We start from the raw sequence: 52,269 nt of genomic DNA, 5'->3' as shown, positions 1-52,269 counted from the left end.
CGATCGCGGGCAGGCGGCGGGCGGCGGTGCGGAAGGTGCCGTGCGGCTGCTCGGGGGTGCCCTCGGAGCGGGGGAAGAACTCGTACCAGGACCCGAACAGCGCCCGCTCCCGCTCGACCAGGAGGGGGAGGGTGTCGGAGGCGGTGACGAACTCCCGCAGCGGATGCGCGGCCAGGACCGCGTCCACCTCCGGGGTCAACGCCGCCGCGAGGCGGGAGGCGGCGGGGCGGGCCTCGTCGCGGAGGGCGTCCACGGCGCTCAGTACTATGTCACATGGCACTGGCGGGATCCCCTCGGCCGCCCGTTCGTACAGCCGCGCCCCCTCCTCCAGCACCAGCTCCGTGTCCATCCCCGCGGGGATCTTGATCTGGGCGTGGTGGCGCCAGGTGGTGATCGGGTCGCCCCAGGCCTCGACGGTGTACGTCCAGTGGCCGGGGTCGCCGGCGGTGACGGTGGCGCCCCAGCGGTCGGTGCCGGGGGCCAGCTCGCGCATCGGCGTCCAGGGGCCCGGACTGCCGTCGGGACCGGTCAGGACGACATTGGCGGCGACCGCGTCATGGCCCTCGCGGAAGACCGTGGCCGAGATCTCGAAGGACTCGCCGGTGACGGCCTTGGCGGGCCTGCGGCCGTGCTGGACGACCGGGCGGACGTCGAGGACGGGTATGCGCCCGATGCCGGCGGTGGCCTGGGGCGTGAAGGGCGGTTCGGTACGGGGTGTCGGGGGTGCCGACGAGTGGTGCGTGGCGGGCATGACCGCTCCTGTCCGCGTCAACGTGGGTGGGCGGATGGTTATGGGGAGGGGGTCCTGCGTGGGGTCTATCGTGCAACGTACCGGAGGAGCCTTCCCACCCTTTTCGGGTGAGCATTCCGGAACTTTGTTAACTACTCACGCGTATGTCTACACACAAGACCGGCCCCGTTCGTGAACGAACGGGGCCGTCTCGGACCTGCTTGTTACGACGGCGGTACCTGGAGCAGTTCGTCCGGCGAGCCGAGGCCGCGGCCGGAGACCTTTCCGGACACCGCCAGCTTGACCAGCGCCTTGGCGACCTGGGCCGGCGTGGCCGTCGGATGGTCGGCCAGATAGAGCGCGGCCGTGCCCGTGACGTGCGGTGTCGCCATCGACGTACCGGAGAAGGTGGCCTTTCCGGTGTCGCTCGCGTACGAGGCGGAGGTGATCGAGACTCCCGGGGCGAACAGGTCGACGGCCGAGCCGAAGTTGGAGAAGCTCGCCCGTGCGTCCGTCCTGTCGGTCGCGCCGACCGTGATCGCCTCCCGTACGTCCGCCGGGGAGTAGAGCGCGGCGGGCAGGCCGTCGTTCCCGGCGGCGACGGCGTAGGTGACGCCGGACGCGATCGAGTTGCGTACGGCGGTGTCGAGCTGGGCGTTGTGGTAGCCGCCCAGGCTGAGGTTGGCGACCGCTGGCTTCCTCGCGTGCTTGGTCACCCAGTCGATGCCCGCGATGACCTGGGCCGTCGTACCGGAGCCGTCGTTGTCCAGGACCCGGACGGCGACGACCTTGGCCTTCTTGGCCACGCCGTACTTCGTGCCGACGATCGTGCCGGCGACGTGGGTGCCGTGGCCGTTGCCGTCGGAGGCGGTCTTGTCGTTTCCGACGAAGTCCCAGCCGTAGCTCGCGCGGCCGCCGAAGTCCTTGTGGCTGATCCGGATGCCGGTGTCGATGACGTACGCGGTCACCCCGGCGCCCGCCGACTCGGGCCAGGTGTAGCTCTTGTCCAGCGGCAGGCCCTGCTGGTCGATCCGGTCCAGGCCCCAGGACGGCGGGTTCTTCTGCGTGTGGTCGAGGCTCACGCGGGTGTCCTGGACGACCGAGGCGACCTGTGAGTCCGCGGCGAGCCGCTTCGCCTGTCTCTCGTCGGCCCTGATCGAGTAGCCGTTGAGGACCGTGCCGTAGGTGTGGCTTATTTTCGCCCCGTATTTCTCGGCTATGCCCTTACCGGCGGCCGACGGAGCCTTCGCACCCCCCTTGAGTGTCACCAGGTAACTTCCGCCGACGGAACCGGGCTCACCGGCGCCGAGTATCCGCCCCTCCGGTACGGCGTGCGCGGGCAGGGTGGTGGCCGACAGCGTGGCGGCGCAGGCCACCGCGGTCAGTCCCGCTGCCCAGCGCAGACGCCGCGTTCGCGTCCGCGTCATGGTCGAGTTCCCCTCCCTTTGACTCCATTCGGCAGCGTCTCGTGCGGTGTGAAGCGCCACAAGGGGGCCTACGGGGGCGGAATCGGCCATGTCGGCCATGGGGGATCCGTGAAGGTTGCGGCGAGTTCCGGACTCTGTACGAGTGTGCGGTGCCGTTCGACGTGCCGTGGTTACGAGGGGCCTGTCCCCGATACCGTCGGAGATGACGACGGGACGCACACCGCGGTGCGTCCTCTTCCGCACGCCTGACGAGGTGGCAAGTGAAGGCTATCCGTCGCTTTACCGTCCGACCCGTCCTGCCAGAACCCCTCCTGCCGCTCAGCAACCTGGCCCGCAACCTGCGCTGGTCCTGGCACACGGAGACCCGCGACCTGTTCCAGTCCGTCGACCCCGAGCGCTGGGCCGCCTCGGACGGAGATCCCGTACGGCTCCTGGGCAGTGTGTCGCCGGCACGGCTGGCAGAACTCGCCGAGGACCGCCGCTTCCTGCGCCGGCTCACGGAGGTCGCGGACGATCTCCACGACTACGTCACCGGCGACCGCTGGTACCAGGCCCAGCCCGGTGAACTCCCCGCCGCCGTCGCCTACTTCTCGCCCGAGTTCGGCATCACGGCCGCCCTGCCGCAGTACTCCGGCGGCCTCGGCATCCTGGCCGGCGACCATCTCAAGTCCGCCAGCGACCTGGGCGTCCCGCTGATCGGGGTCGGCCTGCTCTACCGGCACGGCTACTTCCGCCAGTCCCTGTCCCGGGACGGCTGGCAGCAGGAGCACTACCCGGTCCTCGACCCCAACGAGCTGCCGGTGGCGCTGCTCAAGGAGTCCGACGGCACCCCCGCCCGCGTCTCCCTCGCCCTCCCCGGCGGCAAACAGCTGCACGCCCGTATCTGGCTCGCCCAGGTCGGCCGCGTCCCGCTGCTGATGCTCGACTCCGATGTCGAGGAGAACGACGTCGGCGAACGCGGGGTGACCGACCGGCTCTACGGCGGCGGCAGCGAGCACCGGCTGCTGCAGGAGATGCTGCTCGGCATAGGGGGCGTGCGCGCGGTGCGGACGTACTGCCGGCTGACCGGTCACCCGGCGCCGGAGGTCTTCCACACCAACGAGGGCCATGCCGGCTTCCTCGGCCTGGAGCGCATCGCCGAACTCTGCGCCGAGGGGCTGGACTTCGACTCCGCGCTGGAAGCGGTGCGCGCGGGGACCGTGTTCACCACGCACACCCCCGTCCCGGCCGGCATCGACCGCTTCGACCGCGAGCTCGTCGCCCACCACTTCGGCCCCGAGGCCGAACTCCCGCGCATCGACGTCGAACGCGTCCTGCGGCTCGGCATGGAGACCTACCCCGGCGGCGAACCCAACCTCTTCAACATGGCCGTGATGGGCCTGCGCCTGGGCCAACGCGCCAACGGTGTCTCGCTGTTGCACGGGCAGGTCAGCCGGGAGATGTTCTCCGGGCTCTGGCCCGGGTTCGACCCGGACGAGGTGCCGATCACCTCCGTCACCAACGGCGTCCACGCCCCCACCTGGGTCGCCCCCGAGGTCTTCCGGCTCGGCGCACGGCAGATCGGCGCCCAGCGCACCGAGGACGCGATGACCGTCGGCGGCTCCGACCGCTGGGACGCCGTCGGCGACATCCCCGACCAGGACATCTGGGAGCTGCGCCGCAGCCTGCGCGAGCAGCTCGTCGACGAGGTGCGCGAGCGGCTGCGCGCCTCCTGGCGGCAACGCGGGGCGGGCACCGCCGAGTTGGGCTGGATCGACGGGGTCCTCGACCCGGACGTCCTCACCATCGGATTCGCGCGGCGCGTCCCCTCGTACAAACGCCTGACGCTGATGCTGCGCGACCGCGACCGGCTGATGGACCTGCTGCTGCACCCCGAGCGGCCGATCCAGATCGTCGTCGCCGGCAAGGCGCATCCGGCGGACGACGGGGGCAAACGGCTCGTGCAGGAGCTGGTGCGGTTCGCGGACGATCCGCGGGTGCGGCACCGGATCGTCTTCCTGCCCGACTACGGCATGGCGATGGCGCAGAAGCTCTACCCCGGCTGCGACATCTGGCTGAACAACCCGCTGCGCCCGCTGGAGGCCTGCGGCACGTCCGGCATGAAGGCGGCGCTCAACGGCTGCCTCAACCTCTCGGTCCTGGACGGCTGGTGGGACGAGTGGTTCCAGCCCGACTTCGGCTGGGCGATCCCCACCGCCGACGGCATGGGCACCGACCCCGACCGCCGGGACGCCATAGAGGCCGACGCCCTCTACGACCTCCTCGAACAGCGGGTCGCGCCCCGCTTCTACGAGCGCGGACAGCACGGGCTGCCCGACCGCTGGATCGCGATGGTCCGCCAGACGCTGACCCACCTCGGCCCGAAGGTGCTGGCCGGCCGCATGGTCCGCGAGTACGTGGAGCGCCTCTACACGCCGGCCGCGCACGCCCACCGCGCGATGGACCCCGACTCCGCGCGTGAACTCGCCGCCTGGAAGGGGCGGGTACGGGCCGCGTGGCACGGGGTGACCGTCGACCACGTGGAGACCTCGGCCGCCACGGCCACCGCGGAGCTCGGCACGACGCTCGGGCTGCGGGTGCGGGTGGGCCTCGGCGAACTGAGCCCGGACGACGTGGAGGTGCAGGTCGTCTCCGGCCGCGTGGACCCGGAGGACCACATCGCGGACGCGACGACCGTGCCGCTGAAACCGGCGGGCGGCGCGGACCCGGAGGGCCGCTGGGTGTACGAGGGCCCGCTCTCCCTGGAGCGCACGGGACCCTACGGCTACACGGTCCGCATCCTCCCCGACCACCGACTCCTCGCGTCCGGCGCGGAGTTGGGCCTGGTGGCGGTCCCTTCGGAGGAGGCCGCGGAGGGGGCGGGGGTGCTGTTCCGGTGAAATCGAAAACCGAGTGAGTGAGCTCTAGAACTCCGACACGGGGGCGCACAGCCTCTGCAGGACCTTGCCGCAGCGCCGCGCGTACGCGTTCTGCAGCCCCCGTGTCGCCGGGCCGCCGGCCCTCGCGTACCACTTGGCCGCGCGGCTGAAGGCGGTCACGGTCAGCCAGACCGTGCCGTCGCCGGTGCGTTCCACAACGAAGGACTCCTCGCCGCACTCCGGGTGTCCGGTCAGCGTGCCGTACGCCCAGCCGGCGCGGCGGGGTTCGTCGACCGTGTAGACGACACGGCACGGGGCCTTGATCATGCCGGCGAGGGTGACGGTTACGTCGACGTCCTCGGCGGCCCGGTCCGCGCTCGCGTCGACGCCCACGCCCAGCTCCCGGTGCATCTCCCAGGTCAGCACCGCCTCGGCCGCTCTGCGGAAGGCCTTCTCGCCCTCGCCGATGCGCGTGCGCACGTCGAGGGCGTGGAAGCCCGGTGGGCAGAACCCGGGCTCGCGGGTCGCGCCGACGTCGTCGTACGTGAAGTCCTCCATGCGCATGGGACACAAGAGTAGGGCGGCACCCGGGAATGCCTTCGTCCCGGGTGCCGCCCGCCAACCCCCCTCGGGCTAGCTGACGTTCACGGCCGTCCAGGCCGCCTTGACCGCCGCGTACTCGGTGCTGGTGGAGCCGTACAGGGCCGCGGCGGCGCTCAGGGTGCCGGTGCGGGCGCCCGAGTACTTGGTGGTGGAGGTGAAGTACTCGGTCAGCGCCTTGTACCAGATCTGCAGCGCCTTGGCGCGGCCGATGCCGGTGACCGTGGAGCCGTTGTACGTCGGCGAGTTGTAGGTCACGCCGTTGATCGTCTTCGAACCGCTGCCCTCCGAGAGGAGGTAGAAGAAGTGGTTCGCGACGCCGGACGAGTAGTGGACGTCCAGGTTGCCGACGGAGGAGGACCAGTAGTCCGCCGAGCCGCCGTCCTTGCTGGGCTTGTCCATGTAGCGCAGCGGGGTGCCGTCGCCGTTGATGTCGATCTTCTCGCCGATGAGGTAGTCACCCGGGTCGGACGCGTTGGCCGCGTAGAACTCCACGCCGGTGCCGAAGATGTCCGAGGTGGCCTCGTTGAGGCCGCCGGACTCACCGCTGTAGTTCAGGCCCGCGGTGTTGGCGGTGACGCCGTGGCTCATCTCGTGACCGGCCACGTCCAGCGAGGTCAGCGGGTGCGTGTTGGACTCGCCGTCGCCGTAGGTCATGCAGAAGCAGTCGTCGTCCCAGAAGGCGTTGACGTACGAGCTGCCGTAGTGGACGCGGGAGTAGGCGCCGACACCGTCGTTCTTGATGCCGGAGCGGCCGAAGGTGGCCTTGTAGAAGTCCCAGGTCTCCTGCGCGCCGTAGGCGGCGTCGGCGGCGGCGGTCTGGTCCGTGGTGGAGCTGGACGCGGCACCGGTGCCCCACGTGTTGTCGGCGTCGGTGAACAGCGTGCCCGTGCCGGAGGACGTGGTGTGCTTCAGGTTGTAGGTCTTGTGACCGCCGCGGGTGGTGTCGTACAGCTGGTACGTCGAACCCGACAGGGTGGTGGTCAGGCTGACCGTGCCCGAGTACAGCGTCTTGCCGGTACCGGTCGCGTTCTCGATGGCCTGGTACTCGTAGAGCTTCTTGCCGGTCGCGGCGTCGGTGATGACGTGCAGCGCGTTCGGGGTGCCGTCGTCCTGGAGGCCGCCGACGACGGTCTCGATGGCGAGGACGGGCGTGCCCGAGCCGGCCCAGATGACCTTGCGGGCCTTGTCCGCGGCGGTCTTGTCCGAGCCCGCGGCCTTGGCGGCGGTCAGCGCCTGCTTCTCCGCCTTGGCGGTGGTGATGGCCGGCTTCAGCGAGGCCACCTTGATGGCCGCCTTCGTCGCCTTGGTGACGCTCGCGGTCCTGCCGTCCTTCGTCGCGACGACCAGGTCGCCGCCGAGGACCGGCAGGCCCGCGTAGGTGCGCTCGTAGCGGGTGTGCACCGTGCCGTCGGCGTCCTTGACGACGTCCTTGACGACCAGCTTCTCCTTGGTGCCGAGGCCTATGTTCTGGGCGGTCTCGGCGGCGCCGGCCTCGGCCTTCTGGATGAGCGAGACACGGGAGGCGTTCGAGAGCGCGGCGGCCGCGGCGGCCGGCCGGGCACTGGCCGTGTCCGCCTGGGTCGGGGCGGCGGAGGCCACACCGGTGGTCAGACCGGTGGTGAGCAGGGCTCCGGCGGCGACAGCGGTCGCGATGGCCAGAGTCGAGCGCTTGTGACGCGCGTAGAGGGGGGTCACACAAGCTCCTTGTGGTGGGGGAGTCCTGGCCCGGAGTGGGGCTGCCGGGCAAGGGGTTGCTGTGAAGTTGTGCGGCGGTTGTGAGGAAGAGTGACATCAAGGCGCGTACATGTCAGGACCCTCAAGTGATGTTGGCCGAAAAACGACCCCAGGGTGAACATTGCTGGAATGTAAACCGGGTTGACCTGGGTAAAGCCGCAATCATCGGTGCGTAAGAGGGTGGCAAAAAGAGGGCGCCGCCCCGGGGAGTCGAACCACCGGGACGGCGCCTTGAACCGGGGCCGAGGGGCCGCTTGGGACCACTCGCGGCCTGCGGTCTACGGGAAGGTCAGCTTCCAGCTGTTGATCGTGCCGACGTCCTGTGCGGCCTGGTCCTGCACCCGCAGCTTCCAGGTGCCATTGGCCGATTCGGACGAGGCGTTCACCGTGTAGGTGTCCGTCACGTTGTCCGCCGAGTCGGAGGAGCTGAAGTTCTTCAGGCGGTACGCGGTGCCCGACGGACCGATCAGATCGATGACCAGGTCACCGCGCCAGGTGTGGGTGATGTTCGGCGTCACCTGCAAGTTGGAGGGTGCGTTTCCGGTCCGGCCGGAGACGGTGATCGACGAGGTCACCTGGGGCCCGTTGTCCGGGATCGACACGGGCGTGGTGCTCTCGTACGACGTCCCGGTGCCGCCGCCCCCGCCGGAGCGCGCTCCGACCGCGACGCCCGCCCACGCGTCCTGCACCGCCTTGTACTCGGCGGAGGTGGTGCCGTACAGCTCACCGGCCGCCGCGAGGGTGCCGGTGCGGGCGCCCGCGTAGTTGGTGGTGGAGGTGAACTTCGTGGTCAGCGCGCGGTACCAGATCTGCAGCGCCTTGTCGCGGCCGATGCCGGTGACCGGAAGCCCGTCCGCGGTGGGCGAGTTGTAGCTGACGCCGTTGATGACCTTGGCGCCGCTGCCCTCGCTCAGCAGGTAGAAGAAGTGGTTCGCGGGACCCGACGAGTAGTGCACGTCGATCGACCCGATGCCGGAGTACCAGCTGTCCTTGGACGAGCCGTCCTTGCTGGGCTTGTCCATGTAGCGCAGCGGGGTGCCGTCGCCGTTGATGTCGATCTTCTCGCCGATGAGGTAGTCACCCGGGTCGGACGAGTTGGCCGCGTAGAACTCCACACCCGTGCCGAAGATGTCGGAGGTCGCCTCGTTCAACCCGCCCGACTCACCGCTGTAGTTGAGGCCGGCGGTGTTGCTGGTCACGCCGTGGCTCATCTCGTGGCCCGCCACGTCCAGCGAGGTCAGCGGGTCCGCGTTGCCGGAGCCGTCGCCGTACGTCATGCAGAAGCAGCTGTCGTCCCAGAAGGCGTTCACGTACGAGTTGCCGTAGTGGACGCGGGAGTAGGCGCCGACGCCGTTGTTCTTGATGCCCGAGCGGCCGAAGGTGTTCTTGTAGAAGTCCCAGGTGACCGCGGCGCCGTAGTGGGCGTCCGCGCCCGCGGTGGCCGCGTTCGACGTGGTGCCGTTGCCCCAGGTGTTGCTGGTCTGCGAGAACAGCGTCCCGGTGCCGGACGTGCCGTGGTTCAGGTTGTACGTCTTGTGGTTGCCGCGGTCCCCGTCGGTCAGGTTGTAGTTCGAGCCCGACTGGGTCGTCGTCAGCGAGACCGTGCCGCTGTACTGGGTGTTGCCGGTACCGGTGGCGTTCTCGACGGCCTGGAACTCGTAGAGCTTCTTGCCGGTGGTCGCGTCCGAGACGACGTGCAGCTGGTTCGGCGTGCTGTCGTCCTGGAAGCCGCCGATGACCGTCTCGTAGGCGAGGACCGGCTTGCCGGTGGCGGCCCAGATCACCTTGCGGGCGCTGTCGGCGGACGCCTTGGTCCCGCCGAGGGCCTTGGCGCGGGTCACGGCCTGCTGCTCGGCGGCGGCCTTCGTGATGTCCGGGGTGACGTCCGAGACCTTGAGGGCGGCGTTCGTCGCCTTGATGACGCCCTTGGTGGCGCCCGACTTGGCGGTGTCGACGACCAGGTCGCCGCCGAGCACCGGCAGGCCCGCGTACGTGCGCTCGTAGCGGGTGTGCAGCGTGCCGTCGGCGTCCTTGACGACGTCACGGGCGACCAGCTTCTCCTTGGCGCCGAGACCGATGTCCCTGGCGGTGGCCGCCTTCGCCGCGTCGGCGTCGCGTATCAGCTCGGCGCGCTGGGACGGGGTGAGCTTCACGGCCGCGTGGGCCTTGGACGTGGAGGGTGCCTGGGCCGGGGCGGCGGACGCGGCGCCCGCCTGGACGGCCGCGGCGAGCAGCGCGGTGACGCCGGCGACGGCGACGATGTGGGAGGTGCGTCTGCGAGAGGAACTGCTTCTCAACACTGACTCCTTCTGCGTGGCCGCGGGTTGTGCGGCCAGGGGAGATCCGGACGGTGGGTCGACCGTCCGGGCAGAACCGGGGTGGAGCTGTGGGGTTGCTGTGTTGAAGCTGTGGGAAGGGTGGCAGGAGATTTGCGCCCTGTCAGGAGCGCGTCAGGAACTTGGCCGGAAATGGTTCGTTGTCCGGTTGTTCATGTTCGTTATGCGGACCCGCTGTTGGATCGTGAGCGGAAATTTGCCGCGCTGACATGCCCCCGGAACTGAGGCGCAACAGATCCGGCAGGATCCTGCCGTCCAACCGGCGGTCGCCGGACCGCCGCTCCCACGAGGGGAGTTGACGGTGCAGTGATCCCCTATCCCTCATGGCTCGACGCCGGCGACAACGCCTGGCAACTCGTCGCGGCCACGCTCGTCGGGCTGATGAGCATCCCCGGTATCGCGATCCTCTACGGCGGCCTGGTCCAGCGCAAGTGGGTCGTGAACACCATGTTCATGGCCTTCACGGGCTTCTCGCTGGTCCTGGTCGGCTGGGTGCTCTGGGAGTTCAAGATGGGGTTCGGCGAGCCCCTCAACTCCCACTGGCCCGGCATCCTCGGCGCCTTCGTCGGCCGCCCCGGCACCATCGTCGGATCGGCGAGCGAGCAGCAGCAGGCGTACATCCCGCTCGTCAACGGCAACGCCCTGATGCCGAGTTTCCGTTTCTCCCAGTCCACGCTGGCGTACTTCCACTTCGCGTTCGCGGCGATCACGCCGCTCCTGTTCATGGGCAGCGTCATCGGCCGCATGAACATCCGCGCCTGGCTGCTCTTCGTCCCCCTGTGGTCGACCCTCGTCTACACCGTCAACGCCTTCCTCCTGTGGGGCGGCGGCTGGTGGGCGGGCAAGGGCGCGCTCGACTACTCCGGCGGTTACGTCATCCACCTCGCCGCCGGCACTTCGGGGTTCGTGGCCGCGGCGGTGATCGGCCCGCGCCTGGCCCGCGACCGCGCCCACGGCGTCCCCAACAACCTCCCCATGGTCGCCGTCGGCGCGGGCATCCTCTGGCTCGGCTGGAACGGCTTCAACGGCGGCGACATGTACTTCGGCGGCCACAACGCCGCCGCCGCGGTCCTCAACACCAACCTCTGTACGGCGGTCGCGCTGCTGACGTGGGTGGTGTGGGACATGGCGGTGGGCCCGCAGCGCAAGCCGACCTTCCTCGGCGCGATCAACGGCATGATCGTCGGGCTGGTGGCCATCACCCCCGCGGCCGGCTTCGTCACCGGCATCGGCGCGATCTACATCGGCGTCATCGCGTCGTCGATCGTCTGGCTGGCCTGGAACTACCTGTCGAAGGTGAAGCCGTTCTCGAAGGTCGACGACGCGCTGGGCGTGGTGTACACCCACGGCATCGCGGGCCTCGCCGGCGGCATGCTGGTCGGCGTCTTCGCCGACCCGGCCATGGCGGTGTACCTCAACAAGGACGGCTCCACCGCCTGGTCCACCAGCGGCTGGCTGTACGGCAACCTCGACCAGCTGTGGAAGCAGGCGGGCGCGGCCGGCACCGTCATCGTCTACGACGCGGTGATGACCTTCCTGATCCTCAAGGGGCTCGGCCTGTTCGTGAAACTCCGGGCGCCCGACGCGGCGCTGGAGAGCGGCGACCTCGCGGTGCACGACGAGGAGGCGTACCCGGCGGAGTCCGCGGTGGCGTCCGCCGCGGAACCGGTTTCGGTGGCCGCGGCTCCGATCGCCCCGCAGCCGCAGAAGGAGACGGCGGAACCGGACTCCGGCTGAGGAGGGGAAGCTGAGGGCGTGGTGAAGCTCGTCACCGCGGTCCTCCCCCCGCACCGCGTCCCCGACGTCATGAAGGCGCTGCAGTCCTTCGGGGTGCGCGGAGTGACCGTGACAGAGGTACGGGCCTATGAGCCCAGGACCGTACGGGTGGAGATCTACCGGGGCAGCGAGTACCGGGTGAACCTCGCGCCCCAGCTCCGCCTCGACATCCTCACCCTCGACTTCGACGCCGCCGACCTGGTCCGCGTCATCCGTGCCGCGGGCACCCGCGGCACGGGCGGCGGCACGGTGTGGGTGACACCGGTGGAGGAGGTGGTGCGCATCAGGACGCGGGAGCGGGGGCCGGACGCGGTGTGAGACGGGCAGGCTCCCAAACAGGGCCTAGGTCCGTTCGCCGTGCCAGGTGTGCCACAGCGCCGCGTACGCCCCCTCCGCCGCCACCAGCTCCTCGTGCGTGCCGAGTTCGGTCAGTTCGCCGTCCTCCATCACGGCCACCCGGTCCGCGTCGTGCGCAGTGTGCAGGCGGTGCGCGATCGCGATGACGGTACGGCCCTCCAGTACGGCGGCCAGGGCGCGCTCGGTGTGCCGGGCCGTGGTCGGGTCGAGCAACGCCGTGGCCTCGTCGAGGATCAGCGTGTGCGGGTCGGCCAGCACGACCCGGGCGAGGGCGAGTTGCTGGGCCTGCGAGCCGTCCGTACGGCGGCCACCCTCGCCCAGCGCCGTGTCGAGGCCGTCGGGCAGCTCCCGTACCCACTCGTCGGCGCCGACCGCGGTGAGCGCCGCCCACAACTCCTCGTCCGTGGCGGCCGGTTCGGCGATGAGGAGGTTCTGCCGGACCGTGCCGAGGAACACGTGGTGCTCCTGCGTGACCAGCACGACCTGGCGGCGCAGCTGCTCGGGGCCGAGGCCGACGACGGGCACACCGCCGACGGTCACCGTGCCCTCGGTCGGCGCGTCGACGCCCGCGAGGAGCCGGCTGAGCGTGGTCTTCCCGGCGCCGGACGGGCCCACGACCGCGAGCCGCTCCCCGGGCCGCACGGTCAGGTCCACCCCGCGCAGCACCTCGCCGCCGCGGTCGTAGGCGTACCGCACACCGGTCACGTCGATACGGTCGTCGGCGGGCACGGGGGAGTCGCCGTCGGGCGTGCTCCTCGGAGCGGCGGCCAGCCCCTCCACCCGAGCGAACGAGGCGCTGCTGCTCTGGAGTTGCTCGACCCGCATCAGGATCTGGTCCAGCGGCTCGGTGAACTGCCGCAGATACAGCGCTGCCGCGACGACGTCACCCACGCCGACCGCGCCGCGCGCGTGCAGGACACCGCCGACCAGGAGCACACCGGCCACCGGGACGGTGTACGACACCTCGACCGCCGGGAAGAACACCGAGCGCAGGAACAGCGTGTACAGGCGCGTCCGCTTCGACTTGTCCAGCGCGTCCCGGCTCGCCGCGATCCGCCGTTCCTGGAGCCGGAACGCCTCCACCGTGCGGGCCCCCGACGCCGTCGCCGCGAGGATCTCGGCGACCTCGGAGGTGGCCGCGCCCTCGGCGAGATAGCCGTCCCGGGCGCGGCGCAGATACCAGCGCAGCGCGAACCAGATCGGGGTCAGGCCGAGGACGCCGAAGAGGCCGAGCACGGGGTCGATGACGAAGACGGCGCCCATCACGAACAGCGCCTGCACACCGCTGACGAGGAGTTCGGGGCCGACGTCGCGGAGCGTGTAGCCGACGGTGCTGACGTCGGCGGTGCCGCGGGCCGTCAGGTCGCCGGCGCCGGCCCGCTCCACGACGGATGCGGGCAGGGCGAGGGCGCGGTCGACGAACTCCTCGCGGACCCGGGCGAGGGTGCGTTCGCCGAAGCGGTGGCCGACGTAGCGGGCCCAGCGGGCGAGGAGGAGCTGGGCGGCGGAGCAGACGAGGATGCCGAGCGTGAGACGGTCGACGGCGTCCACTCCGTGGCCGGCCCGCACCTCGTCGACGATCCTGCCGAGCAGCCACGGGCCGCCGAGGCCGGCCGCGGCGGCGAGGGCGTTGAGGATCAGGGCGGCGGTGAAGGCCCGGCCGTCGGCTCGCATCAGGCGGACCGTGGCCCGTCGTACGAGGGCGGGGTCCGCGACGGGGAGATGGCCTGTGGCGGGGAGATGGCCCGTTGTCACCGTACGACCTCCTCGTCGGCGTCCCGGGCCACCAGCGCCCGGTATCCGGGCTGGTCCGCCAGCAGCCGACGGTGGGGGCCGGCCGCCGCGAGTTTGCCGTCGACCAGGTACAGCACGGTGTCGACGCGGTCCAGGACCAGGGGGGATGTCGTGGCCACGAGTGTTGTGCGGCCTTCGCGTGCGATGCGCAGCCGCTGTGCGACGGTGGCCTCTGTGTGGGCGTCCAGTGCCGACGTCGGTTCCACGGCCAGGAGGACTTCCGGGTCGGTGAGGAGGGCTCGGGCCAGGCGGATGCGTTGGCGTTGGCCGCCGGAGAGGTTGCGGGCCTCTGCGTCTATCGGTGAGTGGATTCCGTCGGGGAGTGCTTGGACGATGTCCTCGGCTGCGGCTGCGTGGATTGATTGCGCCAGAGGGGTTGCCTCGGGTTGTTGTGTGGCGTGTGCGGGTGCGTTGTGGCTTGTCGCGCCCCGCGGCGGAGCCGCAAATAGATACAGCCCCGCGCCCCATTGGGGCGCTCCACTGGCGCCTATTACTTCGTGCAAGGGGCCTGCGAACAGCGCTGCCTCGTTGTCGGCCACCAGGATGCGGGCTCGTAGTTCTGCCAGCGGGATCGCGTCCAGTCGGGTTCCGCCCCAGGTCGCCGTCGACGGTGTGTAGCGGCCCAGGCGGTCGATGACCTCGGCCGCTTCCCCGGGGCGGGCGCTCACCAGGGCTGTCAGGCGGCCCGGTAGGACTCGTACGTCCGACGTCGGGTCGTGGAGGGTGGACGGTTCCGCGGGGGCCGGGGTCGTGCCTTCGTCCGGTTCCGGTTCCAGGTGGAGGAGGCGTACGACCCTTCGGGCCGCCACCACGCCCCTGTTGAGGTCGTACGTCATCTGGATGAAGAACGCCACCGGGCCCACCAGGACCGACGCGTAGCCGTAGACCGCCACCAACTCGCCGATGCTGATGGTGCCTTGGGCGGTCAGGCGGGCCGCCAGCCAGGTCACCACCGCCAGGAACAGGGTGGGGAGGCCGACGCCGAGGGCCTGCATCCAGCTGGCCACCGCGCCCACCCGGTAGCCCTGGCGGCGGAGGCGCTGGGAGTCCTGGCGGAACGCGTCCGCGAACAGGCCTTTGCCGCCCAGGCCGTTGAGGACGCGGAGGCCGCCCGCCAGGTCGCCGATGCGGGCCGTCAGAATGCCCTGGCGCTGCCGGTACTCGGACTCGGCGCTCTGGAGGCGGACGGTCAGCGGGCCCGCGCACAGGACGATCACCGGTATGCCGAGGAGGACCACCGCCGCGAGCTGCGTCGAGATGTCGAGGAGGAGGCCCGCGACGAAGGCGTAGACGACCACCGCGCCGGCGCCGGGGCCGACCACCGTCAGGGCCTGGGAGATCGTCTGGACGTCGCCCACGCCGATCGTCACCACCTCACCCGCGCCGGCCCGGCGGGACAGGGCCGCGCCCAGGCGCACCGCGTGGCCGACCACCACCTTGACCGTGCGGAGGTTGGCGTCGAGGCGGACCCGGGTCATCGTGCGGTGGCGCATGATGCTCAGCCACGCGTTGACCGCCCCGACCGCGAACAGCACCACGGTCCACCAGGCGAGCGTGCCCAGGTGACCGGGCACCAGACCGTCGTCGATCGCCCGGGACATCAGGTACGGCGCCGCCGCCATCAGCACCATCCACACGCTGGCCAGCAGCGCCCCGGCGGTACATCGGCCGAGCTGGCGGCGGACCAGCCACCACAGGTAGTGCCAACCGCCGCGGCGGTCGGGCGTGCCCGGATCCTCGTACGCGTCGATCATGTGCCCCCGTCCCGTTCCGTCGTTATGCCAGGCTGTCCCGCCACGCCCGGTGCAGATCCGCGAACCGCCCGGTGCCCGCGACGAGTTCGGCGGGGCTGCCGTCCTCCACGATCCGCCCGTGCTCCATCACCAGCACCCGGTCGGCGATCTCCACCGTGGACAGACGGTGGGCGATGACCACGGCGGTACGGCCGCGCAGGACTGTCAACATCGCCCGCTGCACGGCCCGTTCGCCCGGAATGTCGAGCGAGCTGGTCGCCTCGTCGAGGATGAGGACCGCCGGGTCGGCCAGCAACGCCCGTGCGAAGGCGACGAGTTGGCGCTGGCCCGCGGAGATACGGCCGCCTCGCTTGCGTACGTCCGTGTCGTACCCGTCCGGCAGCGCGCTGATGAACTCGTGCGCGCCGATCGCCTTCGCCGCCTGCTCGATCTCCTCGCGGGTGGCGTCCGGGCGGCCGATGGCGATGTTCTCGGCGACCGTGCCGGAGAACAGGAACGCCTCCTGCGTCACCATCACCACCCCGCGCCGCAGTTCGGGCACGGCCAGCTCGCGCAGGTCCACGCCGTCCAGCAGGACCCGGCCGTCCGTCGGGTCGTAGAAGCGGGCCAGCAGCTTGGCCAGGGTCGACTTGCCGGCCCCGGTCGTGCCGACCACCGCGACCGTCTGCCCGGCCGGGAGGGTGAGGTCGAAGCGGGGCAGCACCTCGCCGCCGGTGCGGTAGCCGAAGCGGACGCCGTCGAAGACGACCTCGCGGCCCGGGTGATCGCCCTCAAGTGCCGGGAGTTGCACGGGAGTCGACGGTTCCGGCACGGACGGCGTCTGCGCGAGCAGCCCGGCGATCTTCTCCAGGGAGGCCGCCGCCGACTGGTACGCGTTCAGGAACATGCCGAGCCGGTCGATGGGGTCGTACAGGCGTCGGAGGTAGAGGACCGCGGCGGCGAGCACGCCGAGTTCCAGTGAGCCGCCGGCCACCCGGTAGGCGCCCCACAGCACGATCAGCGCGACGGCCGTGTTGGCGACCAGCCGGGAGCCGACGACATAGCGGGCCATCTCCAGGAGCGCGTCGCCGTTCGTCCGCTCGTGCCGGCGGTTGAGCACGCGGAACTCGGCGTCGTTCACGGCCTCGCGGCGGAAGGCGCGGACCGGGCGGATGCCGTTCATCGTCTCGACGAACTTCACGATCACGGCCGCGATCGCGGTGGAGCGGACCCGGTACACCCGGACAGCGCGCCGCTGGTAGAGCCGTACCAGCAGATACAGCGGGACGAAGGACGCGACGGCGACCGCCCCGAGGCCCAGGTCCAGCCAGAGCAGCATCGCCGAGATGTAGACGAAGGACAGGATGACGGTGACGAGTTCCTGAAGGCCTTCGTTGAGGAGCTCGCGCAGGGACTCCACGTCCGTGGTGGAGCGGGAGATCAGACGGCCGCTCGTGTACCGCTCGTGGAAGTCGATGCTGAGTGCCTGCGCGTGGCGGAAGATACGGCCGCGCAGGTCGAGCAGCACGTCCTGGCTGACGCCGACGGAAGCCAGCACGAACGCGTACTGGAGGCCGCCGGAGACCAGCGCGCACAGGAGATAGCCGACGGCCACCGCGATCAGCGGGCCGTGGTCGTGGTTGCGGAACGCCGGTACGGCGTTGTCGATCGCGTACGCCACGAGGAGCGGGCCCGCCTGGACCGCGGCCTGCTGGAGCAGCAGGAGGAGGGTGGTGAGGGCGACGCGGGCCTTGAGGGGGGTGAGGAGCGAGCGCAGGAGGCCTGCGGTGGCGCCGGGGGGAGTGGGCAGGACGTCCTTGTCGAAGGGGTCCGCCGAGTCCTTCGGGAGGGGGAGGTCCGGGTCGTCGTCGGCCGTGGGTGCGGATGTGGTGGGGGCCGTCATCGGTCGTCCTCCGCTTCCCCGGTGCCGGACATGAGGTGGGCGTACTCGGCGTTCGTGCGCAGGAGTTCGTGGTGGGTGCCGACGGCGGTGATGCGGCCGCCGGAGAGGAGGGCCACGCGGTCGGCGAGGAGGACGGTGGAGGGGCGGTGCGCGACGATGAGCGCCGTGGTGTCCGCGAGTACGTCGCGCAGGGCTGCTTCCACGGCTGCCTCGGTGTGGACGTCCAGGGCGGACAACGGGTCGTCCAGCACGAGGAACTGCGGCTTTCCTACGACGGCTCGTGCGAGCGCGAGGCGTTGGCGCTGGCCGCCGGAGAGACTGAGGCCCTGTTCGCCCACCTGGGTGTCGGTGCCGCTGGGGAGGGCGTGGGCGAATTCGGCCTGGGCGACGGAGAGGGCGCGGTTGAGGTCTGCCGCGCCTGCTGTGTCGTCGGCGCCCATGAGGACGTTTTCGCCGACGCTGGCTGAGAAGAGGGTTGGCTCTTCGAAGGCGACGGCCACTTTTGAGCGCAGCTGCTCGCGGGACATGGCGGTGATGTCCTCGCCGTCGAGTGTGATGCGGCCGGATGTGAGCTCGTGGAGGCGGGGGACGAGGGCGGTGAGGGTGGTTTTGCCGCTGCCTGTGGCTCCTACGAGGGCCATGGATTCGCCTGGGCGGATGTGGAGGTCTACGCCGTTGAGGACTGGTGGGGAGTCTTTGGGGGCGTCGGGGTAGCGGAAACGGACGTTTTGGAACTGGAGGCCTTCGTTGTCGGGTGCGGGTGCGTGGGGGCTTGTCGCGCCCCGCGGCGGAGCCGCAGATCGACACAGCCCCGCGCCCCTGGAGTCCGCCTCCGGCGGGACATCCATCACCTCGAAGTACCGTTCCGTGGCAGTCGCCGCCTCCTGGCTCATCGCCAGCAGGAAGCCGATGGAATCGACCGGCCACCTCAGTGCGAGTGCCGTCGACAGGAAGGCCACCAGGGTTCCTGCGGACAAGTCGCCGTCGGCGACCTGCATCGTGCCCAGTACCAGCGCCGCTCCGATCGCCAGCTCCGGGAGCGTCACGATGACGGCCCAGATCGTTGCCAGCAGGCCGGCCTTGCGGAGTTCCGTTCCCCGCAGGGTCCCCGAGAGGGTGCGGAATGCCCTTGCCTGGCTGCGGTGGCGGCCGAAGCCCTTGATGATGCGGATGCCGAGGACGCTCTCCTCCACGACCGTCGTGAGGTCGCCGACCTGGTCCTGGGCCAGGCGCGCCACGTGGGCGTAGCGCTTCTCGAAGATCACGCAGGTGATCATCACGGGGACGGCGGGGATCAGGATCACCAGGCCCAGGGTCCAGTCCTGGAGCAGCATGATGGTCACGCCGACCAGGATTGTCACGCCGTTGACCAGCAGGAAGGTCAGCGGGAAGGCCAGGAACTGGCGTAGCAGCATCAGGTCCGTCGTGCCGCGGGAGAGCAACTGGCCCGAGGCCCAGCGGTCGTGGAAGGCCACCGGGAGGCGCTGGAGGTGGCGGTAGAGGTCCGCCCGCATCTCCGCCTCCACGTGCGACAGCGGGCGTGCCACCAGCCAGCGGCGGAGGCCGAAGAGCAGGGCCTCGGTGATTCCCAGGAGCAGGAGGTAGAGGGCTCCCAGCCATACGCCCGCCGGGTCGCGGTCCGCCACCGGGCCGTCCACCATCCACTTCAGGACGAGCGGGATGACCAGGCCCACGCAGGAGGCGACCACGGCCACGGACCCGGCGGTGAACAGCCGGGTCCGGACGGGCCGGACGTAAGGCCACAGGCGCAGCAGGGTTCGTACGGCTGATCGTTCCTTGGTGGTTGCACGTGTCGTGGGCATCAGCAGTGAGCCTACGGATCGGCACTGACAACGCCCAGCGAGTTTTGGCCGGACCCGCATCGGCCGTCGGACCTACGACCTGCGCGTTCGAGGGGTCGTACGCCCGCATCAACCGATCGGTTGATGCCGTCTCGAGCGCGACGGGCGATGTGGCGGTGCGCTGCTTCTCGGGACTCTGATGCCATGCCTGTCATCGAAGTCACCGAACTGCGCAAGTCCTACGGCGGCCGGGCCGTCGTCGACGGTGTCTCCTTCGGCGTGGAGGAGGGGGAGATCTTCGGGATCCTCGGGCCGAACGGCGCCGGCAAGACCACCACCGTCGAGTGCGTCGAGGGGCTCAGGGTCCCCGACGGCGGCCGGGTGCGCGTCACCGGCCTCGACCCCGTGGCCGACCACGCGCGCGTGGCCCGCGTGCTGGGCGCCCAGCTCCAGGAGAGCGAGCTGCAGCCCAAGCTCACCGTCCGGGAGGCGCTGGAGATGTACGCCTCCTTCTATCCGAGTCCGCTCGACTGGGCGCCGCTCGCCGAGCGCCTGGGCCTCACGGCCAAGCTGACCACCCGGTTCGGCAAGCTCTCCGGCGGTCAGAAGCAGCGCCTTTTCATCGCGCTGGCGTTGATCGGCAACCCCCGGGTCGTCGTCCTCGACGAGCTCACCACCGGCCTCGACCCGCGGGCCCGCCGGGACGCCTGGGAGCTCATCGAGGACGTGCGGGCGGGTGGTGTGACGGTTCTGCTGGTCACCCACTTCATGGAGGAGGCGCAGCGGTTGTGCGACCGGATCGCCGTGATCGACAAGGGGCGGGTGGCCGCGCTGGACACCCCGGCCGGGCTGATCCGGCGTTCGGCGGGCGCGACCGTCATCAGCTTCACGCCGTCCGCGCCGCTGGACGACCGTGACCTGAACGCGCTGCCCGACCTCGCCTCGGTCGAGCACAAGGACGGCCGCGTCACGCTCTCCGGCACCGACGCGACGGTCAACGCCGTCATCACCCTGCTCGCCCGCCACCGCGTCACCGCCCACCAGCTGCGGGTCGTGGACGCCACCCTCGACGACGCGTTCCTGGACCTCACCAAGGAGGCAGTGTCATGAGCACCGCCGTACTGCGGACCGAGGTCCGCCTCTTCCGCCGCGAACCCGGCGCCATCTTCTGGATCCTGCTCTTCCCGACCCTGCTCCTGGTGATCCTCGGCTCCATCCCGGGCTTCCGGGAGCACCAGGCCGACCTCGGCGGGCTGCGCACCATCGACGTCTACGTCCCGGTCGCCGTACTGCTCGGCATGATCGTCGGCGGTCTGCAGTCGATGCCGCAGACCCTCACCGGCTACCGCGAGCGCGGCATCCTGCGCCGCATGGCCACCACCCCGGTCCGCCCGCGCGCCCTGCTCTCCGCGCAGATGGCGGTGTACGGCGGCTCGGCCCTGGCGTCGGCCCTGCTCGCGCTCGCCGTCGGGCGGCTCGCCTTCGACGTACGACTGCCCGGGCAGCCCTTCGGATACGGCCTCGCGCTCGTCCTCGCCGTCCTGGTCGCCCTCGCTCTCGGATCGGTGGTGTCGGCCCTGTCCCGTACGACGAAGATCGCGGGCGCGATCGGGTCCGCGGTGTTCTTCCCGTCGATGTTCTGCGCGGGCGTGTGGCTGCCGGTGCAGTCCATGCCGCACCTGATGGGCCGGATCGTCGGGTACACGCCCTTCGGCGCGGCGGCCGAGGCGCTCAACAGGGCGGCGGCCGGGCACTGGCCGGGCTGGTCCCACCTGGGGGTGCTGGTGGTGTGGATCCTGCTGCTGACCGGTGCGGCCGGCCGCTGGTTCCGCTGGGAGTAGGCGGCCCGTCGTGCAGACTGGGGACATGACCGCGGTGGACACACAGATCGAGCGGCGCTGGGAGCAGTTCCACACCTGGGGGCCGTACGTGCTGCTCGGCACCGGTCTCGGTCCCGCGCTCGCCATGGCCGACCCCGAGGCCCACCCGGCCAAGTGGTACACGGGCTGGGCCCTGGTCGGTGCCGCGGTCGCACTCCAACTGCTGTGGCACGGCTACCGGGTCCGCCGGCCCGACCGGGGTCGGACGCCGTCCCGGGCCGGGACGGCGTACTACGTCGTCCGGTGGGCCATCGCCTTCGCGCTCACCTGGCTGAACCCGTTCTTCGCGTTCTACGCCGCCAGCGGCTACATGGACGCCGACGAGACGATCCCGGGCAGCAGGTGGCAGCGGCTCGGCCTGTTCGCGAGCGCGATCACGGTGGCCGCGGCGCAGACCGGCGGGATGCCGTTCACCAGCGGGCTCCAGTGGGTGGTGTTCGCCGCGCTCCTCGCCTTCAACTCCGGCCTCCAGATGGTGGTCGCCCACCTCACCACACAGGAGACCCAGCGCTCCCACGAGCGCAAGGAGACGATCGCGGAACTCGAACGCACCAACGCCGCCCTGCAGCAGGCCCTCGACGAGAACGCCGCCCTGCACGCCCAACTCCTCGTCCAGGCGAGGGAGGCCGGGGTCGCCGACGAGCGTCGGCGCCTCGCCGCCGAGATCCACGACACGATCGCCCAGGGCCTGACCGGCATCATCGCCCAGCTCCAGGTCGTCGCGAACACGCCCGACCGGGAGCAGGCCCGCGAGCACATGGGCCGCGCCATGGACCTCGCCCGGCACAGCCTGGGCGAGGCCCGCCGCTCCGTGCACAACCTCGCGCCGGTCGCCCTGGAGAACGACGGACTGCCCGAGGCCCTGAAGAAGACGGTCGCCGAATGGGGCGAACGGACCGGCGTACGCGCCGAGTTCACCGTCACCGGCACCACCGAGCAGCTCCACGAGGAGGTCTCGGCGACCCTCCTGCGCATCGTCCAGGAGGCCCTCTCCAACGCCGCCCGCCACGCCCGTCCCACCCGCGTCGGCGTCACCCTGTCCTACCTGGGCGACGAGGTCATCCTCGACATCCGCGACGACGGCGCCGGCTTCGCTCCCCTGGCCCTCCCGGCCCGCTCCCGCTCAGGCGGCTTCGGCCTCGACGGCATGCGCGCGCGAGCCGAGCGCATCGCCGGAACGTTCACCGTGGAGTCCGAGCCGGGTCACGGCACGGCCCTGTCGGCTCGCGTACCGTTGGTCCGCCATGACCAGTGACTCGCCGTACCAGAAGACGATCTCCCTGCTCATCGTCGACGACCATCCCGTCGTACGCGACGGCCTGCGCGGCATGTTCGAGTCCGCGCCCGGCTTCACCGTCCTCGGCGAGGCGTCGAACGGCGTCGAGGCCGTCGCCCGGGCCGCCGAACTCGACCCCGATGTGATCCTCATGGACCTGCGCATGCCGGGCGGCGGGGGAGTGGACGCCATCCGCGAGCTGACCCGGCGCTCCGCCCGCGCGAAGGTGCTCGTCCTGACGACGTACGACACCGACTCCGACACGCTGCCCGCGATCGAGGCGGGCGCGACCGGCTATCTGCTGAAGGACGCCCCGCGCGACGAGCTGTTCACGGCGGTCCGCGCGGCGGCCGACGGCCGTACGGTGCTGTCCCCGGCGGTCGCCTCCCGCCTGGTCTCCGCGGTCCGCGCCCCCGGCAACGAGCCGCTGTCCACGCGCGAGCGCGAGGTGCTGGCCCTGGTCGCCAAGGGCACGTCCAACCGGGAGATCGCCCGCGAGCTGTTCATCAGCGAGGCGACCGTGAAGACCCATCTCACCCACCTGTACGCCAAGTTGGGCGTCAGCGACCGCGCGGCGGCGGTCGCCACGGCGTACCAGCGGGGGATCCTCGGCTAGCTCGGGTACGGCAGGAGCGTGGCGGCCGTCTTCTCCCAGGCGGCCTTCAGCTCGGCCAGCAACTCCGGCTCGTCCGGGGCGAGATCGGCCTGTTCGCGCAGGTCCGCGCCGAGGTCGTAGAGATGGTCCTTGCCTGCCGAATCCTGGTAGTACTTCCAACTGCCGCGCCGCAGCGCCCGGTTGGCCCGCACCCGCCAGAACAGGTCGCGCTCCGGGAGCTGTTCGCCCCGCAGCAGATAGCCCGCGAGGCTGGTGCCGTCCAGGGGGTACGCCGGGTCGGGGCGGGCACCCGCCACCTCCAGCAGGGTCGCCGTCCAGTCCGGGGTGAACAGGGGCTCGTGGCTGACCTGGTGGCCGTCGATCCGGGCCGGCCAGCGCACGATCGTCGGCACCCGGATGCCGCCCTCCTGCAGCACGAACTTCTCGCCGCTCAGCGGCCACAGGTACGACCAGCGCTCCCCGCCGTTGTCGCTGGCGAACACGACGAGGGTGTTCTCCTCCTGCCCGGACCGGCGCAGCGCGGCGAGCACCTCGCCGACCGCCGCGTCGAGGCTCTCCACCATCTCGGTGTACTTGGCGACGGAACCGCCGTCGTAGTGGTTGAGCGCGTTGCTGATGTCGGCCTGCGTCTTCGCGGCCCGGATCTTCGCGGCGATCTCGGCGCCGGTCTCCTCGTCGCCCTCGGCGAGCCAAGGCCAGTGCGGGGTGGTGAAGTTGAGGTTCAGCAGCCAGGGCGAGCCGTGCTCGCGGCTCACGTACTCCACGGCCCGCTCGGTCAGCACCTGGGTGTAGTACCGCAGGTCCTTGTACTCGGCGTCGCCCTCGTACAGGTCGTAGTCGCCCAGCTGCCCCAGCTTGGAGAAGTACTCCAGCACACCCCCGTGGTTGCCGAAGAACTCGTCCCAGCCGGACTTGGTGGGGCTGTAGTCGGGGAGCCAGCCGCAGTGCCACTTGCCGATGAGCGCGGTCGAGTACCCCACCTTCTTCAGCAGCGAGGCGAGGGTGGGGTGGTTCGGGTCGAGTCCCTGCGTCCTGTTCGCGATCGGCTCGGCCAGCCCGCCCGGCGTCCGGCCCGGATACCGCCCGGTGTACAGGCTGAACCGCGTCGGCGAGCAGGTCGCCGACCCCGAGTACGCGTCGGTGAACCGCACCCCCTGCCGGGCCAGCCGGTCCAGGTTCGGCGTCTTGATGTGCGGCGCCCCGTAGGACGACAGATCGGCCCAGCCGAGGTCGTCACCGAGGATGACCAGGAAGTTGGGCCGCTTGCCGGACCCGGAGCCGGGGCGGGCGGCGAACGGGCGCTCGGCGCTTTCGGCGGCCTGCGCGGCAGTGGCCGTACCGGCGACGGCCGTCACCGCACCGCCGCCGACGAGACCACCGAAGGCACGGCGGGAGATCTGAGGCATGCGAACGAGTGTGATCAGCGGGTCGGTGTAATGGCCAGGGATCAGGCCGGGAGTTCATGGACCCGCAACAACAGCACCGCCCGCGCCGGCACCGTGATCGCCGTCCCCGCCCGGTGGACCACGCCCGGTTCCTCGCCCTGGGCCTCCCGGGAGGTGTCCACGACGACCTCGTAACCCTCCGCCCACGGCGGGCCCGGCAGGACGAAGCTCTCGGGGCGGTCCCCGGCGTGCAGGAGGGCGAGGAAGCTGTCGTCGAGGATGGGGTCGCCGTGTTCGTCGCGGCCGGGGATGTCCTTGCCGGAGAGGTACATGCCGAGGGTGGCGGCGGGGGCGTACCAGTCGCGTTCCGTCATCTCGCTGCCGCGTGCCGTGAACCAGGCCAGGTCCCGCAGGCCGTCCGCGGAGTGTGCCCGGCCCGAGAAGAAGGCGCGGCGGCGCAGCACCGGGTGCCGGTGGCGCAGCTCGATCAGGCGGGAGGTGAGGTCGAACAGGGCCTTCCAGCCCGGCTGTTCGAGCAGGCTCCAGTCCAGCCAGCTGATCTCGTTGTCCTGGCAGTACGCGTTGTTGTTGCCGCGCTGCGTGCGGCCCAGCTCGTCGCCGGCGACCAGCATCGGCACCCCCGTCGACAGCAGCAGCGTGGTGAGCAGGTTGCGCAACTGGCGCCGCCGCAGCGCCCGTACCCGCTCCTCCTCCGTCTCGCCCTCCGTCCCGCAGTTCCACGAGCGGTTGTCGTCCGTGCCGTCCCGGTTGCCCTCGCCGTTGGCCTCGTTGTGCTTCCTCTCGTACGACACCAGGTCGCGCAGGGTGAAGCCGTCGTGCGCGGTGATGAAGTTGACGGAGGCGTAGGGGCGCCGGCCGCCCCAGGCGTACAGGTCGCTGGAGCCGGAGAGGCGGTAGCCCAGGTCGCGTACGTCCGGCAGCGCGCCCCGCCAGAAGTCCCGAACGGCGTTGCGGTAGCGGTCGTTCCACTCCGTCCACAGGGGTGGGAAGGCGCCCACCTGGTAGCCGCCCGACCCCACGTCCCACGGCTCGGCGATCAGCTTCACCCGCCGCAGTACCGGGTCCTGCGCGATGACCGCGAGGAACGGCGAGAGCATGTCGACGTCGTGCATCGAGCGGGCCAGCGCCGCCGCGAGGTCGAAGCGGAAGCCGTCGACGCCCATCTCCGTCACCCAGTAGCGCAGCGAGTCGGTGATCAGGCGCAGGACATGGGGCTGTACGACGTGCAGGGTGTTGCCGCAGCCCGTGTAGTCGGCGTACCTGCGGGCGTCCGACTGGAGGCGGTAGTAGCCGCGGTTGTCGATGCCCTTGAGGGAGAGCGTCGGGCCCAGTTCGTTCGCCTCGGCCGTGTGGTTGTAGACCACGTCGAGGATGACCTCGATGCCGGCCGCGTGCAGCGCGCGGACCATGCGCTTGAACTCGCCGACCTGCTGTCCCGTCGTACCGGATGCGGCGTACGCGGCGTGCGGGGCGAAGTAGCCGATGGAGTTGTAGCCCCAGTAGTTCTTCAGGCCGCGGCGCAGCAGGTGGTCCTCGTGCGCGTACTGGTGGACGGGGAGCAGCTCGACGGCCGTCACGCCCAGGTCGAGGAGGTGCTGGATCGCCGCGGGGTGCGCCAACCCCGCGTACGTGCCGCGGAGTTCCTCCGGGATCCCCGGGTGCAGCGCGGTGAAGCCCTTGACGTGCAGCTCGTAGATGACCGAGTCCGCCCACGGGGTCTTCGGGCGGCGGTCGTCCGCCCAGTCGTCGTCATCGTGGACGACCACGCCCTTGGGGACGTACGGAGCCGAGTCGCGGTCGTCGCGGACGGTGTCGGCGACCTGCTGCTGCGGCCAGTCGCGGACGTGCCCGTACACCTCGGGCGGCAGGCTGAAGTCACCGTCCACCGCGCGGGCGTACGGGTCGAGCAGCAGCTTCGCCGGGTTCCAGCGGCTGCCGGTCCACGGGTCCCAGCGGCCGTGCACGCGGTAGCCGTAGCGCTGGCCGGGCATGACGCCCGGGACGAAGCCGTGCCAGATCTCGTGCGTCAGCTCGGTCAGCCGGGCCCGGGTCTCCTTGCCGCGCTCGTCGAACAGGCACAGCTCGACGGCCTCCGCCCCGCCCGCCCACAGCGCGAAGTTGGTGCCCGCGACCCCGTCCGGGCCGACCCGGAACCTGGCCCCCAGCGGCGTCGGCGCACCGGGCCGTACGGGCACGCCGGGTGGCCTGCGGTGCACGCCGTTGACCACGGCGGCAGAGCGCACACCCTCCTCGGCCACCGCCTCCTGCTCGGCTGCGCTGGACACCTGTCGGCCTCCCACGGCTCACGGGACGAGCTGGAAAAAGAGCGCACGGCGTCCCGGCCGCGGCTTTCCAGCGCGTCGTCCTCCCCACTGTTCTGCCCAGAGCTCGGCCAAACGACCCGAGGGAAGCGGGGGTGTGGCGAGGCGCTCAGGGTTCGGCCTCACGTTTCCCGGGGGCGGGCCCCGTCGTTGGGTACGTCGTGACGCATGGACATGGGCGCGCTTGGCGCGTGGGGGCCGGGCTGGCCGCCGTACTGACGTGGGCGGGGCTGCTGGCCGGCTGTACTTCGGGCGGCTCGGGAGGGATCGACGAGGTGCTGGGCAAGGCCCCGGCGCCCGAGGACGTGATCCGGGTCTCCCCGGACGACGGCGGCAAGGGCATCAAGCCCGACCAGCGGCTGGTCGTACGGGTGCCCAGCGGGCGCCTGGAGTCCGTGAAGGTGGTGAAGTCCCAGGACGCGCAGGAGTCCGACGTGCCCGGGCACATCTCCGACGACGGCCTGCGCTGGGAACCCGACGACAGCAGGCTCGCCCTCGCAGCCAAGTACACCGTCGACGCGGTCGCCCTCGACGGACACGGCCGCCGGTCGGCCCGGCACACCACCTTCACCACGGAAGTCCCCGACGAGCGCTTCATCGGATACGTCACCCCCGAGAACCGCTCCACGGTGGGCACCGGCATGATCGTCTCCCTGGAGTTCAACCGCGAGATCGAGAACCGCGCCGCCGTCGAACGCGCCGTCCACGTCACCGCGAAGCCGGCCGTGGAGATCCGCCCGCACTGGTTCGGCAAGGCCCGCCTCGACTTCCGCCCCGAGCACTACTGGAAGCCCGGCACCCAGGTCACGGTCGCGCTGAAGCTGCGGGACGTGGAGGGCGCCCCCGGCGTCTACGGCCTCCAGTACAAGACGTTCTCCTTCACCGTCGGCCGCAGCCAGGTCTCCCTCGTCGACGCGGCCGCGCACACCATGGAGGTCCGCCGCGACGGCGACCTGCTGGCCACTGTGCCGATCACGGCCGGGGCGCCGAAACACACCACCTACAACGGGAAGATGGTGGTGATGGAGATGCTCGAGGTCACCCGCATGAACAGCCGCACGGTCGGCTTCGGCGGCGAGTACGACATCCCCGACGTCCCGCACGCCATGCGCCTGACCGACTCCGGGACCTTCCTGCACGGCAACTACTGGGCGCCGACCGCCCCCGGCCACGTCAACGTCAGCCACGGCTGCGTGGGCCTCAGGGACGTCAAGGGCGGCGGCTCCGACACCCCCGCGGGCTGGTTCTTCGACCGCAGTCTGATCGGGGACGTCGTCGAGGTCGTCCACAGCAATGACAAAAAGGTCGCTCCCGACAACGGCCTCGGGGGATGGAACATGGGGTGGAACGAGTGGAAAGCGGGCAGTTGATGTTGCGACCGAACGGTGACATTCGTCTGACACGAATCTCAAAACCCTGCGGTTAATATGCGCCAAGCGCGCTTGAGCTGCGCGGGGGTGGGGCCCGACCAGGCCCGGGAGGGGAGTACGACTTGAACGTCAGGCCGATATCGGGGGCGTCGGTTGACGCACACAAGCGGGGCCGCAAGGGGCTGTTGGCGCTGATTCTCGGCGTCCTGCTGCTCGCGGTCACCGCGTGCGGAGGCGGCGGCTCGGGGTCCGGATCCGGCTCGGGTTCCGGGGACGGCAAGGGCAAGGATTCGGACACGGCGCAGAGCAAGCAGTCCGTGGCCGTCGTCGCCATCGCCCCCAAGGACGGTGCGCAGTCCGTCGACACCAGCGGAGCGCTCAAGGTCACGGCCAGCAAGGGCAAGCTGACCCAGGTCGAGGTCAAGGACGCCAAGGGCGGCGCGGTGGCCGGCAAGATCGCCGCCGACGGCACGAGCTGGACGCCGGACACGCACCTGTCCGCGTCCACCAAGTACACGGTGCACGCGGTCGCCAAGGACTCCGAAGGTCGCCAGGCCGCCGAGGACTCCAGCTTCACCACGCTGACCCCGAAGAACACCTTCGTCGGCTACTTCACCCCCGAGGACGGCTCCACGGTCGGCGTCGGCATGCCGTTCTCCATCCGCTTCACCCGGGGCATCACCCACCCCGAGGACGTCGAGAAGGCCATCAGCATCACGACCGAGCCGGCCGTCGACGTCGAGGGCCACTGGTTCGGCAACGACCGTCTCGACTTCCGCCCCGAGCAGTACTGGAAGTCCGGCACCAAGGTCACCGTCAAGCTCGACCTGAACGGTGTCGAGGGCCGCCAGGGCGTCTACGGCTCGCAGGCCAAGACGGTGAAGTTCACCATCGGCCGCAACCAGGTCTCCTACGTCGACGCCAAGAAGCACACGATGAAGGTCACCCAGGACGGCAAGACCATCAAGACCATCCCGGTCACCACCGGCAAGCCCGGCTACGACACCTGGAACGGCCAGATGGTCATGAGCCAGAAGCTCACCGAGACCCGCATGAACAGCGAGACGGTGGGCTACGGCAGCGAGTACGACATCAAGGACGTGCCGCACGCCATCCGCCTCACCGACTCGGGCACCTTCGCCCACGGCAACTACTGGGGCGGCAGCGCCTTCGGCAACTACAACGCCAGCCACGGCTGCATCGGCCTGCGGGACGTCCGCGGCGGCTACGACAGCACCACACCGGCGGCCTGGTTCTTCAGCCACTCGATCCTCGGTGACGTGGTGGTCGTGAAGAACTCCGACGACGCGACGGTCGACCCGGCCAACGGCCTCAACGGCTGGAACATGTCCTGGGAGAAGTGGAAGTCGTAAACCCGCGCAGGCCCTACGACGGTCGCGGCCCCGGTGTGAGCTACTGCACCGGGGCCGTGACCGTTAGTCCCCGTTAACCTGCTCGCATGACCGTGAATCTCGAAGTCGCCGAAGGCGTCGGCACCATCCGGCTCGACCGTCCGCCCATGAACGCCCTGGACGTCGCCACCCAGGACCGGCTCAAGGAACTGGCCGAGGAGGCGACCCGGCGCGAGGACGTGCGCGCCGTGATCGTGTACGGCGGGGAGAAGGTGTTCGCGGCCGGCGCGGACATCAAGGAGATGCAGGCGATGGACCACACCGCGATGGTCCTGCGCGCCCGTGCCCTGCAGGACTCGTTCACGGCGGTGGCCCGTATCCCCAAGCCGGTGGTCGCGGCGGTCACCGGCTACGCCCTCGGCGGCGGCTGCGAGTTGGCGCTGTGCGCGGACTACCGGATCGCCGCGGACAACGCGAAGCTCGGCCAGCCGGAGATCCTGCTCGGCCTGATCCCGGGCGCCGGCGGCACCCAGCGCCTGGCCCGCCTGGTCGGCCCGTCGAAGGCCAAGGACCTGATCTTCACCGGCCGTATGGTCAAGGCGGACGAGGCGCTGGCGCTGGGCCTCGTGGACCGGGTCGTCCCGGCCGCCGAGGTGTACTCCGCCGCGCACGAGTGGGCGGCGAAGCTGGCGCAGGGCCCGGCGATCGCGCTGCGGGCCGCGAAGGAGGCCGTCGACACCGGTCTGGAGACGGACATCGAGACGGGCCTCGCCGTCGAACGGAACTGGTTCGCGGGCCTGTTCGCGACGGAGGACCGCGAGCGCGGTATGCGCAGCTTCGTGGAGGAAGGTCCCGGCAAGGCGAAGTTCCTCTAAGTACCCCCGAACCACTTGCAATTGACGCGATGTCTGATCCGGGTCCCTCGATGGGGCGGTTTATGGGAGCCTTAAGGCAACCTTAAGTCTGTCTTGTCGAGGGGGTCCGTCGATTGCCTCCAGGGGAGTCGTCGCCGCAGGTCAGGCAGGCTGTCGAGGCCTCCGAACTGCCTCTGTCATATGCCAACCGGCCCATCCGGAGTGGTGGATTCCGGGGGGCGTATTCCTCCGGAACGGCCCCGGAGGGCGCCCGGTGCGGCCATGATGGGGGCATGGCGGGGCTGGAGGGCATCGAACAGCCGCGGGGACAGGGCCGTGCGACCGCGGCGCGCTGGTCGCCTGCGGTGGAGGACGAACGAGCGCTCAAGGCACTGGAGTTGTTCGGCAACCCCACGGAGGCCGAGGTCCCGCTGCCGTCCCGGCCCGAGTCCGCGGCCACCGCCCGCCGCCTCACCCAGGTCGTCGTACTGCGGCACTGGGGGCTGACGCCCAAGATGACCGAGGACGCGGTCCTGCTCGTGTCCGAACTGGTCGGCAACGCCGTACGGCACACCGGTGCCCGTGTCTTCGGCCTCCGCATGCGCCGCCGCCGGGGCTGGATCCGCATCGAGGTCCGCGATCCGTCCCGCGGGCTGCCGTGTCTGATGCCGGTTCAGGAGACGGACATCAGCGGACGGGGGCTCTTCCTCGTCGACAAGCTGTCCGACCGCTGGGGCGTGGACCTGCTGCCGCGGGGCAAGACGACGTGGTTCGAGATGCGGGTCGCCGACCGGTAGCGGCCGGCGGGTCGGTCGACCGCGACCCGAACAGTGTCCCCCAATGGGGGCAATCGCCCTTTTTCTTACCATCCGCCCCTTAAATGGTGCGGGTGACCCCGACCGACCGTCGCACGGCCCTGCGCACCGGTGCCGGGCTGCTCGCCACCGGCGCCCTCACCGCGGGATGCGGTACGCACGGTGCCGTCGCCGCCCACTCCGCCCCCTCCGCGCACCCGACCACGCACGCCCCCGCCACCTCCGCCGCGGCCCCCCGCCGCCTCCCCGGCCGACCCGCCCAGCTCACCCACGGCCCCCGCACCCACCCCCGCCTCGCCCTCACCTTCCACGGCCAGGGCGACCCCGCCCTCGCCCGCCGCATCCTCACCGAGGCCGAGCGGCACGGGGCCCACGTCACCGTGCTGGCCGTCGGCAGCTGGCTCGACGAGCACCCCGACCTGGCCCGCCGCATCCTCGACGGCGGTCACGACCTCGGCAACCACACCCACCGCCATCTCGCGATCAACACCATGACCGAGGCCGACGCCCGCACCGAGATCACCGCCTGCGCCGACCGCCTGAAGCGGCTCACCGGCTCGATCGGCACCTGGTTCCGGCCCTCCCGCGCCCCGCGGGCCTCCCCGCTCGTCGCCCGCCTGGCCCAGGCCGCCGGCTACCCGCACGTCCTCTCCTACGACGTCGACTCCCTCGACTACACCCGGCCCGGCGCCGCCGCCATCACCCGCAAGGTCCTCGCCGAGGCCCGCGCGGGCTCCGTGGTGAGCCTGCACTTCGGGTATCCGGACACCGCCCTGGCGCTCCCCGCCGTACTGGAAGAACTCGCCCGTCGCGGCCTGTCCGCGGTGACCACCACGGAGTTGTTCAGCTGATGCAGCGCACCCGAATCGCACACGCCCTGCTCGCGACCGCCGTCCTCGCCGCCCTGGCCGGCTGCGGCTCGGGATCGAGCCACCGCACGGACGAGGCGCTCGGCAGCAAGGCCGCCCTCGCCCCGGTCAAGAAGAAGGCGGTGGCCGTCCAGGGGCTGCCCGGCATGCCGCCGGTGCTCGACCCGAAGGACGTGTACGCCGCCGACCGGCCGAACCAACTCGCCCCGGCCGTACGGGACTTCCCGTCCCGGGTCTACGTCCCCAACACCAACTCCAACACCGTCTCGGTCATCGACCCGAAGACGTACGAGGTCATCGAGACCATCCCGGTCGGCGAGCAGCCCCAGCACGTCGTCCCCTCCTGGGACATGAAGACGCTCTGGGTCAACAACGACCGCGGCAACACCCTCACCCCGATCGACCCGAAGACCGGCAGGGCCGGAGAGCCGGTCGACGTGCACGACCCGTACAACCTCTACTTCACGCCGAACGGCAAGTATGCGATCGTCATGGCCTCGCTCGACCGCGAACTCGTCTTCCGCGACGCGCACACCATGAAGCGCGAGAAGACCGTCCCGGTCAGCTGTTACGGCGTCAACCACGCCGACTTCTCCCTCGACGGCCGGTACTTCATCGTCTCCTGCGAGTTCAGCGGCGAGCTGCTGAAGGTCGACACGGAGAGGATGAAGGTGATCGGGCAGCAGAAGCTGCCGTTCCACGGCGCGATGCCGCAGGACGTGAAGGTGTCGCCGGACGGGAAGAGGTTCTACGTCGCCGACATGATGGCCGACGGGATGTGGATCCTCGACGGCGACAGGTTCACCAAGCCGGCCTTCCTGCCCACCGGCAAGGGCTGCCACGGCCTCTACGTCAGCCGCGACTCGCGCGAGATGTACGTCTCCAACCGCGGCGAGGGCACCGTCTCCGTCTTCGACTTCGCGCAGAACAAGGTCACCAGGAAGTGGCACCTGCCGGACGGCGGCAGCCCCGACATGGGCGGCGTCTCGGCCGACGGCAAGGTCCTGTGGCTGTCCGGCCGTTACAACTCCGAGGTGTACGCCATCGACACCCGCTCCGGAAAGCAGCTGGCCCGCATCAAGGTGGGCAGCGGCCCGCACGGCCTCGCGGTCTACCCGCAGCCGGGCCGCTATTCCCTCGGCCACACCGGCATCTTCCGCTGACAGCACGCCAGTTGGACACGCCGTCGTACGGGTGACGATCCCCGGGGCGCGGGACCGGAACCGGAATCGTGCCTCTCATGATCACAACTCCCCTGCGGCGGCGGGTCGCTGCCGTCGCCCTGTCCCTCGCGGCCGTCTTCGCCACGGTCGCCCCGGCCAAGGCCGCGGCCCCCGCCTGTCCCCAGTTCGACGACCCCGTCGAGGCGGCAGCCGACCGCCGGGTCGACGTCGACCGCATCACGCCCGAGCCGGTCTGGCGCACCACCTGCGGCACCCTCTACCGCAGCGACAGCCGGGGCCCGGCCACCGTCTTCGAGCAGGGCTTCTATCCCAAGGACGTCATCAACGGCCAGTACGACGTGGAGCAGTACGTCCTCGTCAACCAGCCCTCGCCGTACGTGTCCACGACCTACGATCACGACCTCTACAAGACCTGGTACAAGTCCGGCTTCAACTACTACATCGACGCCCCGGGCGGCGTGGATGTCAACAAGACCATCGGCGACACCCACAAATGGGCCGACCAGGTCGAGGTGGCCTTCCCCGGCGGTATCGCCCGGCAGTACGTCATCGGCGTCTGCCCGGTCGACAAGAAGACCAAGGTCGAGATCATGAGCGACTGCGAGAGCAACCCGTACTACGAGCCCTGGCACTGAGCAGCAGCTCGGAGCCGACGGGCTGGTACCCCGCCGCCTGGAACGCCCGCATGCTGCGGGCGTTCCCCGGGGAGACCTGGGCCCACAGCGGCTCGTTGACGAGATGCCGGGCCGCCGCCACCAGCAGCCGCCCGAGCCCCCGGTGCCGTACCCCCTCGTCCACCTCCACCGAGACCTCCGGCCGGCCGCCGACCCCGCGCCCCACCACGAGCACCCCGCCGTCCGCCGTCCAGGCGCGCACCTCGTCGCGCCGGCCGCGGGCGTAGACGATCCGCGGATGCTCCCCGTCCTCGATCTCCGCGAGCGCGAGCGGCGGTTCGCCCGGGAGCGGGGAGCCGACCAGCATGGCGTCGACGGTCTCGGCGGTACGGCCCGTGCGGTCGAGGAGGGCGGCCAGGAAACGGGGGTTCATGGGTGCCGCGAGCGGATCGCAGTCCGTCGCGTGCAGGGTCTCCCGTACCCACTCCGGGTCCTCGTCCGTGAAGACGACGGCGTGCGCGGTGAAGGCGAGCACGCCCGCGTCCCGGTCACAGGCCTGCGGGACGACGGTCGTACGGCCGTCCGCGGGCGGGAAGACACCGCGCGCGGCCGCGTCGAGAATGTCCCGAAGAGTCTCCAACTCCGCGCTCCTTGAGTCTCCACCCACTGGAAGGCCCAGACTCGCAGACATGATCGACGACGGCACCGGACTTTTCACCATCGGCGAGCTGGCCAGGTCGACAGGACTGACCGTGCGCACCATCCGCTACTGGTCCGACGAGGGCGTGCTCACTCCCGTCGGCCGCTCCACGGGCGGTTACCGGCTCTACGACGCCGAGTCCGCCGCCCGCCTGGAGCTGATCCGCACCCTGCGCGAGCTGGGCCTCGGCCTGGCGGACGTGCGCAAGGTGCTGGACGGCGAGCGGACCGTGGCGGAGGTCGCGGCGGCGCATGTGGTGGCGCTGGACGCGCGGATCCGCTCGCTGAAGGTGACCCGGGCGGTGCTGTCGACGGTGGCGCGACGCGGATCGAGTGCGGAGGAGATGACCCTGATGAACAAACTGGCGCGGCTGTCTGCGGCCGAACGCAGGCGGATCATGGAGGAGTTCGTGGAGGAGATGTTCCACGGGCTGGACCTCGCGGATCCGGACATCCGTGAGCGGATGCGCGACACCGCCGTGAACCTGCCGGACGACCCGACGCCCGAGCAGGTGGACGCCTGGGTGGAGCTGGCCGAGCTGGTGCAGGACCCGGAGTTCCGGGCGCAGATGCGCAGGGCGGCGGAGCTCAACCACGCCGACCGGGGGCCCGACACCCCCGCCGGGGCGTCCCGGTGGTTCGCCAGGCGGCTGGTCGAGCAGGTGGGGAAGGCGCGGGAGCAGGGGATCGAGCCGGCGGCCCCGGAGGCGGAGCAGGTGCTGCGGGAGCTGTTCGGCGACACCGACCGCGCCGCGATCCTCGAACGCATCAACGCGACCCACAACCCCCGCCTCGCGCGCTACCGCGAACTGCTGGGGACGCTCAAGGGAACGCCCGTGAAGACCTTCGCGGAGGAGTTCGCGTGGGTGGGCGCCGCGCTGGAGGCGCGCCTCGCCAGCTAATCTGACCTGCGTCAGCAACACAGCAAGACTCGCAGTCATGGAGAAAAGGGGCGGATCGGTGGCCGACATCGAGGCAGCGCGCAAGGAATTCCAGCGGATCGACACCGACGGTGACGGCTTCATCACGGCCGCCGAGTTCAAGACCGCCCTCGCCCAGGGGGGCGACTGGAACGTGACCGAGTCGGTCGCCGAGGTGATCATCAAGACCCGCGACCTGAACGGCGACAAGGTCCTGTCGTTCGACGAGTTCTGGGCCTACCTGAACAAGTGACCTGCGCGGAAAGGGGGGCGCCCGCTCGGGGCGCCCCCCTTCGTCATGTCCGCTTCCTCACGCCCGCCGGGCGATCCGCACGCTCCAGCGCCCGTCGTGCCGCGTCAGGCTCAGCGGCAGGTCGAAGCACTTGCCGACCTGGTCGCCGGTGAGGACCTCGGCGGCCGGGCCCTGCGCGAGGACACGGCCGTCGCGCAGGAGCAGGGCGTGGGTGGTGCCGGGCGGCAGCTCCTCCAGGTGGTGGGTGACCAGGACCGTCGCCAGGGCCGGATGCGCCGCGCGCAGTTCGTCCAGCGCGGCGATCAGCTGCTCGCGGCCGGGGAGGTCCAGTCCGGTCGCCGGTTCGTCGAGCAGGAGCAGCCGGGGCCGAGGCATCAGAGCGCGGGCGATCAGGGTCCGGCCGCGCTGGCCCTGGGAGAGCGTGGGCCAGCGGGACTCGCGGCGCTCGGCGAGCCCGAGCGTGGTGATCAACTGCTCGGCGCGCTCCTCCTGTTCGGCGGTCGGCCGCCAACGGGGAAGCGGAGCAACGGAGTTGGTCAGCCCGGTCAGCACGACGTCCCGCACTCGCAGCGGCTCGGTCAGCGGATGGCGCGGGTCGACATGACCGACGTACGACCTCAACTCCCGTACGTCCACCCGGCCGAGGCGACGCCCGAGCACCTCCACCCAGCCCCGGGAGGGGTGGACGCGGGCGCCCAGCAGGCTGAGCAGCGTGGACTTGCCCGCGCCGTTGGCGCCGAGCAACGCCCAGTGCTCACCGGCCCGGACGGTCAGCGACACCTCCTGGAGGATCGGCCGGCCGTCGCGGACGACATGGACGTCCTGGGCGCGCAGTACGTCCGTCATCGCACCGCCGCCCGGTTCGCGGCGGACCGTACGGCCTGCGCGGAGGCCGACGGTCCCAAGCCCGCACCCCAGGCCGTGACCCCGTCCACCCGGACCTCGGCGAACGCGGCGGCCGGGTCCTCCACGAGCTCCAGGATCTCGAACTCGCCCGGCTCCACCGGCCCTTCGTCCGCCAGATACGTCTCCCGGAACAGCTCGTACAGCTCCTTCGGCGTCACCTCCCGCCCGCTCTCTTCCGTCGCCTCCTGGACCACCCGCGAGAAGTCCGGCCGCATCCGGGGCGGCAGGTCGATGCCGTGGTGGGTGCGCAGCAGATACGCCGTTCCGCCCTTGCCCGACTGGGAGTTGACGCGGATGACCGCCTCGTAGGAGCGGCCGACGTCCGCCGGGTCGATCGGCAGATACGGCACCGACCACGGCGCCTCCGCCTCCGACATCCCCAACTCCTTCGCCCGGCAGGCGTGTTCGGTGAAGCCCTTGTCGATCGCGTCCTGGTGGGTGCCCGAGAAGGCCGTGTACACGAGGTCGCCCGCGTAGGGGTGGCGCGGGTGCACGGGCAGGCGGTTGCAGTGCTCGACGGTCTCGCGCACCGCGTCGATCCCGCTGAAGTCGACCATGGGGTCGACCCCTTGGGCGTACAGGTTGAGCGCCAGGGTCACCAGGTCGACGTTGCCGGTGCGCTCCCCGTTGCCGAAGAGACAGCCCTCCACACGCTGGGCACCGGCCAGCACGGCGAGTTCGGCGCAGGCCACGCCCGTGCCGCGGTCGTTGTGCGGGTGGACGGAGAGGACGACCGAGTCGCGCCGGGAGAGGTGCCGGTGCATGTACTCGATCTGGTCGGCGTACACGTTCGGGGTGGCGATCTCGACCGTGGCGGGGAGGTTGTGCGTCACCGGGCGGTCGGGGCTCGCGTCCCACAACTCCGTGAGCCCGTCGCACAGTTCGAGAGCGAAGTCGGGTTCGGTGAGGTTGAAGGTCTCCGGGGAGAACTGGAAGCGGATGCCTGGGGAGTCACCGGCCAGGCGAGCCATCCGCTCGGCGGCCTCGTGCACGGTCCTCCGGACGGCCTCCCGATCCCGGCCCAGTACGACCTCCCGCCACACCGGCGAGGTCGCGATGTACAGGTGCACGACCGCGCGCTCCAGCCCGGCGATCGACTCGAAGGTCCGGTCGATCAGCTCCGGCCGGGCCGGGGTGAACACGACCGGCGTGACGTCTTCTGGTACGGCGCCGGACGTCACCAGGTGCCGTACGAAGTCGAAGTCCGTGCGGCTCGCCGAGGGGTAGCCGGCCTCGATCTCCTTGAAGCCCATGCCGGTCAGCAGGTCGAAGAAGCGGCGCTTGCGGGGCGTGTCCATCGGTTCGGCGAGGGCCTGGTTGCCGTCGCGCAGGTCGACGGGGACCCAGAGCGGGGCGCGGTCGATACGGGCGGCGGGCCAACTCCGGTCCCCGGCCGGGACGTTCACCCGGTCCTGGTAGGGGCGGTAGCGGTGGTACGGCATCGGGCTGGGCCGCTGCGGGTTCCAGTGGGCGGTCGTCGTGCTCATCGTCTGCTGCTGCCTTCCGGCTCGGTCGGACGGTGACCGGCAGCACGGTGACCCGCGGCGGGGTGCCGGTCGCGTCAGGCCCCGCCGCGGCAGCCGAGAAGAAGACCGCGGAACGTCATGGCGGTACGCTATCCACACCTCAGCTCCTCAGACAAGTGAGATCAGGTGAGTGAGGTGAGGCAAGTGAGGTCGTACGAGTGAGAAAGGCGGGTGAAGCGATGCCGCTCGGTCCCGTCCGCCCGAGCCCCCTGGTCGAACAGGCCGCGGAACGGCTGCGCGCGTACATCGCCGACGGTCACTGGCCGGTCGGCACCCGGCTGCCCGGCGAGACGACCCTGGCGAAGGAACTCGGCGTGGGCCGCTCCACGGTCCGCGAGGCGCTGCGGGCGCTGGCGGGGGCGGGGCTGGTCCGGCCCCGGCAGGGCGCCGGCGTCTTCGTCACCGCGACCGAGCCGGTCGAGGACTGGCCGGCCAGGCTGCGCCGGGCCGCGGTGACGGACGTCTACGAGGTCCGCATGGCCGTGGAGGTCCAGGCCGCGCGCCTCGCCGCACGCCGTCGTACCCCGGACGACATCGCGGCCATCGAGTCCGCGCTGGCCGGCCGGCGTGCCGCCGCGGACGCGGACGACGTGGCGTTCGTCGACGCCGACATCGCCTTCCACGCGGCCGTGGTCGCCGCCGCGCACAACCCCGTACTCGCCGATCTGTTCGCGCAGTTCACGCCGGTGCTGCGGGAGGGCCTGGTCGAACTCCTGGCCCTGACCGACCTGCGCGACCACGACCCGAACACCGGCGACGAGGCACACGAGGCGCTGGTGCGGGCGGTCGCGGCGGGGGACGCGGAGCGGGCGGCGGAGGTGCTGCGGGCGGAGCTGGAGGACCCCTTCGCGGGTTAGGGAGAACCCACAGCAGGCCTGGCTAGGCGTTCTTCGCCGCCCGGGCCCGATGCGCCGCCACCGTCGTGCGGCTCGCGCAGGCGTTGGAGCAGAAGCGGCGGGTTCGGTTGCGGGACTGGTCCACGAAGTAGTTTCCGCACCCGGCCGCGGCGCATCGCCCCAGCGTCACCGCCGGGTCCCCGGCCGCGACCAGGGCGAGCTGGGCGGCGATCAGCTGGCCGGCCCAGCGTCGGGCCGGGGTGCCGTTGCGGCTGAAGTGGATGTGCCAGCCGCCGTCGTGGTCGGACAGGTGCATCTCCGGCGGATAGTCGCGCAGCAGCCGGTGTACGGCGTCGGGGGCCGCGCCGTCGACCGCCTGGGCCAACGCCGTGCGCACGAGGCCGGGCAGCTCGCCGTAGTCGCCGCCGGGCGCCGGCGTGACCTCGTGCTCCGCGAAGAACGCGCCGACCAGTTCGCCCCGTTCGTCGAGGGTCCCGGTGTTGGCCAGCTCGACGGCCAGCCGGGTCACGTTCCCAATGTAGTCACCGTACTGCACTTGACCACCTACATCGCCGCTTCCTAATGTAGGCGCCATGATAGCCGATGACACCTACATCGCCCGCCGTCTGCTGCTGCTCGGGGAGTGGGACGCGGCGCTCACCGCCCTGGACCCGGAGGCCGAGCCCGAGTTGTACGCGGAGATCGCCGTAGAGCGCTGGTTCTTCCGGATCGAGGGGCACGAGGAGGCCGAGAAGGCGGTCGCGGCGCTCGATCCCGCGTCGCCGACGGCACAGCTGCTCACCGGACGACTGGCCTACAGCCGCCTGCTGTTCGGCCGCGGGACACGCGCCGACGACCGTGCGGCGGCCGAGGCCGGCTACCGGGCGGCGGCGAGGAGCGGCGACGAGACGATGCGCGGCTGGGCCGAGTACCACTGGGCCGTACTCCTGGACAACATCGACGAGAACCCGGCCGGCGCCCTCCCGCGCTATGAGACGGCTCTGGAGATCGCGACGAGAACCGGCGACGGCTACTTCGAGTCGTACATCATCCGCCACCTCGCACCGCACAAGGAGCCCGCCGAACGGCTCGCGATGCTCCGCCGCTCGCTCCACCTCCGCGCCGCGCTCGGCGCCCGCCCCCAGGCCATCGCCGCGCAGGCCCTCCTCGCCGACAACCTCCCCGAGAACGACCCCGAACGCGCCGAACTCACAAGGGTGTTCCGCCCGGCAGCGGAGGAACTCCGCATCGGCTGGCTCCTTCAGCAGTCCGGAGCCCTGGAGGAGTCCTAGGAAGCCCGCCTCCGATACTGTCCCGGTGCCACCCCGTACTCCCTCTTGAAGGCCTTGGCGAAGGCGAACTCCGAGGTGTAGCCGGTGCGTTGGGCTATGTGGCGGAGGGGGAGGTCCTCCTCGCGGAGCAGTCGGCCCGCCGTCGTCATGCGCCACCAGGTGAGGTACGCGAGCGGTGGTTCGCCGACCAGCGTGGTGAAGCGGCGGGCGAAGGCGGCGCGGGACAGGCCGCCCTCGGCGCCGAGTTCCTCGACCGTCCAGGGGCGGGCCGGGTCGCCGTGGATCGCACGCAGGGCCGCCGCCACGGCCGGGTCGGCGAGCGCGGCCGACCAGCCGGTGCCCCGGCGCTCCCGCTGCCACCAGGCACGCAGGATGTACAGCAGCAGGGTGTCGAGGAGCGAGGTGACGATGGCGTCGGAGCCGGGCCGCCGCTCCTCCATCTCCATGCCGAGCAGTTCCACGGCAGCCCGCAGCGAACGGTCCGCGCCGACCCGGGCGGGCAGATGCACCACCTCCGGCAGCTCGGTCAGCAGCCGGTGGGCACGGCTGTGGTCCATCTGGTACGCGCCGCACAGCATGACCGCGTCCGGCGTCGAGTCCCTCGGCGGGGAAGGCGGCCCGGGCCAGCGGCCGTTCTCGCCGGGCCGTACGAGATCCAGCGGTACGTCCAGCCCGCTGGCCAGCGCGTGCCCGCGCCCGTGCGCCAGGAACGCCACGTCACCCGGCCCGACGGCGACCGGCTCGCCCTCCGCCGGGATCAGCCACGCCGATCCCTGCAGCACCACATGGAACCCGGCCCCCTCCGCGGCCTCGAACCGCATGCCCCACGGCGCGTACTTGTCCCGCAGCGAGGAGTGCGGCCGCCCGGTACGCATCGCGCTCACGGCATCGCTGAGTACGTCCATGTCCGAACGGTAGCCGGTGGGGCGGGACGCAAGACGCACGGACAGGAATCGGAGACCGACGGACATGGAGCGTCTCGCCGCGCCCCCATAGCGTTTTCCGCATGCCAACCACCGCACGTACCGTGCTTTTTCATGAGATCGGCGGCCCCGAGGTCCTGCGCATCGAGGACGTGACGCTCCCCGACCATCCCGCCCCCGGCCAAGTCCTCGTCCGCGTAGAGGCGTTGGGCCTCAACCGCGCCGAAGCCCTTTTCCGCAGCGGCACTTACTACTACCAGCCCGCCCTCCCCGCCTCCCGCCTCGGCTACGAGGCCTCCGGCATCGTCGAGGCGGTCGGCGAGGGCGTGACCGAACTCGCCGTCGGCGACCCGGTGATGACCGGCCCCGGCATCGAGATGAGCGCCCAGGGTGTGTACGCCGAGCGGGTCGTCCTGCCCGAGTCCGCGGTCCTGCGCCGCCCCGGCTCCGTCGACGCGGTCAGCGGCGCCGCGGCCTGGCTGACGTACACGACCGCGTACGGCGGACTGCTGGAGACGGCTCGTCTGAAGCCCGGCGACCACGTGCTGATCACCGGCGCGTCCAGCGGGGTCGGCACCGCGGCCATCCAGGTCGCCCGGCGCATCGGCGCGATCCCGCTCGCCACCACGCGCACCGAGGAGAAGCGGCGCGGGCTGCTGGAGCTGGGCGCGGCGGAGGTGATCGTCACCGGGGAGTCGACGCCGGAGGCCGTGGCCAAGGAGGTGCGGCGACTCACCGGCGGCAACGGCGTCGAGGTGCTCTTCGACGCGATCGGCGGCCCCGGCTTCCGCCCGCTGGCGGAGGCCCTCGCGACCGGCGGTTCGGTGCTCGCCTACGGCTGGCTGGACCGCCGTCCCGCCGAGATCCCCTGGAACTGGCCCTTCACCATCCACACGTACGCCAACATGATCCTCACCGCCACCCCGGCCGGCCGCCGCCGCTCCACCGCGTTCCTCAACGCGGGCCTGGCCGACGGCGGCTTCCGCCCGGTCATCGGGGAGGTCTTCGAGGGCCTGGACCGCATCCAGGACGCGCACCGCCTGATGGAGTCGAACACCCACACAGGCAAGATCGTCGTACGACTCTGACGGCGCCGAGGGTGTTCACCGGCACGCCCCGCCGTCCGGAATAGACCAGGACACCCCAGGGTTGACGCGACCCAGGAGCATGCACATGCATCTACCCTGAAGGGCAGTCCTGTCATGAAGATCGGCATCATCGGCGCGGGCAACATCGGCGGCAACCTCACCCGGCGGCTCACCGCGCTCGGCCACGACGTCTCCGTCGCCAACTCGCGCGGCCCCGAAACGCTCACCGAGCTGGCGAAGGAGACCGGCGCGACACCGGTCCGGGTGGAGGAGGCGGCGCGCGGCGCGGAGGTCGTCGTGGTCACGATCCCCCTCAAGGCGATCCCCGACCTGCCGACGGGCGTGCTCGACGGCGCGGCGCCGGACGTCGCCGTGATCGACACCGGCAACTACTACCCGCAGCGGGACGGCAGGATCGCGGCGATCGAGGACGAGGGCCTCACCGAGAGCGCGTGGACGGCACGGCAGCTCGGCCACACCGTGATCAAGGCCTTCAACGGCACCTATGCCCAGGACATCCTCGACCGCCCGCTGCCGGCCGGCACCCCCGACCGCCAGGCACTCCCGGTCGCCGGCGACGACGAGCAGGCCAAGGCGAAGGTACGGGCCCTGATCGACGAACTCGGCTTCGACACGGTCGACGCGGGCCCCCTCGCCGACTCCTGGCACCAGCAGCCCGGCACCCCGGTGTACGGCCTGCGCGCGGGCGCGACCGAGGTGACGAAGGCCTTGTCGGAGGCGTCCCCGGAACGGCCTGCGGACTTCCGCGGCTAGATCACGCGTCGTTGGCCCACTCCTTGAGCGCGGCCTTGTCCGCGAAGTCCGCGACATCCTTGTCGTGCGGCTCGCTGCTGTACTGGTGGAAGCGCCACTTGGCCTTGATGCGGGGCTTGCCGGCGGTGACGTAGTCGGCGATCCAGAGGCCGTCACCGGCGTACGAGGTCGTGTCGATGTTCAGCCAGAAGTTCCTGTTGGCGTACAGGATCACCTGGTTGTTAGGGCGGAGTTGCTTCACCTTGCGGATGAACGAGTCCTTCTCCGCGTTGCTCGCGTGGGTGCCGGAGCTGGTCGTCTCCCAGTCGACCGCGAGGATGTCGCCCGCCTTCTCCGGGGCGTGTTTGACGAAGTACTCCGCCTGGGCCTCCAGGTTGCCGGGCCACAGGAAGTGGTAGAAGCCGACGACCAGACCCGCGTCGCGGCCGTGCTTCGTCTGCGCCGCGAGTCTCGGGTTGACGTACGAACGGCCCTCCGTCGCCTTGATGAAGACGAAGGAGAGGCCGTCCGTGTCGTACGTGGAGGACTGGTAGGCGCTCACGTCTATGCCGCGCAGCATGGGGGTCTCCCTGAAGTGCCGGGGTGGGGACGGAAGTTGATTTGTCTCCCACCTTGGCACGACCGGTTCGGTACGGCGTGTAATCGATGTGCAGGCGCCGTGGAAGCGGTGAGGAGAGGGCGGCTTCGTGTGACCACAAGGGCAACGCCGGTGTCTGCGCCTCGCGGCTGACGGCGTCAGCACTCGATGATGTTCACCGCCAGCCCACCCCGCGCCGTCTCCTTGTACTTCACGGACTTGTGGACGGCTGTTGATCATGGCATTCACCTGCAGCTTTGGCATGCTCAAGCTTGCCTTTAGGCGCGTCAGGGACTTTATCCCATGCTGCCTGAGACGCTTACGGGACTGGGTAGTTGATGCTCGGGTGGCACGCGATGGCTTCGGTGAGCCCTGCACTCGTAATGCGTAGGTCTCGGGTTCGGCCCGAAGGCCTGGTCGGTCGGCCAGGTCTGGTTCATGACCACGTGAGGGTCGCTGCACTCCAAGTGAGAGTGAGGGCCTCGTCGTTGAGAAGTGTGTCCGCGAAGGCGGTGACCTGCCGGACGACGTCCGTGAAGCGTTCGGGGTAGCTGGTCGCAGCGGGGCCTTGTCGGCGGCGCCAGGCGGAGTAGGAGGTCTGGCGCCGCTCGCCGAGGTCGGTGAGGGTGGCGCTGAGCGGTTTCAAGGTGATGCCGCGGTGTGCGGCGGTGGCGGTCAGCGCCGTGGTGAGTTCCTGTCCGTCGAGGTCGCCGAGGGAGACGGCGGTGGAGAGTTTTTCGGCGATGACGGTGGCGAGTGGGTAGCCGAGGATCTGGAAGCTGTCCGTCGTGAGCTGCTGCGGGTAGTCGATGATCCGAGGGCCAGGGATAACGGGGTCGCCGAAGCTGACGTCCAGTTGGAGCTTGAGTCGGGCCCGGGCGATGGAGGCAGCCATGGACAGGCGCAGACCGTGGTACTCGTCCTCCTCGCGGATGGGGACGGTCTTGAGTGTCGTGGGATCGAATACGACTCCGTCGTCGATCTCGGTGGCGGCGATGGCCGCGATCCTGCGGATGATCTCGGTTTCATCGCCTGGGAACGAGCGGCCGAGGATGTCGATGTCGCGGGTCATTCGACGTGCGCCGAACTGGGCGAGCAGCAGGCCACCCTTGAGGACGAAGTGCTTCCCGCCCAGGGGCGATGAGGCCAGGCGGTAGAGGAACCGTTCGAGGATGTACTCGACCATGACCTCGTCCGTGGACCCGCGGTTGCGGCGCGCCAGGTTGCGCAGGTCGTTGTAGACGCGGCCGGCCGTAGTGTCGCGGGTGGGGTTGGCCATCAGGCGAGCACCGCCTCTACGGCGGGGCGGACAACGGAGAGAGCATCCAACTCACGTGCGATGTGCTGGAGTTCGCCGACCCCGCCGCGTCCGCTCCGGCGCAGGTAGCGGCCGAGCGCGGACAGGGCGAGGGTCTCACCGAGGCGGCTGCGGTGGCGCATCGCGTCGACGACACTGCGGGCTGCGTTGTACATGGGGATGGTCTCTCCCGGAGCTGCTTCGAACCCTTCGATACCGAGGGCGAAGGTCTTCGCGGCGTACTGCGCCACCACGGTCGGCGGGTAGGAAATCGTCGGGCGGCGCGTACCGCGCGGCACGGCGATGTGTACTGCTGCGGGGATGTCGTCGATCAGCTCATGCACGGCCAGGGCGGATTCACCGCACACGACGGCGCGAGGGGCCCGTGCGCACACGGCCAGCAGATCCGCGTGCGCGGTCTCCGGGGCGTCTGCCCGCCGGTACACCCCACGGGACAGTTCGTCTATCTCCGCTTCCGCGACCAAGTGCGCCAGATCGCGGGGGGAGAGCAGGGCCTGTCGCGCCTGCGCCGTCGTGAATGTGGGGGAGAGGCTGGCCAGCCGCTGTTCCAGGCGCGAGTTTTCCGCAGCGTCCATGTATCGAATGGTACCCCTTGGGTGAGAGTGGGGGATCGATTTGATACATCGGCTGGTGGGTGAGCGGTGCATCCGGTGTTGATCACGTGCCGCGAACCCGCAGGTCAGGGCCTGCCCCCTCAGCACTCGATGATGTTCACCGCCAGCCCGCCCCGCGCCGTCTCCTTGTACTTCACGCTCATGTCGGCGCCCGTGTCCTTCATCGTCTTGATGACCTTGTCCAGGGACACCTTGTGCGAGCCGTCGCCGCGCATGGCCATGCGGGCGGCGGTGACGGCCTTCACCGCGGCCATGCCGTTGCGCTCGATGCACGGGATCTGGACCAGGCCGCCGACCGGGTCGCAGGTCAGGCCGAGGTTGTGCTCCATGCCGATCTCGGCCGCGTTCTCCACCTGCTCGGGGGAGCCGCCGAGCACCTCGGCCAGCGCGCCCGCCGCCATCGAGCAGGCCGAGCCGACCTCGCCCTGGCAGCCGACCTCGGCGCCGGAGATGGACGCGTTCTCCTTGAAGAGCATGCCGATCGCGCCCGCGGCCAGCAGGAAGCGGACGACTCCGTCCTCGTCGGCGCCCGGCACGAAGTTGATGTAGTAGTGCAGGACCGCCGGGATGATGCCCGCCGCGCCGTTCGTCGGGGCGGTCACCACGCGGCCGCCCGCCGCGTTCTCCTCGTTCACCGCCATCGCGTAGAGCGTGATCCACTCCATCGACCGCGCCAACGGGTCGCCCTCGGCGCGCAGTTGGCGTGCCGTCACGGCCGCCCGGCGTTTCACCCGCAGCCCGCCCGGCAGGATGCCCTCACGGGACATGCCCCGGGACACGCACGCCTGCATGACCCGCCAGATGTCGAGGAGCCCCGAGCGGATCTCCTCCTCCGTCCGCCAGGCGCGCTCGTTCTCCAGCATCAGCGCGGAGATCGACAGGCCCGTCTCCTTCGTCAGGCGCAGCAGCTCGTCGCCCGTACGGAACGGGTACTTGAGGACCGTGTCGTCCAGCTTGATGCGGTCCGCGCCGACCGCGTCCTCGTCGACGACGAAGCCGCCGCCCACCGAGTAGTACGTCTTCGACAGCAGCTCCGTGCCCGAGGCGTCGTAGGCCCACAGGGTCATCCCGTTCGCGTGGTACGGGAGTGCCTTGCGGCGGTGCAGCTTCAGGTCGTCGTCGAAGGAGAACGGGATGTCGTGCTCACCGAGGAGCTTCAGCCGCCGGCCGGACTTGATCTGCTCCACACGCTCGTCGGCCGTCTCCACGTCGACCGTCCGCGGCGAGGCGCCCTCCAGACCGAGCAGCACCGCCTTCGGGGTGCCGTGGCCGTGGCCGGTCGCGCCCAGGGAGCCGTACAGCTCGGCACGTATCGACGCGACGGAGCCCAGCAGCTCCTCGCTCCGCAGCCGGCGGGCGAACATGCGTGCCGCGCGCATCGGGCCGACCGTGTGGGAGCTGGACGGGCCGATGCCGATCGAGAACAGGTCGAAGACCGAGATGGCCACGGGGAACTCCTCCTAGGAGGGTGGGGGCACACACCGTCGGGTGCCCCCACCGGGGAACTACTTGTTCAGACCGGGGTACAGCGGATGCCTGTCGGCAAGCGCCGAGACCCGGACCTTCAGCGCCTGGGCGTCGTACGACGGCTTCAGCGTCTCGGCGATCACGTCCGCCACCTCGGCGAAGTCCTCGGCCGTGAAGCCGCGGGTGGCCAGCGCCGGTGTGCCGATCCGGAGCCCCGAGGTGACCATCGGCGGGCGCGGGTCGTTCGGGACGGCGTTGCGGTTGACCGTGATGCCGACCTCGTGGAGACGGTCCTCGGCCTGCTGACCGTCCAGCTCGGACTCGCGCAGGTCGACCAGGATCAGGTGCACGTCCGTACCGCCGGACAGCACGTTCACCCCGGCCGCCCGGGCGTCGTCGGCCGTCAGACGCTCGGCGAGGATGCGCGCACCCTCCACCGTACGCCGCTGGCGCTCCTTGAACTCCTCGCTCGCCGCGACCTTGAAGGAGACCGCCTTCGCCGCGATCACGTGCTCCAGGGGACCGCCCTGGAAGCCCGGGAACACGGACGAGTTCAGCTTCTTCGCGAAGTCCTGCTTGGCGAGGATGATGCCGCCGCGGGGGCCGCCCAGCGTCTTGTGGGTGGTCGAGGTGACGACATCGGCGTACGGCACCGGGTTCGGGTGCAGCCCGGCCGCGACCAGGCCCGCGAAGTGCGCCATGTCGACCCACAGGTACGCCTCGACCTCGTCGGCGATCCGGCGGAACTCCGCGAAGTCCAGCTGCCGCGGGTACGCCGACCACCCGGCGATGATCACCTTCGGCCGGTGCTCCTTGGCGAGCTTCTCCACCTCGGCCATGTCGACAAGCCCCGTCGCCGGGTCGACGTGGTAGGCGACCACGTCGAACTGCTTGCCGGAGAAGTTAAGCCGCATCCCGTGGGTCAGGTGGCCGCCGTGCGCGAGGTCCAGGCCGAGGATGGTGTCCCCGGGCTTGGCCAGCGCGAACAGGGCCGCCTGGTTGGCGGAGGCGCCCGAGTGCGGCTGGACGTTGGCGTACTCGGCGCCGAACAGCTCCTTGACCCTGTCGATGGCGATCTGCTCGGCGACGTCGACGTGCTCGCAGCCGCCGTAGTAGCGGCGGCCCGGGTAGCCCTCCGCGTACTTGTTGGTGAGGACCGAGCCCTGCGCCTCCATCACCGCGACCGGCGCGAAGTTCTCGGAGGCGATCATCTCCAGCGTGGACTGCTGGCGGTGCAGCTCGGCGTCGACCGCGGCGGCGATGTCCGGGTCGAGCTCGTGCAGGGGGGTGTTCAGTGCGGACATGCGTGTACGGCTCCTCAGCCGGCGTTCTGGGCGGTGTACTCGTCGGCGGAGAGCAGGTCGGCGGGCTCCTCGGTGACACGGACCTTGAAGAGCCAGCCGCCCTCGAAGGGGGCCGAGTTGACGAGGGACGGGTCGTTGACGACGTCCTCGTTGATCTCGGTGACCTCACCGGTGACGGGGGAGTACAGGTCGCTGACCGACTTGGTCGACTCCAGCTCGCCACAGGTCTCGCCCGCGGTCACGGCGGAGCCCACCTCGGGAAGCTGGGCGTAGACGACGTCGCCGAGCGCGTTGGCCGCGAACTCGGTGATGCCGACCGTCGAGACGCCGTCCTCGGCGGCCGACAGCCACTCGTGCTCCTTGCTGTAGCGCAGCTGCTGGGGGTTGCTCATGGCCTGAATTCTCCTGTACGCGGGGGAGTGCTGATGAATGGGGGACTGCTGGAAACGCGCGTGAGCAGCGGTGATGTGCCCGGGGGCACGCCCAAGGATTACTTCTGGCGCTTGTAGAACGGCAGCGCCACGACCTCGTACGGCTCGTGACTGCCCCGGATGTCCACGCCGACACCGGCCGTGCCCGGCGCCGAGTGCGCCGCGTCGACGTACGCCATCGCGATCGGCTTGCCCAGCGTCGGGGAGGGCGCGCCGGAGGTGACCTCGCCGATCACCTCGCCGCCGGCGACGACCGGGTACCCGGCGCGCGGCACCCGCCGCCCCTCGGCGACCAGGCCGACCAGGACGCGCGGGGGGTTCTCCTGCGACCGCGCGGCGGCCTGCTGGAGGGCCTCGCGCCCGACGAAGTCACCGTCCTTCTCGAACTTCACCACCCGGCCGAGCCCGGCGTCGAAGGGGGTGAGCTCCGTGCTCAGCTCGTGCCCGTACAGCGGCATGCCCGCCTCCAGGCGCAGGGTGTCCCGGCAGGACAGGCCGCACGGGACCAGACCGGCACCCTCGCCCGCCTTGGTCAGCGCCTGCCACAGCTCGACGGCGTGCTCGGGCTTCACGAACAGCTCGAAGCCGTCCTCGCCGGTGTAGCCGGTGCGGGCGATGAGGGCGGGGACCCCGGCGACCGTGCCGGGCAGACCGGCGTAGTACTTGAGGCCGTCGAGGTCGGCGTCGGTCAGGGACTTCAGGATCCCGGGGGACTCGGGGCCCTGCACGGCGATCAGGGCGTAGGCGTCCCGGTCGTCGCGCACCTCGGCGTCGAAACCGGCGGCACGCTCGACGAGCGCGTCCAGCACGACCTGGGCGTTGGAGGCGTTCGCGACGACCATGTAGTCGGTCTCACCGAGCCGGTAGACGATCAGGTCGTCCAGGATGCCGCCGTCGGCCCGGCAGATCATGGTGTAGCGGGCGCGGCCGACACCGACGGAGGCGATGTTGCCGACGAGGGCGTAATTGAGAAGCTCGGCCGCCTGCGGCCCGGTCACGGTGATCTCGCCCATGTGGGAGAGGTCGAAGAGCCCCGCCCGGGTCCGCACGGCGACGTGCTCGTCGCGCTCGGAGCCGTAGCGCAGCGGCATGTCCCAGCCGGCGAAGTCGGTCATCGTCGCACCCAGCGAGCGATGCAGGGCATCGAGCGCGGTACGACGGATTTCGGTGCTGCTCATCGGACGGATGTCTCCCAAGGCATGACGGCACGGGCGAGGTCGTTCCTCCCCATCTGTCATCGGAACCTGAGAGGTTCGCCATGACCCGATGGGACATGGCTTGCACCTTGGGTGGGACCACCGGAGACGGCGGTCCGCTTTTCAGATGTGCCTCGCCCGCGCGGTAACGGGGCCTGAGAGATTCAAGGGAGGGACTTGCTCCTTCGGCGCCCCGACCAGAGGTCGAGGACTCTCCCGCGCGGATTCGAACGGCCGATATGCAGTTGGCGCGCACATCATTGCACGCATCCGGGGCATACGGCAGGGCCGCATCTGTAACCAGCCTGTGGCAGGACGATCACGAAAACACGAGACACCGCGCATTACCTTCTCTTTACACTCGACGGGGATGGGACTCCGTACCCGGCCCCAGGGGAGGACGATCACGGTGAACAGGACCACCGCCTACGCCACGACCTCGGCTCTCGCGCTGCCCAAGCAGCCCGCGGCCCCGGCCCGCGAGCACTGCGGCGAGCGGCCGGCACCGGTGGTCCGCGACCTCCGCGACCGTTCGGGCCGCAGCCCGCACGCGCTGCTCTTCGGCCCCCGCGACCTGGTCGTCGTCACCGGCCTGCCCGGCAGCGGCAAGTCCACGCTGATGAACCGGGCGGTCAAGGGCATACGCATCGACTCCCAGGACACCCGCGACCGCTGGGACGCCCGGGCCCGCCTCCTGCCGTACGCCGTCTACCGCCCGCTGGTCCGCCTCGCCCACTACGCCGGGCTGTACCGCGCCCTGCGCGGCGGCAGGGGCGTCGTCGTGCACGACTGCGGTACGCAGGCCTGGGTGCGCGACTGGCTGGCCCGCGAGGCCCGCCGCCGCGGCGGCACCCTGCACCTGCTGCTCCTCGACGTCACGGCCGGCGCGGCCCTGGCCGGGCAGCGCGAGCGCGGCCGGGGAGTGTCGAGGTACGCGTTCCTGCGCCACCGGCACGCGGCCGCCCGGCTGATCCGCCAGGTCGAGCGGGGTGACCTGCCGGCCGGCGTGGGCTCGGCGGTGCTGCTCGACCGGGACGCGGCGGACGTGCTGCGCCGGATCGGCTTCACGGGCCGACCGCAGTCCCTTCTTACCCGTTAGTCTTACCCGTTAGCCTTTTGGCCACATCAGTGGTTCACAGCAGGCGGTCGGAACAGATGGACTTCCCAGCGGATCTCCCCGCGGACTTTCCCATGCAGGCGCACCCCCATCCGCACGGCGGCTGGCCCGGCAACGAGCTGGAGGAGGTGCTGTCGGCCTCCCTCGGCATCCCCGCCGCGGGCGGCCGGATCATCGAGGTGCTCGGCCGCAGCTTCGTGTGGATCCCGCTGCCCGGCGGCGGCGGCCCGCACAGCGGCCCGCTGGACCTGCCGACGCTGGAGATCGAGGGCCAGGCGTACGTCCCGGTCTTCAGCTCCGAGGAGCAGTTCCGCCAGGTCGTCGGCGGGCACATGTCGTACACGATCGCCCCGGCCGTCGAGTTCGCCCGCGGGCTGCCCCCGCAGGTCGGCATGGCGATCAATCCCGACGGTGTGGTCGGCGTGCCCCTGCCGCCCGCCGCGGTCGCCGAGCTCTGCCGGGTGGGCCGCACCCCCCTCGACGGCCCCGCCTCCGGCGGCCGCGTCAAGCTGTACGAACCGGACTGGCAGGACGACCCGATCGACTTCCTGGCCGCCGCGTCGGCCGAGTTCGCGGAGACCGGCGTGGTCACCACGGCCCGCCGCTGCCTGGCCGCGATCGAGACGGCCGACCCGGTGATGTTCGTCGGCGTGGAACTCTCCCAGCGGGAGGGCGACTTGCGGGCCCTCCCGCTGCAGGCCCTGGAGCGGGCGGTGACGAGGATCCCCACCCAGTGGCCGGTCAACCTGGTTCTCCTGGACGTAACAGAGGACCCGGTGGCGAACTGGATGCGAGAGCAGGTACGCCCTTTCTATACAAGGGACCACTTCTGATCGCCGGACCGTCGGCAACAAGCCCCGGGCAACAGGGCGCTTAAGCTGTTTCCATACGCGGGGCAACCACAAGAAGGGGCGGTACACGTGAGCGCCAGCGGCACCACGACCGGCCAGGTCGAGCACATGCTGCGCCAGGTGACGCCGGGGCGCTACGACGCCTACGAGGCACTCCTCCGCGCCCTCGCGACCCCCGGCCAGGGCCAGGTCTGGATGCTCCTGTGGCACGGTCAGGCCGGCTCCCCCGACGCCCAGTACGGAAACATGGACGTCGACGGCTACGGCTACGCCCCCTGCGTCACCTCCGCCCAGGAACTGAGCGCCAGCGGCTGGAACCGCTCGTACGAGGTGGTCGACGGCCTCGACGTGGCCCGCACCCTCTACCCCGACCACTTCGGCCTCTGGCTCAACCCGCACGCCCCCGGCGGCGGCGTCGGCATCCCCTGGCTCGACCTGCGCCGCATCGCGACCGGCCTGGAGCGCCAGCCCGCAGGACCGCTGAGCCTGTCGGAACCGGCCATCGAGATCCCGCAGTTCTACGCCCTGCTCGCGCACAACGCCCACCGCACCCCGGCCGTCCGCTCA

46 protein-coding genes and 1 riboswitch (1 of these 47 cut by a window edge) are annotated in these 52,269 nt (G+C 70.8%); of the genes, 23 read left to right on the top strand and 23 right to left on the bottom strand.

Annotated elements, in window-relative coordinates:
- Together ABZ848_RS36550 and ABZ848_RS36545 are read right to left on the bottom strand one after the other, a co-directional pair.
- Positions 1-751, bottom strand: a 751-nt coding sequence (locus ABZ848_RS36550) for a maltotransferase domain-containing protein (protein ID WP_360838932.1), incomplete at its 3' end; no start/stop codon positions are given.
- 203 nt (positions 752-954) lie between these two features.
- Positions 955-2,157, bottom strand: a complete 1,203-nt coding sequence (locus ABZ848_RS36545; protein WP_360838930.1) for a S8 family peptidase — start codon at positions 2,155-2,157, stop codon at positions 955-957.
- A 260-nt stretch (positions 2,158-2,417) separates the two neighbouring features.
- Between ABZ848_RS36545 and ABZ848_RS36540 the strand changes: the two genes are divergently transcribed.
- The gene (locus ABZ848_RS36540; RefSeq protein WP_360838928.1) at positions 2,418-5,036 is read left to right on the top strand and encodes a glycosyltransferase family 1 protein; all 2,619 of its coding nucleotides are present in this window, start codon (positions 2,418-2,420) and stop codon (positions 5,034-5,036) included.
- 24 nt (positions 5,037-5,060) lie between these two features.
- On the opposite strand, the gene ABZ848_RS36535 is transcribed toward ABZ848_RS36540, so the two are convergent.
- The 3 genes from ABZ848_RS36535 to ABZ848_RS36525 all read right to left on the bottom strand — a co-directional run bounded on the left by ABZ848_RS36535 (position 5,061) and on the right by ABZ848_RS36525 (position 9,649).
- Entirely contained in the window at positions 5,061-5,579 is a 519-nt protein-coding gene (locus ABZ848_RS36535; RefSeq protein WP_360838926.1) for a DUF1990 domain-containing protein, read from the bottom strand.
- A gap of 69 nt (positions 5,580-5,648) precedes the next feature.
- Positions 5,649-7,313 (bottom strand): M4 family metallopeptidase, encoded by a 1,665-nt coding sequence (locus tag ABZ848_RS36530; RefSeq protein WP_360838925.1) that lies wholly within the window; start codon positions 7,311-7,313, stop codon positions 5,649-5,651.
- A gap of 317 nt (positions 7,314-7,630) precedes the next feature.
- On the bottom strand, positions 7,631-9,649 hold the full coding sequence (locus ABZ848_RS36525; protein WP_360838923.1) for a M4 family metallopeptidase: 2,019 nt from the start codon (positions 9,647-9,649) through the stop codon (positions 7,631-7,633).
- Positions 9,650-9,994: 345 nt separating this feature from the next.
- Between ABZ848_RS36525 and ABZ848_RS36520 the strand changes: the two genes are divergently transcribed.
- Positions 9,995-11,425: an ammonium transporter gene (locus ABZ848_RS36520; protein ID WP_360838922.1), complete on the top strand. Its 1,431-nt coding sequence runs from the start codon at positions 9,995-9,997 to the stop codon at positions 11,423-11,425.
- 21 nt (positions 11,426-11,446) lie between these two features.
- Positions 11,447-11,782, top strand: a complete 336-nt coding sequence (locus ABZ848_RS36515; RefSeq protein WP_360838944.1) for a P-II family nitrogen regulator — start codon at positions 11,447-11,449, stop codon at positions 11,780-11,782.
- 24 nt (positions 11,783-11,806) lie between these two features.
- Here the strand turns inward: ABZ848_RS36515 and ABZ848_RS36510 are convergent, their stop codons facing one another.
- Genes ABZ848_RS36510 through ABZ848_RS36495 form a run of 4 tightly spaced genes read right to left on the bottom strand, consistent with a single transcriptional unit; the run spans position 11,807 to position 19,074 of the window.
- Positions 11,807-13,576 carry an ABC transporter ATP-binding protein gene (locus tag ABZ848_RS36510; RefSeq protein ID WP_360838921.1) on the bottom strand — a complete coding sequence of 590 codons (1,770 nt, stop codon included), beginning with the start codon at positions 13,574-13,576 and terminating at the stop codon, positions 11,807-11,809.
- Positions 13,573-15,369 (bottom strand): ABC transporter ATP-binding protein, encoded by a 1,797-nt coding sequence (locus ABZ848_RS36505; protein ID WP_360838919.1) that lies wholly within the window; start codon positions 15,367-15,369, stop codon positions 13,573-13,575. The genes ABZ848_RS36510 and ABZ848_RS36505 overlap by 4 nt, the downstream gene beginning before the upstream one ends.
- A gap of 22 nt (positions 15,370-15,391) precedes the next feature.
- A complete protein-coding gene (locus ABZ848_RS36500; RefSeq protein WP_360838917.1) occupies positions 15,392-17,251 on the bottom strand; it encodes an ABC transporter ATP-binding protein in 1,860 nt (619 codons plus the stop codon).
- Positions 17,248-19,074, bottom strand: coding sequence for an ABC transporter ATP-binding protein (locus tag ABZ848_RS36495; RefSeq protein WP_360838916.1), 1,827 nt, complete (start codon positions 19,072-19,074; stop codon positions 17,248-17,250). The genes ABZ848_RS36500 and ABZ848_RS36495 overlap by 4 nt, the downstream gene beginning before the upstream one ends.
- Positions 19,075-19,257: 183 nt before the next feature.
- Here ABZ848_RS36495 and ABZ848_RS36490 point away from each other — a divergent pair, with 183 nt between their 5' ends.
- From ABZ848_RS36490 to ABZ848_RS36475, 4 genes are read left to right on the top strand one after another with little or no spacing between them, the layout of a single operon-like run.
- A complete protein-coding gene (locus ABZ848_RS36490; protein WP_360838914.1) occupies positions 19,258-20,163 on the top strand; it encodes an ABC transporter ATP-binding protein in 906 nt (301 codons plus the stop codon).
- A complete protein-coding gene (locus tag ABZ848_RS36485) occupies positions 20,160-20,894 on the top strand; it encodes an ABC transporter permease (RefSeq protein ID WP_360838912.1) in 735 nt (244 codons plus the stop codon). The genes ABZ848_RS36490 and ABZ848_RS36485 overlap by 4 nt, the downstream gene beginning before the upstream one ends.
- A gap of 25 nt (positions 20,895-20,919) precedes the next feature.
- Complete coding sequence (locus tag ABZ848_RS36480; RefSeq protein WP_360838911.1) at positions 20,920-22,188, top strand: sensor histidine kinase; 1,269 nt, start codon at positions 20,920-20,922, stop codon at positions 22,186-22,188.
- A complete protein-coding gene (locus tag ABZ848_RS36475; protein ID WP_360838910.1) occupies positions 22,178-22,825 on the top strand; it encodes a response regulator transcription factor in 648 nt (215 codons plus the stop codon). The genes ABZ848_RS36480 and ABZ848_RS36475 overlap by 11 nt, the downstream gene beginning before the upstream one ends.
- On the opposite strand, the gene ABZ848_RS36470 is transcribed toward ABZ848_RS36475, so the two are convergent.
- Positions 22,822-24,231, bottom strand: coding sequence for a sulfatase-like hydrolase/transferase (locus ABZ848_RS36470; protein ID WP_360838908.1), 1,410 nt, complete (start codon positions 24,229-24,231; stop codon positions 22,822-22,824). The two genes, ABZ848_RS36475 and ABZ848_RS36470, sit on opposite strands and share 4 nt — an antisense overlap.
- A 41-nt stretch (positions 24,232-24,272) precedes the next feature.
- Positions 24,273-26,516: a glycogen debranching protein GlgX gene (glgX, locus tag ABZ848_RS36465; RefSeq protein WP_360838906.1), complete on the bottom strand. Its 2,244-nt coding sequence runs from the start codon at positions 26,514-26,516 to the stop codon at positions 24,273-24,275.
- Between the two features lie 197 nt (positions 26,517-26,713).
- Here glgX and ABZ848_RS36460 point away from each other — a divergent pair, with 197 nt between their 5' ends.
- From ABZ848_RS36460 to ABZ848_RS36430, 7 genes are all read left to right on the top strand, one after another.
- Positions 26,714-27,922 carry an Ig-like domain-containing protein gene (locus ABZ848_RS36460; RefSeq protein ID WP_360838904.1) on the top strand — a complete coding sequence of 403 codons (1,209 nt, stop codon included), beginning with the start codon at positions 26,714-26,716 and terminating at the stop codon, positions 27,920-27,922.
- A gap of 122 nt (positions 27,923-28,044) precedes the next feature.
- Positions 28,045-29,295, top strand: coding sequence for an Ig-like domain-containing protein (locus ABZ848_RS36455; protein WP_360838903.1), 1,251 nt, complete (start codon positions 28,045-28,047; stop codon positions 29,293-29,295).
- An 86-nt stretch (positions 29,296-29,381) separates the two neighbouring features.
- On the top strand, positions 29,382-30,149 hold the full coding sequence (locus ABZ848_RS36450) for an enoyl-CoA hydratase-related protein (protein WP_360838901.1): 768 nt from the start codon (positions 29,382-29,384) through the stop codon (positions 30,147-30,149).
- A 167-nt stretch (positions 30,150-30,316) separates the two neighbouring features.
- Entirely contained in the window at positions 30,317-30,925 is a 609-nt protein-coding gene (locus ABZ848_RS36445; RefSeq protein WP_360838942.1) for an ATP-binding protein, read from the top strand.
- Between the two features lie 83 nt (positions 30,926-31,008).
- Positions 31,009-31,794: a polysaccharide deacetylase family protein gene (locus ABZ848_RS36440; RefSeq protein WP_360838900.1), complete on the top strand. Its 786-nt coding sequence runs from the start codon at positions 31,009-31,011 to the stop codon at positions 31,792-31,794.
- Positions 31,794-32,975, top strand: coding sequence for a YncE family protein (locus ABZ848_RS36435; RefSeq protein ID WP_360838898.1), 1,182 nt, complete (start codon positions 31,794-31,796; stop codon positions 32,973-32,975). The genes ABZ848_RS36440 and ABZ848_RS36435 overlap by 1 nt, the downstream gene beginning before the upstream one ends.
- A 77-nt stretch (positions 32,976-33,052) precedes the next feature.
- Positions 33,053-33,631: an ADP-ribosyltransferase gene (locus ABZ848_RS36430; RefSeq protein WP_360838896.1), complete on the top strand. Its 579-nt coding sequence runs from the start codon at positions 33,053-33,055 to the stop codon at positions 33,629-33,631.
- On the opposite strand, the gene ABZ848_RS36425 is transcribed toward ABZ848_RS36430, so the two are convergent.
- The gene (locus ABZ848_RS36425; protein ID WP_360838894.1) at positions 33,585-34,250 is read right to left on the bottom strand and encodes a GNAT family N-acetyltransferase; all 666 of its coding nucleotides are present in this window, start codon (positions 34,248-34,250) and stop codon (positions 33,585-33,587) included. The two genes, ABZ848_RS36430 and ABZ848_RS36425, sit on opposite strands and share 47 nt — an antisense overlap.
- Before the next feature lie 49 nt (positions 34,251-34,299).
- Between ABZ848_RS36425 and ABZ848_RS36420 the strand changes: the two genes are divergently transcribed.
- Together ABZ848_RS36420 and ABZ848_RS36415 are read left to right on the top strand one after the other, a co-directional pair.
- A complete protein-coding gene (locus ABZ848_RS36420) occupies positions 34,300-35,211 on the top strand; it encodes a MerR family transcriptional regulator (protein ID WP_360838892.1) in 912 nt (303 codons plus the stop codon).
- Positions 35,212-35,269: 58 nt separating this feature from the next.
- On the top strand, positions 35,270-35,482 hold the full coding sequence (locus tag ABZ848_RS36415; protein WP_058923062.1) for an EF-hand domain-containing protein: 213 nt from the start codon (positions 35,270-35,272) through the stop codon (positions 35,480-35,482).
- Positions 35,483-35,539: 57 nt separating this feature from the next.
- On the opposite strand, the gene ABZ848_RS36410 is transcribed toward ABZ848_RS36415, so the two are convergent.
- Positions 35,540-36,328 carry an ATP-binding cassette domain-containing protein gene (locus ABZ848_RS36410; protein ID WP_360838891.1) on the bottom strand — a complete coding sequence of 263 codons (789 nt, stop codon included), beginning with the start codon at positions 36,326-36,328 and terminating at the stop codon, positions 35,540-35,542.
- A complete protein-coding gene (locus ABZ848_RS36405) occupies positions 36,325-37,875 on the bottom strand; it encodes a 2-isopropylmalate synthase (protein ID WP_360838889.1) in 1,551 nt (516 codons plus the stop codon). The genes ABZ848_RS36410 and ABZ848_RS36405 overlap by 4 nt, the downstream gene beginning before the upstream one ends.
- Positions 37,876-38,093: 218 nt before the next feature.
- On the opposite strand from ABZ848_RS36405, the gene ABZ848_RS36400 reads away from it, so the two are divergent.
- A complete protein-coding gene (locus ABZ848_RS36400; RefSeq protein ID WP_360838887.1) occupies positions 38,094-38,771 on the top strand; it encodes an FCD domain-containing protein in 678 nt (225 codons plus the stop codon).
- Positions 38,772-38,793: 22 nt separating this feature from the next.
- Here the strand turns inward: ABZ848_RS36400 and ABZ848_RS36395 are convergent, their stop codons facing one another.
- Positions 38,794-39,279 carry a CGNR zinc finger domain-containing protein gene (locus ABZ848_RS36395; protein ID WP_360838885.1) on the bottom strand — a complete coding sequence of 162 codons (486 nt, stop codon included), beginning with the start codon at positions 39,277-39,279 and terminating at the stop codon, positions 38,794-38,796.
- Between the two features lie 64 nt (positions 39,280-39,343).
- Here ABZ848_RS36395 and ABZ848_RS36390 point away from each other — a divergent pair, with 64 nt between their 5' ends.
- The gene (locus ABZ848_RS36390; RefSeq protein WP_360838883.1) at positions 39,344-40,042 is read left to right on the top strand and encodes a hypothetical protein; all 699 of its coding nucleotides are present in this window, start codon (positions 39,344-39,346) and stop codon (positions 40,040-40,042) included.
- Here ABZ848_RS36390 and ABZ848_RS36385 read toward each other — a convergent pair.
- A complete protein-coding gene (locus ABZ848_RS36385; RefSeq protein ID WP_360838881.1) occupies positions 40,039-40,947 on the bottom strand; it encodes an AraC family transcriptional regulator in 909 nt (302 codons plus the stop codon). The two genes, ABZ848_RS36390 and ABZ848_RS36385, sit on opposite strands and share 4 nt — an antisense overlap.
- A 101-nt stretch (positions 40,948-41,048) precedes the next feature.
- Between ABZ848_RS36385 and ABZ848_RS36380 the strand changes: the two genes are divergently transcribed.
- Both ABZ848_RS36380 and ABZ848_RS36375 read left to right on the top strand, forming a co-directional pair.
- A complete protein-coding gene (locus ABZ848_RS36380) occupies positions 41,049-42,053 on the top strand; it encodes a zinc-dependent alcohol dehydrogenase family protein (RefSeq protein WP_360838880.1) in 1,005 nt (334 codons plus the stop codon).
- A 114-nt stretch (positions 42,054-42,167) separates the two neighbouring features.
- Positions 42,168-42,827, top strand: coding sequence for an NAD(P)-binding domain-containing protein (locus tag ABZ848_RS36375; RefSeq protein ID WP_360838879.1), 660 nt, complete (start codon positions 42,168-42,170; stop codon positions 42,825-42,827).
- Position 42,828: 1 nt separating this feature from the next.
- Here the strand turns inward: ABZ848_RS36375 and ABZ848_RS36370 are convergent, their stop codons facing one another.
- The 7 genes from ABZ848_RS36370 to gcvT all read right to left on the bottom strand — a co-directional run bounded on the left by ABZ848_RS36370 (position 42,829) and on the right by gcvT (position 49,716).
- Positions 42,829-43,386: a glycoside hydrolase family 25 protein gene (locus ABZ848_RS36370; RefSeq protein WP_360838877.1), complete on the bottom strand. Its 558-nt coding sequence runs from the start codon at positions 43,384-43,386 to the stop codon at positions 42,829-42,831.
- 454 nt (positions 43,387-43,840) lie between these two features.
- The gene (locus ABZ848_RS36365; protein ID WP_360838875.1) at positions 43,841-44,683 is read right to left on the bottom strand and encodes a nucleotidyl transferase AbiEii/AbiGii toxin family protein; all 843 of its coding nucleotides are present in this window, start codon (positions 44,681-44,683) and stop codon (positions 43,841-43,843) included.
- On the bottom strand, positions 44,683-45,297 hold the full coding sequence (locus ABZ848_RS36360; protein WP_360838874.1) for a type IV toxin-antitoxin system AbiEi family antitoxin domain-containing protein: 615 nt from the start codon (positions 45,295-45,297) through the stop codon (positions 44,683-44,685). The genes ABZ848_RS36365 and ABZ848_RS36360 overlap by 1 nt, the downstream gene beginning before the upstream one ends.
- A gap of 119 nt (positions 45,298-45,416) precedes the next feature.
- Positions 45,417-46,784: an L-serine ammonia-lyase gene (locus tag ABZ848_RS36355; protein WP_360838872.1), complete on the bottom strand. Its 1,368-nt coding sequence runs from the start codon at positions 46,782-46,784 to the stop codon at positions 45,417-45,419.
- A gap of 57 nt (positions 46,785-46,841) precedes the next feature.
- The gene (gene glyA / locus ABZ848_RS36350) at positions 46,842-48,107 is read right to left on the bottom strand and encodes a serine hydroxymethyltransferase (RefSeq protein WP_360838870.1); all 1,266 of its coding nucleotides are present in this window, start codon (positions 48,105-48,107) and stop codon (positions 46,842-46,844) included.
- 14 nt (positions 48,108-48,121) lie between these two features.
- On the bottom strand, positions 48,122-48,499 hold the full coding sequence (gcvH, locus tag ABZ848_RS36345) for a glycine cleavage system protein GcvH (protein WP_099931447.1): 378 nt from the start codon (positions 48,497-48,499) through the stop codon (positions 48,122-48,124).
- Between the two features lie 98 nt (positions 48,500-48,597).
- Complete coding sequence (gcvT, locus tag ABZ848_RS36340; protein ID WP_360838868.1) at positions 48,598-49,716, bottom strand: glycine cleavage system aminomethyltransferase GcvT; 1,119 nt, start codon at positions 49,714-49,716, stop codon at positions 48,598-48,600.
- A 151-nt stretch (positions 49,717-49,867) separates the two neighbouring features.
- Positions 49,868-49,963, bottom strand: a riboswitch (glycine riboswitch).
- A 180-nt stretch (positions 49,964-50,143) separates the two neighbouring features.
- Here gcvT and ABZ848_RS36335 point away from each other — a divergent pair.
- The 3 genes from ABZ848_RS36335 to ABZ848_RS36325 all read left to right on the top strand — a co-directional run.
- Positions 50,144-50,833 (top strand): AAA family ATPase, encoded by a 690-nt coding sequence (locus ABZ848_RS36335; protein WP_360838867.1) that lies wholly within the window; start codon positions 50,144-50,146, stop codon positions 50,831-50,833.
- Between the two features lie 56 nt (positions 50,834-50,889).
- On the top strand, positions 50,890-51,684 hold the full coding sequence (locus tag ABZ848_RS36330; protein ID WP_360838866.1) for an enhanced serine sensitivity protein SseB: 795 nt from the start codon (positions 50,890-50,892) through the stop codon (positions 51,682-51,684).
- A gap of 87 nt (positions 51,685-51,771) precedes the next feature.
- On the top strand, positions 51,772-52,269 hold the 5' portion of the coding sequence (locus ABZ848_RS36325) for an enhanced serine sensitivity protein SseB C-terminal domain-containing protein (protein ID WP_360838865.1). It continues 291 nt past the right edge of the window; only the first 498 of its 789 coding nucleotides appear in the window; its start codon is at positions 51,772-51,774; its stop codon lies beyond the right edge, outside the window.

The sequence above is a fragment of the Streptomyces sp. NPDC047081 genome, assembly GCF_040643775.1.
Lineage (GTDB): Bacteria > Actinomycetota > Actinomycetes > Streptomycetales > Streptomycetaceae > Streptomyces.
Note: the sequence above shows the minus strand (reverse complement) of the source record. Positions and strands in the feature narration are given on the sequence as shown.

Excerpts from the sequence above, each read along its gene's own strand:
- ABZ848_RS36390 (WP_360838883.1), top strand. The coding sequence starts at position 39,344 with ATGATAGCCGATGACACCTACATCGCCCGCCGTCTGCTGCTGCTCGGG.
- ABZ848_RS36420 (WP_360838892.1), top strand. The coding sequence starts at position 34,300 with ATGATCGACGACGGCACCGGACTTTTCACCATCGGCGAGCTGGCCAGG.
- ABZ848_RS36535 (WP_360838926.1), bottom strand. The coding sequence starts at position 5,579 with ATGCGCATGGAGGACTTCACGTACGACGACGTCGGCGCGACCCGCGAG.
- ABZ848_RS36475 (WP_360838910.1), top strand. The coding sequence starts at position 22,178 with ATGACCAGTGACTCGCCGTACCAGAAGACGATCTCCCTGCTCATCGTC.
- ABZ848_RS36505 (WP_360838919.1), bottom strand. The coding sequence starts at position 15,369 with ATGATCGACGCGTACGAGGATCCGGGCACGCCCGACCGCCGCGGCGGT.
- ABZ848_RS36330 (WP_360838866.1), top strand. The coding sequence starts at position 50,890 with ATGGACTTCCCAGCGGATCTCCCCGCGGACTTTCCCATGCAGGCGCAC.
- gcvT (WP_360838868.1), bottom strand. The coding sequence starts at position 49,716 with ATGAGCAGCACCGAAATCCGTCGTACCGCGCTCGATGCCCTGCATCGC.
- ABZ848_RS36450 (WP_360838901.1), top strand. The coding sequence starts at position 29,382 with ATGACCGTGAATCTCGAAGTCGCCGAAGGCGTCGGCACCATCCGGCTC.
- ABZ848_RS36490 (WP_360838914.1), top strand. The coding sequence starts at position 19,258 with ATGCCTGTCATCGAAGTCACCGAACTGCGCAAGTCCTACGGCGGCCGG.
- ABZ848_RS36385 (WP_360838881.1), bottom strand. The coding sequence starts at position 40,947 with ATGGACGTACTCAGCGATGCCGTGAGCGCGATGCGTACCGGGCGGCCG.
- ABZ848_RS36470 (WP_360838908.1), bottom strand. The coding sequence starts at position 24,231 with ATGCCTCAGATCTCCCGCCGTGCCTTCGGTGGTCTCGTCGGCGGCGGT.
- ABZ848_RS36400 (WP_360838887.1), top strand. The coding sequence starts at position 38,094 with ATGCCGCTCGGTCCCGTCCGCCCGAGCCCCCTGGTCGAACAGGCCGCG.
- ABZ848_RS36370 (WP_360838877.1), bottom strand. The coding sequence starts at position 43,386 with ATGCTGCGCGGCATAGACGTGAGCGCCTACCAGTCCTCCACGTACGAC.
- glyA (WP_360838870.1), bottom strand. The coding sequence starts at position 48,107 with ATGTCCGCACTGAACACCCCCCTGCACGAGCTCGACCCGGACATCGCC.
- ABZ848_RS36380 (WP_360838880.1), top strand. The coding sequence starts at position 41,049 with ATGCCAACCACCGCACGTACCGTGCTTTTTCATGAGATCGGCGGCCCC.
- ABZ848_RS36435 (WP_360838898.1), top strand. The coding sequence starts at position 31,794 with ATGCAGCGCACCCGAATCGCACACGCCCTGCTCGCGACCGCCGTCCTC.
- ABZ848_RS36375 (WP_360838879.1), top strand. The coding sequence starts at position 42,168 with ATGAAGATCGGCATCATCGGCGCGGGCAACATCGGCGGCAACCTCACC.
- ABZ848_RS36430 (WP_360838896.1), top strand. The coding sequence starts at position 33,053 with ATGATCACAACTCCCCTGCGGCGGCGGGTCGCTGCCGTCGCCCTGTCC.
- ABZ848_RS36440 (WP_360838900.1), top strand. The coding sequence starts at position 31,009 with ATGGTGCGGGTGACCCCGACCGACCGTCGCACGGCCCTGCGCACCGGT.
- ABZ848_RS36365 (WP_360838875.1), bottom strand. The coding sequence starts at position 44,683 with ATGGCCAACCCCACCCGCGACACTACGGCCGGCCGCGTCTACAACGAC.
- ABZ848_RS36410 (WP_360838891.1), bottom strand. The coding sequence starts at position 36,328 with ATGACGGACGTACTGCGCGCCCAGGACGTCCATGTCGTCCGCGACGGC.
- ABZ848_RS36495 (WP_360838916.1), bottom strand. The coding sequence starts at position 19,074 with ATGCCCACGACACGTGCAACCACCAAGGAACGATCAGCCGTACGAACC.
- gcvH (WP_099931447.1), bottom strand. The coding sequence starts at position 48,499 with ATGAGCAACCCCCAGCAGCTGCGCTACAGCAAGGAGCACGAGTGGCTG.
- ABZ848_RS36500 (WP_360838917.1), bottom strand. The coding sequence starts at position 17,251 with ATGACGGCCCCCACCACATCCGCACCCACGGCCGACGACGACCCGGAC.
- ABZ848_RS36480 (WP_360838911.1), top strand. The coding sequence starts at position 20,920 with ATGACCGCGGTGGACACACAGATCGAGCGGCGCTGGGAGCAGTTCCAC.
- ABZ848_RS36405 (WP_360838889.1), bottom strand. The coding sequence starts at position 37,875 with ATGAGCACGACGACCGCCCACTGGAACCCGCAGCGGCCCAGCCCGATG.
- ABZ848_RS36485 (WP_360838912.1), top strand. The coding sequence starts at position 20,160 with ATGAGCACCGCCGTACTGCGGACCGAGGTCCGCCTCTTCCGCCGCGAA.
- ABZ848_RS36545 (WP_360838930.1), bottom strand. The coding sequence starts at position 2,157 with ATGACGCGGACGCGAACGCGGCGTCTGCGCTGGGCAGCGGGACTGACC.
- ABZ848_RS36360 (WP_360838874.1), bottom strand. The coding sequence starts at position 45,297 with ATGGACGCTGCGGAAAACTCGCGCCTGGAACAGCGGCTGGCCAGCCTC.